This is a genomic window from Streptomyces sp. NPDC000941, assembly GCF_053599555.1.
In genome coordinates this window covers 1-48679 of record NZ_JBSFMM010000072.1, presented here as the reverse complement: position 1 = coordinate 48679, position 48679 = coordinate 1, and the positions used below count along the sequence as shown (strand labels likewise).

The window sequence follows — 48679 nt, the reverse complement described above, 5'->3', positions numbered from 1 at the left end:
TTTTTTCTCCACACTCTTCCCCCCCCCCCCCCTCTCCCTATCTATGCTCTTTCAACACGGGCCCGTTCTTGGTGCTTACCAAAGGCCCGGGAGGCGGCACGCGGTGGCCCCGCGCCCCCACGGCGCCGCGGTCGTCGATCGCTCGTCGCAGGCTTGCCAGCCTGCCGCTGAGGAACACGCGGTCCGCGCCGGCGAGCTCCGGCGAGCGATCCGGGTCGGCGACAACTTCTTCCGCCTCCGTGATCCGGTCCGTGAACCTCAGGCTCGGCACATCAACCTTGCGCATGCCGGCGTGCAGCTGCTCCAGCGCCTTGGCGTAGTCGACTGGTGAGGTGTGAGGCGTCACGGGCTCGTAGTAGGTCCACAGCGTCACTGCGAAGCCATCGTGCGTGTACACACGCGGGTCCGCCCGAGGCTCCAAGGGACACGCTGGGCATCCGACCTCGGCGAGCCGCTGAGCGAGCTCGACTTCGAACTGTGCAACCTCTTGTCCCACAAGGGCGACCCGGGCAAAGACGTCGCATGGCGTCAGCCGCAGTGCCAGCTTGTTCGAGTTGTGGAGAACGATTGCGTCGCTGGCTGGCAGGTCGAGCGATGCGGCGACCGAAGTCGCAGCCGCGATCGCACGCGTGACGTCGGTCATCTCCACCCTCGAATCTTGGCATAGATGAGCGAGAGCGATGCCAACCAGCGTGGCCAGGTGCCAACTATCGTGGCTCGGGACACCAGCGTCCGCGCTCAAACTTCGGTGAGAATGCTCAACCTTCACTGCGACAGGTCACTGTTTCGCCGAAAGCTGACCGTTCTCACTGAAGTTTGACGAATGGCCGTTCGTCTCATCAAAAGTTGAGTGGGCGGGGCCTGGGAAGTCGCCCGGGCAGGCAGTCGCTAGGCTCGCGCCATGCCTCATGATCTCGGTTTCACGTGCTCATGCTGTGGCGACCACCACGCAGATGTGCCCTTGGGCTACTCGACCATGGCGCCCGATGTCTGGGATCCGAGCTTCGAGACTGATCCGGACAGCATGCTCTCCTCCGACCAGTGCATCATCACGGGCCAGCACTTCTTCATCAAAGGTCTGATCGAGATACCTGTGATCGGCAGCGAAGACGTCTTCTCATGGGGCGTCTGGGTCTCTCTGAGCAGAGACAACTTCACCCGTGCCCTGGAGGTGTGGAAGACGGAGGGCCGCGAGACCGAGAAGCCCGTACTTCGGTTGGCTCAGCACCGAACTCGCGCTCTACTCCCCGGCGACCATCAACCTGAAGACGAACGCCCACACCCGACCGGTCGGCACGCGCCCCTTCATCGAGCTGGAGCCCACTGACCACCCGCTCGCCGTCGAACAGCGCACCGGGATCACCCAGGAGCGCGTGCGTGAGATCGCCATGGCCGTGCTGCATCCGGCCTGATTGGCGCTCGCCGGTCAGACTTCACTGAGAACGCTCAAACTTCGGTGAGACCGGACACTGGGAGAAGGCCGGGCACCCCACCCCCGAGACATACACCCCCACCCTCGTCCGAGGCGAGGGCGGCTGAGACCTGCGGCTAACCCGATAGGCCCCGGCCCCTGCGCTCCAGGCGCGCGGAGGTGAGCCGATCTACACCTACCTGGTCGACCTCGCGATCGTGCGCTCTCCGCGCAAGCGGAAGTGAACCCGGCCGGGACATCCTGGCGCGCGAGGTCGACTCCGCTCAGCTCGGTGTTCATGCGATCACCACCCCGGCCGGGTCGCCATCGAGGGGACGGGCGGCGAGCTCGGGCAGCCGGTCCGCCCACGGCGTGGGGCCGGCCGCCTCGGTGTGGTCCGCGGCCTGCTCGCGCAGCTTCTCCAGCCGCGCCTCGAGCAGGTACTGGGCGGTGCGCTCCCGGGCGGTGTCGGCCGCTTTCGTCTCGGCGGCGACGGCGTCCGCGCCGTTCGGGTTGGCCCTGAACCAGCGGCGGTTCTGCTCGGTCGCGTACGCCCGGCGGGCCTCCGCTTCGGCTTCCTCGGTCCGGCCCAGCATCGCCAGCGCGTTCTGCCGGTACTCCGGCGCAGACTGCTCCACGGCCTGGAGCGCGGCAAAGGCGAGCGCGGACGCCGCCGCGACCGGGTTCGTTTCCAGTTCGCCGGGGTCCAGCAGCTTCAGGAACTGCGTGCGGGCGGCCTCGATGTCGGCCTCCAGCGACGCGCGGACGTGGGCGGTGACGGCGGTGACGGCGCCCGGGTCGTCCAGGGCCGCGGACCAGGTGGCCGTAACCATACCGGCCTCCACGATCAGGGCCTCGGTCCGGCGCTGGCAACCGCACAGCCCGGCCTGCGCTTGCCGAGAATGTCATCCACCCTGGTCGGGGGCCCGCACCAGGCCTCACGGTCGTCGGCCGCGGTCACTCGAGTCGGCGCTCTCGCGTAGTGCATGATCCGCGCGTCATGATGATCGATCGTGCTGCTGCGACTGGCTTACCTGGGTGTGACACACGCGTTCGCGATGCTCCGCCTGCTGCCGATGTGGGGCTACCGGCGCCTGCACGACGAGCTCCTCGTACTGGGGGTGAAGGTAGGCGCGTCCACCGTCTGGGAAATCCTGAAGGAGGCCGGCATCGATCCTGCGCCCGAGCGGAACTCCACTACCTGGGCCACCTTCCTTCGCAGCCAGGCTGATGCCCTGCTGGCCTGCGACTTCATGGAAACAGTCACCCTGTCGGGGGTACGGATGTACGTGCTCGTGGTGATCGAACACGGCAGTCGCCGGATCCGGATCCTGGGCGCCACCGCGCATCCGACCGCCTCCTGGGTAGCGCAAGCGGCGAAAAACCTCGTCATGGACCTCGAAGACCTCGACTGCCGGGCACGGTTCATGATCCGGGACAGGGACGGGAAGTTCCCCGCCCTCTTCGATGCCGTCCTCAAGGACGCAGGAATCGACATCGTCCTCAGCGGCATCCAGATCCCAAGAATGAACTCGATCACGGAGCGCTGGATACAGACCTGTCGCCGCGAGCTCCTGGACCGGACATTGATCTGGAACCAGCAACACCTACTCCACGCCCTACGCGAGTTCGAGCAGTTCTACAACGGACACCGACCACACCAGGGCATCGCGAACGCCAGGCCACTGCACCCCTTGCCCCCGCCGATCGACGATCCCGACGTGTTGGCCCGCCTCGACATACGCCGACAAAGTCGCCTCGGCGGCATCCTCCACGAATACCAACATGCGGCGTGACCTGCACGGATGAGATTTCCGGCAAGAGCAGTCGCGATGACAGCGCCCGCCGCAGCGCTTACCAGAGTCACCCACTCCACCACGTGACCATAGGAAGGATCGCTCGGGACCGCCAGAGTGCGAGCGACCGCCTGGCCGGCTCTGCCCGCGCGCCGCGGCACGGTTGGGGTGAGCACCTGGGGACCGCATGGACACGGCCGCGACACGCCGACGAAACACCCTCTCCTTAATTTCTGTCATCCGACAGGAACCAGTGACTGGGGCTCGCCATGACCGCCACCGCACCACACTCCGAGGCTGAGGAAGCGGCGGCCGCCACCGACGCAGCCGCGCTCGCCGGATTCGGATACCGCCAGGAGCTGCACCGCGCCCTGGGCCGGTACGCCTCCTTCGCTGCCGGCTTCTCCTTCATCTCCGTCGTGACCACCGTTTTCCAGTTCTTCGCGTTCGGCTACTCCTTCGGTGGCGCGGCCTTCTTCTGGACCTGGCCCGCCGTGCTGCTCGGGCAGCTCCTGGTCGCGGCGTGCTTCGCCGAGCTCGCCGCCCGCTACCCGATCTCGGGGGCGATCTACCAGTGGTCGACGCGGCTCAGCACGCCCGCCTTCGGCTGGTACGCCGGCTGGATCATGGTGATCGGCCAGATCGTCGTGGTGGCGGCCGCGGCGCTCGCCCTGCAGATGGTCCTGCCCGCGATCTGGTCGGGCTTCCAGATCCTCGGGGGCGATCCGGCGCCCTTCTCCGCCTCGGGCGCGGCCAATGCCGCTGTTCTCGCCGTCGCGCTCCTCGCGCTCACCACCGTCGTGAACGTCCTCGACAACAAGGTGCTCTCGGCGGTCAACCGGATCGGGGTCACCGCCGAGATCGTCGGCGCCGTCCTGATCATCGTGCTGCTGTTCACCCACGCGGAGCGGGGCACGGGAGTCACCCTGCACACCGGCGGCGAGGGCGGGGCGGTCACGGCCGTGCTGGTCGGCTCGTTCGCCGCGGCCTACGTCCTGATCGGTTTCGACAGCGCGGGAGAGATGAGCGAGGAGACCCACAATCCTCGTCGCACCGCGCCGCGCACGATCCTCACCGCTCTCGTCTCCGCCGGGGTGCTGGCCACCCTGCTGGTGCTCGGGGGGTTGCTCGCCGCACCCAGCCTGACCGACGGGCGGCTGGCCTCGGACGGGCTGTCGTACGTCCTCACCAGCAGCCTCGGCGACGGGGTGGGCAAGGCCCTGCTGGCCGACGTGGTGGTGGCCATCGCCGTGGCGACGCTCGCGATCCAGACCTCCGCCACCCGGATGCTCTTCTCGATGGCGCGGGACGGGGTGCTGCCGGCCTCGCGGACGCTGGCGAAGGTGTCGCCGTCCACCGGCATGCCGAAGGGACCGGCCCTGGTGGTCGGCGCGGGGGCGGCGGGCCTGTGCCTGCTCAACCTGGCCTCGCCGGAAGCGTTCCTGGCGATCGGCACGACCTGCATCGCCATGCTGTATCTGGCGTACGCGATGGTGACCGGCCCCATGCTGGTGCGGCGGCTGCGCGGCGGCTGGCGCTCGGCGGGAGACATGGCGGGAGGCGTGGACGAGACGGGCAAGCCGCTGTTCTCACTCGGGCGCTGGGGTCTGCCGGTCAACGCCCTCGCCCTGGTCTACGGCCTGTTCATGACCGTCAACCTGGCCTGGCCGCGCGCCGCCGTGTACGACCCGTCGGGCGGTCACTGGTACTTCCAGTGGTTCACCGCGCTGTTCCTGGGCGTCTCGGTGCTGCTGGGCGCGGCCTACCGGACGTGGCGGGCCCGCACCACGGACTCGGCTTCCTCGTCGCCGGCACCGGCCGAGACCGCCGCCCGGCTCTCGCCCGCTTCTCCCCGCCCGTAGAGCCCGCCCGCAGGGCTGCCCGCAGAGCCCGGGGTCATACCGACGCCAGCCCCGCCGCCTTCTCGCGCACCCCGGACAGCAACCCCTCCGCCACTCCCGCGACCCGCAACGCCGCGTCCGCCGTCGCGGCCGCGAACGCGTCGGCGGGCCGGTCGGGGTCCGAGCGGTGGATCAGGATGACCCCTTCGATGAGCCCGAAGACCAGATCCGTGCGGAGCGCCAGCTCGCCCTTGTCGAGCGACCCGCAGCTCTCCGTCGCGGCGAGCAGCCGGCCGTACGCCTCCTTGAGTTCCAGCCGCACATGGTGGAAGCCGGCGAAGCCTTCGCCACGCACTTCGGGCAGGAGGTAGAGGCCTCCGAGGTTGTGCGGTCCGCCGCACAGCAGGCGCACATCGGAGCTGCACAGAAACCACAGACGGGCCTCGGCCGGCGCGGCCTCGTCGGCCGCGAGCAGCCGGTGTGCCAGCGCCAGCGAGGGGGTGACCGTGGACTCCAGGAGCTCGGCGAGGAGGTCCTCCTTGCCGGCGAAGTAGTGGTACATCGTGGCCTGCCGCATGCCGGCCCGCTCGGCGACGGCCCGTGTCGTCGTCGCCGCGTATCCACGGGTGGTGAACAACTCGGCCGCGGCGGCGAGCAGTTCGTCGCGCGGCGACAGGCCGCTGTCGAGCCGCCCCGCGGCGCGCGGCCGGCCCACCCGCCTTCCTGGAGTGCTCATGGGCCGATCGTCGCACATCCGCGCCCGCGCCCCGTCCGGCGACCTGGGTGAGGGCCGGGTAACCGGTCCGCAACAGGCGGGCAACGCGGCCGACGCACCCTCCCTCTAATTTCTGTCAAGCGACAGAAATGGAGGCGCCCGATGGCGACAGCGACGACGTACGAAGCCCGGGACCACGCCCGTGCCCAGGAGGGCACCCGCGCCGGGACCATGCCCGTGGTGCCCGCCACCGACTGGCCCTCCCCGCCGTGCGAGGCCGGCCATCTCGTGTGGGCGGAGACCGTGGCGGGCGGCAACTACACCCACCGGGTCCTCGCCCGCGGCACCGAACTCCGGCTCACGGACCTGCGCGGCGACGCCTGTGCCCATCTGCTGTTCTACGTCGCGGACCGGCCCTGGGAGCGGCTCAACGCGGCCGACACCGTCAAGGTGCAGTGGAACGCCTACCTGGGCGAGGGCAGCCTGCTCCTCTCCGACCAGGGCCGTGTGCTCGCCTCCGTCGTCGCGGACGATTCGGGCCGGCACGACGCGCTGTGCGGCACCTCCACCCTCGTCCGGAACACCGAGCGCTATGGCGACGGCACCCCGCAGTCCGCCTCTCCCGCGGGCCGTGAGCTGTTCAAGCTGGCCGCGCTCAAGAACGGGCTGGAGCCGCGGGACCTGCCGCCGTCGATCTCCTTCTTCCAGGGCGTGCGGGCGGCCGAGGACGGCTCCGTGGACTTCACCGGCTCCGCCGGCCCCGGCGCCCGGGTGACCCTGCGCGCCGAGCAGGACCTGACCGTGCTGATCGCCAACGTTCCCCACCCCGCCGACCCCCGGGCCGAGTACACCAGCACCCCGCTGGAGGTACTGGCCTGGCGGGGCGCGCCGACCGCGCCCGGCGACCCGCTGTGGGACGCCACCCCTGAAGGCCGCCGCGCCTTCCTCAACACCGCTGAATTCCTCACCGCCAGGGGGCTCGCATGACCACCACACACCCCGCGCCCGCCTCGCGGCCCGAGCGGACGGACGAGTCCGCGCGCAAGGTCACCGTCGTCCCCGCGCGGGCGGCCTGGTCGGCCGTCGTCCGCGCCGGTGAACTGCTCACCATCACCGATCTGCACGGCAACCAGGCGGTCGACTTCCTGGTCTACGACGCCCACGACACCACCGTGCGCTACAGCGCGCCCGACACCATCCACGTCCAGGGCAACATCTTCCTCACCACCGGCTCCGTGCTGCTGTCGAACGAGCACACCCCGCTGATGACGGTGGTCGAGGACACCTGTGGGCGGCACGACACGGTCGGCGGCGCCTGCTCCAAGGAGTCCAACAGCCTCCGGTACGGCCACCACACCTGGTCCCAGCACGCGTGCGTGGACAACTTCCTGGCCGAGGGGGCCAGGCACGGCCTCGGCAAGCGCGACCTGGTGTCCAACATCAACTGGTATATGAATGTGCCGGTCGAGAAGGACGGCACGCTCGGCATCGTGGACGGCATCTCGGCGCCCGGGCTGCGGGTCACCCTGCGCGCCGAGGCCGATGTACTCGTCCTCGTCTCCAACTGCCCGCAGATCAACAACCCCTGCAACGGCTTCGAGCCCACGGCGGTGGAGATGACGATCACCGGGGCCGCCCCGTGAACCTCGACCGCTTCGACACCCTGCTGGTGGCCAACCGGGGCGAGATCGCCGCGCGTATCATCCGCACGGCCCGCCGCCTGGGCCTGCGCACCGTCGCCGTCTTCTCCGATCCCGACCGGTCGAGCCAGCACGTCAGGCTCGCCGACACGGCGGTGCGGCTGGGCCCCGCCCCCGCCAAGGATTCGTATCTGAACGCCGATCTGGTGCTCCGGGCCGCGAAGGACACGGGCGCGGGAGCGATCCACCCGGGGTACGGTTTCCTCTCCGAGGACGCGGAGTTCGCCCGCCGCTGCGAGGCGGCGGGGATCGTCTTCGTCGGCCCCTCACCCGAGCAGCTGGAGCTGTTCGGCGCGAAGCACACCGCGCGCGCCGCCGCCGAGCGCGCCGGAGTCCCGCTTGCCCCGGGCACCGGCCTGCTCCCCGATCTCCCCGCCGCCCACGCCGCGGCGGAGCGGATCGGCTACCCGGTGATGCTGAAGGCGACCGGCGGCGGAGGCGGCATCGGCATGGGGGCCTGTCACGGCCCCGACGACCTCGCCGACGCCTGGGAGCGGGTGCAGCGCGTCGCCTCGGCGTCCTTCTCTTCCCAGGGCTCCTCCCACGGGGTTTTCCTGGAGCGGCTGGTGGAGCGGGCCCGCCACGTCGAGGTGCAGGTCTTCGGCGACGGTCTGGGCCGGGTCGTCTCCCTGGGGGACCGGGACTGCTCCCTCCAACGCCGCAACCAGAAGGTGCTGGAAGAGGCCCCGGCTCCCGGCCTGCCGGATGCCGTCCGGGCCTCGCTCGCCGCGTCCGCCCGGGAGCTGTGCGCCTCGGTCGGCTACCGCTCGGCCGGAACCGTCGAGTTCGTGTACGACGCGGCCCGCCAGGAGGCGTACTTCCTGGAGGTGAACACCCGCCTCCAGGTGGAGCATCCGGTCACCGAGGAGATCTACGGCATCGACCTCGTGGAGTGGATGCTGCGGCTCGCCCAGGGAGACACCACGGTGGTGCGCGATCCGGGAACTCCGCGCGGCCATGCCGTCGAGGCCCGCGTGTACGCCGAGGATCCCACCCGCGAGCACCGGCCCAGCGCCGGACTGCTGACGAACGTCGCGTTCCCCCCGGACGTCCGCGTGGACACCTGGGTGGAGACCGGTGCCGAGGTGACGACATCGTACGATCCGATGCTGGCCAAGATCGTCGCGTACGGCGCCGACCGGACTCAGGCACTCCGCCGCCTGGACGCCGCGCTGACCGCGACCCGGGTGGACGGGATCGAGACCAATCTCGGGCTGGTGCGTGCGGCCCTGGCCGACGCCGAGTTCCAGAGTGCCGGGCACTCCACCGCCACCCTGGCGCGGATCACCGACCCGACCCCGCGCATCGAGGTCATCGCCTCGGGCACCCTCACCACCGTCCAGGACTGGCCCGGCCGCACCGGCTACTGGCAGGTCGGCGTCCCGCCGAGCGGCCCGATGGACGACCTGTCGTTCCGACTCGGCAACCGGGCCCTCGGCAACGACGAGGGCGCGCCCGGCCTGGAGTGCACCCTCCAAGGCCCCACGCTGCGCTTCAGCCACGCCACGACGCTGTGCGTCACCGGCGCCCCGGCCCCGGTGACGGTGGACGGCGAACCGGTGCCCCAGTGGGAGCCGGTGACCGTCCCAGCGGGGGCGGTCCTCACCGTCGGCGCCCCCGGCCGGCACGGCCTTCGGACGTACATCCTGTTCGCGGGCGGCCTGGAGATCCCCGCGTTCCTGGGCAGTGCGGCGACCTTCACCCTGGGCCGGTTCGGCGGGCACGGCGGCCGGGCCCTGCGGACCGGCGACGTCCTGCACGGCGGCGCCACGACCCGCGCGGGCGCCCCGGTGCCGCCCGCCGACCGCCCGGCCTTCGGCGACTCGTGGCGGATCGGAGCCGTCGAAGGCCCGCACGCCGCGCCCGAGTTCTTCACCGAGGACGACATCCGCGACTTCTACGACGCCGACTGGAAGGTCCACTTCAACTCGGCCCGGACCGGAGTCCGCCTGGTCGGGCCCAAGCCCCGCTGGGCGCGTACGGACGGCGGCGAGGCGGGCCTGCACCCGTCCAACATCCACGACACCCCCTACTCGGTGGGCGCCGTCGACTACACCGGGGACATGCCGGTGCTGCTGGGACCCGACGGGCCCTCACTCGGCGGCTTCGTCTGCCCCGCGACCGTCGCGAAGGGGCAGCGCTGGAAGCTGGGCCAGGTCCGGCCCGGTGACACGGTCCGGTTCGTCCCGCTCACCGCCCGCGCCGCGTCCGCCCTGCGCCGTACGCCGCAGGCCGACCCCGTCCCGGACCGGGCGGTCATCGTGGACGGCGGCGTGCTCCACCGGGGGGAATACCGAGGGGAAGCGGTCACCTACCGCCGCGGCGGCGATGACAATGTGCTGGTCGAGTTCGGGCCGATGCAGCTGGACCTGGGTCTGCGGATGCGGGTGCACGCGATGATGGAGGCGGTGGCGGCCGAGCGTCTCCCCGGTGTCACCGATCTCACCCCCGGCATCCGCTCGCTCCAGGTCCAGACGGACCCCGACGTCCTGCCGCAGCCGGAGCTGCTGTCCGTGCTGCGCCGGATCGAGTCGGAGCTCCCGCCCACCGAGGACCTGGTCGTACCCTCCCGCACCGTCCACCTGCCGCTGTCCTGGGACGACCCGGCGACCAGGGAGGCAATCGAACGCTACATGGCGGGGGTGCGGGACGACGCCCCCTGGTGCCCGTGGAACATCGAGTTCATCCGCCGGGTCAACGGTCTCGACTCGGTCGACGATGTGTTCCGTACGGTCTTCGCCGCCGAGTACCTGGTGCTGGGTCTGGGCGATGTGTATCTGGGCGCCCCCGTGGCGACTCCTCTGGACCCGCGCCACCGCCTTGTCACCACGAAGTACAACCCGGCACGGACCTGGACCGCGGAGAACTCCGTCGGCATCGGGGGCGCCTATCTGTGCGTTTATGGCATGGAGGGGCCGGGCGGCTACCAATTCGTCGGCCGGACCACGCAGGTGTGGTCCGGGTGGCAGCAGCGGGGTGCCTTCCAGCCGGGCTCACCCTGGCTGCTGCGCTTCTTCGACCGCATCAAGTGGTACCCCGTCGAAGCGGATGAACTGCTCGAACTGCGGGCCGACATGGCGGCGGGCCGCTTCGCGCCGAGGATCGAGGAGGGCACCTTCGCCCTCGCCGACCACCAGCGCTTCCTGTCCGCCCACGCCGATTCCATCAGCGCGTTCCGATCCCGGCAGGCAGCCGCCTTCGCGGCGGAGCGCGACGCGTGGGAGGCGGCCGGTGAATTCGCCCGCGCGGACCGGGCGGCCGGGTCCGCCCCGCCACCGGCCGATCTCGCGGTCCCGCCCGGCGGCCACCTGGTGGAGGCGGAATTCGCCGCCTCCGTCTGGCAGGTCGCGGTGGCGGCGGGGGACACGGTCACGGCCGGACAGCGGCTGCTCGCTCTGGAAGCGATGAAGATGGAGTCCTTCGTGCACGCGCCGCAAGGCGGCGTGGTGGCGAGGGTCCTCGCCAAACCCGGTGACCAGGTCGAACCGGGCTCTCCCCTGCTCATCCTGGGCCCGGCGGCCTGAGCGGCCCCGGATCCCGGCACCCGCCCGCCCCCTCCGTGGCCCTCCGTGCCCCCAAGGAGCATCACATGCCGCCCTCAGCCCTCCGGCGCGTCCGCGCCGCCTACGCCCGCATCGCCCAGTTGGACCGCCCGGAGATCTGGATCGGCCTCCGCCCCCGGGCGGAGGCCGAGGCCGAGGCCGGGGCCGTCGACGCGCGTGTGGGCGCCGGGGAACGCCTGCCGCTGGCCGGACGGCTGCTCGCCGTCAAAGGCAACATCGACGTGGCGGGGTTGCCGACGACCGCCGGCTGCCCCTCGTACGCGTACGAACCCACCGCCGACGCCCCCGTCGTCGCCCGCCTCCGGGCCGCCGGCGCGCTCGTCCTCGGCACCACGAATCTCGATCAGTTCGCGACCGGCCTGGTCGGCACTCGTTCCCCCTTCGGCGCCGTACAGAACGCCGTCGACCCCGCCCGGATCAGCGGTGGATCCAGCTCCGGTTCCGCCGTCGCCGTGGCGCTCGGCCTCGTGGACCTCGCCCTGGGCACCGACACCGCCGGATCCGGCCGCGTCCCGGCCGCCTTCAACGGCGTATACGGGCTGAAGCCGACCTACGGTCTGGTGCCCACCGACGGCACCGTCCCCGCCTGCGCGAGCCTGGACTGCGTCACCGTCTTCGCCCGCACCCTCCCCGAAGCCGAGCAGGCGCTGTCGTACATGAGCACGGCACCCGCGCGGCTCCCCGAGCGCGCCCCGGGCCCCTGGCGGGTCGCCGTCCCCTCCACCGACCAGCTGGGCGAGCTGGACCCCGGCTGGGCGGAGGCGTACGAGGCGGCCGCCGCCCGCCTGGAAGCCGCCGGAGCCCGCCTCCAGCCCCTCGACCTGGCGCCGTTCACCGAGGCGGCCGCGATGCTGTATCAGGGCGCGTTCGTCGCCGAGCGCTACACCGCCGTCGGCGAGTTCATCGAGAAGGACACCCCCGACCTCGACCCCACCGTGGCCGGCATCATCCGCGCCGCCCGCGCCATCCCCGCCCACCGCCTCTTCGCCGACCAGGAGAAGCTCACCGCCCTGCGCGCCCAGGCGCTGGCCGCCCTCGGAGACGCGGACGCCGTGCTCCTGCCCACCGCTCCCGGCCACCCCACCCTCGCCGAGGTCGCCGCCGATCCCCTCGGCAGCAACGCCCGCCTCGGCCGGTTCACCAACTCCACCAACCTCTTCGGCCTGGCCGCGGTCGCCGTCCCGGCCGGCACCGTCGGCGGACTCCCCTTCGGTGTGATGCTGATCGGCCCGGCCCACACCGACGAGCGGCTGGCCCGGATCGCGGCCCGGCTCACCCCGCCCACCCGCGTCGCGGTCATCGGAGCCCATCTGACCGGGCAGCCACTGAACCCCCAGCTCCTCGCGCTGGGCGCCCGCCACGACCACACGACCGTCACCGCACCCCACTACCGGCTGTACGCCCTCACCACCGAGCCCGCCAAGCCGGGCCTGGTACGGGTCGCGGATGGCGGCGCGGCCATCGAGGCCGAGGTATGGGAGCTGCCGCCGGAAGGACTCGGCACGCTGGTCGCGACACTCCCCCGCCCCATGGCGATCGGCAGTGTCGAGCTCGCCGACGGCGCGCAGGTGCCCGGCTTCCTGTGTGAGCCGTCCGGACTCGAGAACGCGAAGGACATCACGTCGTTCGGCGGCTGGCGGTCCTACCTCGCCGCCGGAGACCAGCCCGTGCCGATGCACCCGCACCTCCACGGGAACCGGCCATGACGCGGCGCGGCGTGCGGCGGATCGTGCCGCTGCTGCTCGGTTGGGAGGAACTCCCCAAGTCGGTTTCGGTGCATGGCGCCCCGTACGAGGAACGGCTGCGCGAACCGGTACCCGCCGTTCTCCTGGAGTGCGACGGCGGCTGGCTGCTGCTCGACACCGGCTTCAACACGGCGCTGATCCGGGACCCGGCACTGCGGCGTCGCTTCTACGGCTCCCCCGCCTACCAGCCCATCCTGCCGGGCCCCGGCGAGCCGCTGGAGGAGGCCCTCGACGCGGCCGGAGTCGCGATGGACTCGATCTACGCGGTGGCGGTCAGTCATCTGCACGCTGACCATGCGGGCGGATTGAAGCACTTCGCGGGCCGTGTGCCGGTGCATGTGCAACGCGCGGAGCTGGCCTACGGTCTCTCGGGGCAGCCGGAGGTCGAGCGCAACTCGATCTTCCGGGTCGACTTCGACGACCCCCGCATCGACTGGCGACAGGCCGACGGCGACGTGGAGATCGCCCCCGGGGTGACAGCCGTGCTGACCGCCGGGCATACGCCGGGACACCAGAGCTTCGTGGTGGACCTCGCGGACGGCGGCGGCTTCGTGTTCGCCTTCGACGCCGCCGATCTCACCGAGAACATCGAGCACGAGCTTCCCATCGGCGCCTCCATCGGAGTCGATCCGGCGCAGACCGTGGAGCCGATCCGCCAACTCAAGAGCATCGCGGCCGAGCGCGGCTACGAGCTCATTCCCGGCCATGACCCCGTGGTCTGGCCACGGCTGCGAACGTCCTCACAGGCCCGCTTCACACGCCTTTAACGTTCTGGAGACAAGAAGGACTCCACTCACCGAATAATTGGATCCAAGTCAGCGCACATTAGATCCATTCTTCGGATCGGTGCCCAAGGAGGCCCACATGCCGGACCAGCCACACGGATCGCCCTCGCCCGGCTCTGCCGCGTCGGCGGTGTCGCGCCGCACCATGCTCCGGGGCGCGGGGCTCCTCGGAGTGGGAGTCGGTTTCGGGCTCCCCGCCCTGCTGAGCGCCTGTGGTGTGGCGGCTGACGACGCGGGGGGAAGTGGCAAAGGCGGCACTCTGACCCTCGCCATCGACGCCACCAGCGCCGTCGTCGACCCGGCCTTCTACACCTCGCTGGGCGACTGGATGGCCGTCGACTGCGTCTGCCGCGGCCTGACCTTCATCTCCTTCGAGACCAACGAACCCACCCCCGACCTGGCCAAGAGCTGGAAGATCTCCGATGACCAGCTCACCTACACCTTCACCCTGCGGGACGGCGTCACCTTCCACGACGGCACCACCTTGACCTCCGCCGACGTCCTGGCCAGCCTCAACCGGCAGTTCGACCCCGACGACAAAACCCTCCCCAAGGGCGCCACCCGGCCACTCGCGCGCCTCGGCGCGAACGTCGCCTCGCTGACCGCCGAGGACGACCTCACCGTCAAGATGGTCCTCAAGGAGCCGGACCGAACCGTCCTCGGCAAGCTGTCCGACATCGGCGGTCGCATCATCTCCAAGGCGGCGCTCAAGAAGTACGGGGCCGACATCGGCAAGCACCTCGTCGGCACCGGCCCCTTCAAGTTCTCCTCCGCCACCTCCGGCCAGTCCATCACCCTCGAGGCCTTCGACGGCTTCCGGCTCGGCAGACCTCCCGTCGACCGGCTGGTGCTGCGCCAGGTGCAAGACCCGTCGAGCATCGTCAGTTCACTGCTCAGCGGCGACATCTCAGCCACTCAGTTCACCCCGTACTCCGCGGTCGCCCGGCTGCGCAAGGACGACTCGGTCAAGGTCTACAAGACCCCGTACAGCGCCAACGCCATCATGATGATCGACGCCCGGCGCATCCCCGAACTCAAAGTACGCAAGGCCATCAACCTGGCCATCGACCGCAAGGCCATCCTCGCCCAGGCCTTCTTCGGCATCGGCAGCGAACCCAAGGGATACGCCATCCCGCCCGCCCAGAGCTCCTACGACACCAGCCTGGCCGACCTGAGCACCCAGAACACCACTGAGGCGAGGAAACTCATCGCCGAGGCCCGCGCCCAAGGCCGCCGCGTCCGCATCATGGCGGCCAGCGACTCCTGGCACCCGAAGGCCGCCCAGATCATCGCCCAGAACCTCACCGACGTCGGGTTCAAGGTGTCCACCACCTCGGTGGACCCGGCCACGTACTTCAGTCGTCTCCTCGACAAGAACGACGAGTACCACGACCTGATGATCTGGGAACGCAACACCTACATCCCGGACGCCGACGACATGGTCGGCGCCATGGCCAACCCCACGGGCATCTACGGCTCCGCGCTCTCCGGCATGAGTGCCCTCGACGGCGTCGACACGCTCGCGAAAGACCTGGTCGAGGCCAAGAACCTCCCCGACGGGGGGCGGCGCACCGCCGCCTACACCAAGATCCAGCGTCGCTGGGCGGAGGAGTACATGGTGCTGTCGATGCTGGCCTGCTTCAGCAACCTGGTCGTCAGCGGCTCGCAGGTGAAGAACATGAACACCAGTGCGCTGGCCAACCACCGCTGCTACATGGAGAAGGCCCGTGTCTGACACCACGGCCGCGGCGGATGCCGCGGCCACCGGCACACCACCCATAGCGGCCGCCCGGCCGCCCGCGTCCCCCTCCCCATCCCCATCCCCATCCTCCTCCTCGCCCTCACCCTCGACCGAACGGCGGTCTGCCCTCGCCTTGCTGCGCCATCGCCGGGTGGCGCGGTCCTGGCCGGCGGCGCTGTCCTGGCTCGTTCTGATCGCCGTGATCCTCGTGGCGGCCGTCGGCCCGCTCCTGGTCCAGGCCGACCCGCTGCGTCAGACCCCGTCGGCGCTGTTGCCCCCCGGCTCCGCGGGCCACCCGCTCGGCACGGACGACCTGGGCCGCGACGAGCTGGCCCGACTCGTGCACGGGGCCGGCCCGCTGCTGCTGGTGTCGTTCGCGGCGACCGCGCTGGCCGCCGCCGTCGGCACCGGGATCGGACTCGTCGCCGGATACGCCGGCGGCGTCGTCGAGCAGATCCTGATGCGCCTCGTCGACCTCGCCCTCGCCTTCCCCTCCATCCTGCTCGTCATCCTGCTGGTGGCGGCGGCCGGGGCCGGCACCAGCAGCCTGATCTTCGGCATCGGCATCTCCCTCGCGCCCGGTCTGGCCCGGCTGGCCCGCGCGCTGACGGCGCGCGAGGCCGCCCGCGACTACATCGTGGCCTGCCGGCTCGGCGGCACCCGCACCCCACGCATCCTTGTGCGGGAACTGCTGCCGAACATCGCCGGACCGATGCTCGCCCAGATCGTCATGACACTCTCGGTCGCGGCCGGCTTCGCCGCCGGCCTGTCCTATCTCGGCCTGGGGATCCAGCCGCCGCAACCCGACTGGGGGTACATGGTCCAGGCCGGACAGGAGTTCCTCTTCTCCGCGCCCCGGCTGGTCGTCCTGCCCGCGACGCTCACCCTGCTGTTCGTCGTCGCGTGCAACTTCGTGGGCGACGACCTGCGCGACGCGCTCGACCCCCGGGGGGCCGCGTGAGTGCCTCCTCCGGCGCCGCCCGCGTGTCCCGCCCACTGCGCACACACCGGCCGAAGTGGGCCACCGGCACCGTCCTGCTGGTCCTGCGACGGCTGGCAGTCATCCCCCTCGTGCTGTTCGCGCTGGCCAGCCTGGTGTTCCTGGCGATACGCCTGCTGCCCGGCTCACCGGCGACCTCGCTCGCGGCAGGCGGCAACAGCCTGTCCGCGGCCGAGGTGTCCGCCAACGAAGAGCGCGTCAGCAGGGCACTGGGACTGGACCAGCCGCTGCTCACCCAGTACGGCGCCTTCCTCAACGATCTGGTGCATCTGCGCCTGGGCAGCTCGTTCTACGGGTCCAACAGCGTCCTGGGGCTGCTCGCCGACGCCCTCCCCGCCACCATCGAGCTGACGCTCGCGGCGATGACCGTCGCGGTCCTGCTCGGTGTCTCAAGCGGTGTCGTCGCCGCGCTGCGCAAGGGCCGCTGGATCGACACCGTGATCCGGGGCGTGGCCACGGTGAGCTTCTCGCTGCCCTGGTTCGCGCTCGGCGTGCTCGGCATCATCGTGTTCGGCGTGTGGCTGCGCTGGCTGCCGGTCCTGGGCCGGCTGCCCAGCTCGCTGAACTACCACCCGACGACCAATTTCGTGCTGCTCGACGCGATCCTTCAGAACCGCCCCGAGCTGGTGTGGCCCTGGATCGAGCACCTGATCCTGCCCTCGGTCACCTTGGCTCTGTCGATGGCCGGGTTCATCACCCGCATCGTCCGCGCCTCGGTGCTGGAGGTCCTCGGTGACGACTTCGTCAGGACCGCCCGTATGAAGGGCCTGAGCGAGAGCGTGGTGATCCGCCGCCATGTGCTGCGCAACGCCTGGCTGCCCATCGTGACCGTCCTCGGGCTCCAGTTCGGGTCTCTGCTGGGCGGCTCGGTCATCACCGAGACGGTCTTCTCGTACGCCGGCGTCGGCCACCTGCTGGTGCAGGGCGTCCTCCAGCGCGACTACCCCGTCGTCCAGGGAGCCGCCCTCGCCATCGCCCTTCTGTTCACCCTGGTCAACCACGCGGTGGATCTGCTCTACACGGTCCTCGACCCGCGGCTACGGAAAGGATGACCCGCATGGACATCGTGCTGGTCCACGGTGCCGGCGGACGGCCGACGACCTGGGCGGCGGTGGAGCCCCTGCTGACCGCCCTCGGCCACCGGGTGTTCATCGTCACCAACCCGCTGACCTCGCTGGAGGACGACATCGCCCACACCGCGGCCGCTGTGGCGGAGACGACGGGCCCGGTGCTGATGGCCGGGCACTCCTACGGCGGCGCGGTCATCAGCAATGCCGGCCGCCATCCGCGGGTCAAAGGCCTCGTGTACATCGCCGCGTTCGGCCCCGATGAGGGCGAGACCGTCAACGAGATCGTCGAGCGGTACGAACCGGCCGAGATCTCCAAGTACATGCGGCGCGGACCGAATGGCGAATGGAAGTCGGAGCCGAGTCCGGAGTTCTGGGACGAGATCGGACCCGACCTCTCCGCCGATCAACGCGCCATCGTCGAGACCGAGGGGCGGAAGTCGGAGAACCTCATCTTCACCCAGCCGACCGGTATCCCCGCCTGGCGCCGTCTGCCCAGCTGGTACCTGGTCGCCGACGACGACCGCACGCTGCGCCCGCAGGCCCAGCTGGACATGGCGACGCGTATGAAGGCGACCGTCGAACACGTGCCGGGCAGCCACTACACGACGCTCGTGTGGCCGCGGCGCGTCGCCGACCTGATCCACACGGCGGCGCCGGCCGTGGGCGCCGCCTCATGACGTCCACGCCCGCCCCCGTGCTGGAGATCCGTGATCTGCGCGTGCGGTTCGACGTTCCGGCCGGCCGCCTGCCGGCCGTGGACGGGGTGGATCTGACGCTGCGGAAAGGCGAAGTCCTGGCACTGGTCGGCGAGTCGGGGTCCGGCAAGTCCGCCCTGTCGATGAGCCTGGTCGGGCTGAACCGCGGCCCGCGCACCCACATCAGCGGCGAAGTGTCCTTCGGCGGCCGCGACCTCGTCGCCGCGTCCGAACGGGAACTGCGCGGCGTCCGGGGCAAGGACATCGCGGTCGTCTTCCAGGACGCGCTGGCCGCGCTCAACCCGCTGCACCGGGCGGGCGCCCAGGTCTCCGAGATGATCCGCGCCCACCGCGACGTGGAACGCGAGCAGGCGATGAGCCGTGCCGTGGAACTGCTCTCGGAGGTCGGCATCGCCGGCCCGGACCGCGCGGCGCGTGCCTACCCGCACCAGCTGTCCGGCGGCATGCGCCAGCGCGTGATGATCGCCATGGGCCTGGCCAACGACCCGGCCCTGCTGATCGCGGACGAGCCCACCACGGCGCTGGACGTCACAATCCAGGCCCAGGTCCTCGCGGTCCTGGGGCGGATCCAGCGCGACCACGGCACCTCCGTACTGCTGATCACCCATGACCTGGGGGTCGTGGCCGAGGTCGCCGACCGGGTGGCCGTCATGTACGCGGGGCGGATCGTGGAGCAGGGCCTGCGGGAGGAGGTGCTGTTCCGCCCTCAGCACCCGTACACGATGGGGCTGCTCGGTTCGGTGCCGCCGATCGACGGTCCGGTCCTACGGCGGCTGCCCACCATCTCCGGCACCCCGCTGACCGGGGTGGGCCGCCCGCCCGGCTGCGCTTTCGCACCCCGGTGTCCCTTCGTCCACGCCGCGTGCGGCGAGCGCCCCGCGCTGCGGCAGCGGTACGGCCACGACGGGCACCTCGACGCCTGTGTGCTACCCGGCCCCGCACGTGCCACGGCCCGCTCCCAGGGAGGCAACGCATGACCGCCGCGCTCATGAAGGTCCGCGGGCTGCGGGTCGAGTACCCGGGACGGGCCGGTGGCCGGGTCCAGGCGCTGCGGGACATCGACCTCGACATCCTCCAGGGCGAGACCCTCGGACTGGTCGGGGAGTCGGGGTGCGGCAAGTCCACGCTCGGCCGGGCCCTGCTGCGGGTGATCGAACCCACGTCGGGCCGGATCGAGTTCGACGGCGCCGACCTCACCCGGCTGCGCGGACGGCAACTGCGCCGTATGCGGGCCGAACTGCAGATGGTCTTCCAGGACCCCTTCGGCTCGCTCAATCCGCGGCGCAGGATCGCCGACATCGTCGCCGAACCGCTGCGGCGGGCGCGGGGGGCCACCCGTGCCGAGGCCGCGGAGGCGGTGGCCGACCTTCTCGACCTGGTCGGGCTGGGCACGGAGGCGGGCAGGCGCAGACCGCATGAATTCTCCGGCGGCCAGCGCCAGCGCATCGGCATCGCGCGGGCGCTCGCCTCGTCGCCGCAGTTCGTGGTGGCCGACGAGGCCGTCTCGGCGCTGGACGTGTCGATCCAGGCCCAGGTGCTGAACCTGCTGTCGGATCTCGTCCGCGACCGGGGTCTGACGATGCTGTTCATCTCGCACGACCTGGGAGTCGTACGGCACATCGCCGACCGGATCGCCGTCATGTACCTGGGCCAGATCATCGAGACCGCCACCCGGGACGACTTCTTCGCCGGTCCCGCGCACCCCTACAGCAGCGCGCTGCTGTCCTCCGTTCCCGTGCTGCGGGCCGGGGAGCCCCGCGAACGGCAGGTCCTGGAAGGCGAGTTGCCCGACCCCGCGAATCCGCCCGAGGGCTGTCTGTTCCGCACCCGGTGCCCCATCGCCACGGACCAGTGCCGCACCACCAGGCCCGACCTGCACGAGATCGCACCGGGGCGCAGGGTGCGCTGTCACCTGCCCCTGGTGTCCAGCGAGTAAGGACGAACGTATTGATCATCGACGCGTACAACACCACTCAGGACGTCCGCGGCCGGTCGGACTATCTGACCGGAGCGCGCAAGGGTCAGGCTCCGCCGCCGTACACGCCCTTCGAGCCCCGGCGCATCCTCGACAGGATGGACGCCGCCGGGGTGGACATGGCGATGGTGTGCTCGCTCGCGCAGCGCATCGAGAACGACTTCATCAGCTCCCTGGTGGCAGCGCACCCGGACCGTTTCTTCGGTTTCGGGCAGGTGCTGCCGCAGGCCGACGACGCGATCGACGAGATCGACCGGATGGCCGACGCGGGCCTGGTGGGCCTGAAGCTGCACCCGAGCCTGCACGGCTACCACGTCGCCGACCACGGGCTGCTGGACCCGGTGTTCGAAGCATGCGCGCGGCACGGTCTGCTGGTCCTGATCAACGCGCTCGATGACGCGTTCTGCGCGCCGCTGGCCATCGAGGAGATCGCCCGTGACCATCCGGGGGTGCCGACGATCATCGCCCACATGGGGGCGGTGTGGAACGTGCCGGAGGCGATCATCGTGGCCGAACGCCAGCCGCATGTGTACCTGGAGACATCGGCGACGCTGATGAGCGACGTGAAGCGCGCCTACGCGCGGTTGGGGCCCGAGAAGATCCTGATGGGCAGCGAGTGGCCCGGCTCGGACTTCGACCTGGAACGCATGAAGATCGCAAAGGCGATCGAGGACGAGAAGCACCGGGCGCTGGTCGAGGGCGGCAACATGGCCCGGCTGCTGGGCCTGACGTCATGAGCGCGGCGGACGTCAGCCCCGTGCCCACCCCGTCGTCGATGAGCGCGGGCGACGCCGAACTTCTCGCCACGGCCCAGACCCTGCTGGCACGGGTCTGGCAGCCGGGCCGCCACGAGGTGGCGACGGCGCTGCGTACCGCGGACGGCCGCGTCCACACCGGCGTCCATGTGGAGGGTTCCTGCCGGCGCAGTTCGATCTGCGCCGAGGGCGTGGCCATGGGAACCGCCCGGGGCGCCCTGCCCGCCGAGGTGCCGCTGAGTGTCGTGTCGGTGGTCTCGGTGCAGATCAAACCGGCGGGCCGATTCCGGATCATCGCCCCGTGCGGGGTGTGCCGTGAACTGATCAGCGACTACTGCCCGGACGCCACCGTGTGGGTCACCACGGTCGACGGGGACGAGCCCGTCCCCCTGCGCGCCCTGGACCTGCTGCCCGAGAAGAGCCGACGCCGGTGGTGAGCGCCACCGGCCCCGAGAGGGGAGGACACATGTCCGTCTTCATCACCGGGCCGTCCGGACGGACCGTGCCCACCGGCCTGGACGTCCCCGAACTCGCCGCGCGGTTGGGCGGGACCGGCTCGCCGGTGCTGTGGGAGGAGCTGACCTGGCCGGACGCGAAGTCCACCGCCGCGGGCCAGGACGCCGTCATCATCCCCGTCGGCGCCACCGAGCAGCACGGTCCCCATCTCCCGCTCGCGGTGGACACCCGGATCTGCGAGGCCGTCGCCCTGGGGGTCTCCGCCCTGACCGGTGTGCCCGTCCTGCCGCCCCTGAGCTTCGGGGTGTCCGCGTCCCACGGCGACTTCGCCGGGACGGTGGCACTGCGACCGGAGACCGTGATCGCCGTCGTCGAGGATGTCATCGACTCGTTGTACGCCTCCGGGATACGGCAGTTCATCCTGCTCAACGGACACATCTGGAACAACGGCGCGCTCGATGTGTCGGCCGAGAAGCTGCGGGTCCGCCATCGCGACGCCCGGGTCAGGGCATTGGGATACGTGACGATGTACCCGGGACCCGAGGTCGACGGGCACGTCACCTACGGCCGGGCGCTGATGCACGCCAACCACTTCGAGACCTCCGTCATGCTGCATCTGGCGCCGGAGCTCGTCCGGATGGAACTGGCCACCTCCCATGTCGACCTCGACTCCTTCTGGGACTACCGCATGGACCAGGTCAGCGAGACGGGGGTGTGGGGCAGGGACGTGACCGACGCGGACCCGACCCATGGCGCGGCGGAGTTCGACCGCTGCGTCCTGACCACCGCCCGGGCGGTCTCCGCCGCGGTCCGCGAGCCCTGGCCCGATCCGACCCACCGCCCCGGACGACACGCGTGACGCCGGGATCGGGAACCCAGGACAACGGACCGCGGGGCGGCGACCCGACCCAGAAGGAGAACACCTTGGACCCCAGCATCGTGCTCCCCCGGCTGCCGGACTGCGAGCCCATGCTCATCGGCGGGGAGTGGACCACGGGCACCGCGCGGGAGCGGATCCCGGTGCTCGACCCCGCCGCCCAGGAGCAGCTCACCACCATCGCCCAGGCCGGCCTGGAGGAGGTGTCCGCCGCGGTGGCGGCCGCCGCCGACGCGCACCGTGACCGGCGATGGCGCGGGCTCCCGCCCCGCCTCCGCCGCGACGTGCTGCTGCGCCTCGCCGATCTGGTGGCACGCGACGCCGAGGAGCTGGCGGTGCTGGACACCCTGGACAACGGCAAGGCCATCGAGCGGGCGCGCGGCGATGTGGACCTCGGCCTGCAGGCCATCCGCCACTTCGCGGGCGCCCCGACCCGGCTGTCGGGCACCGTGCACGCGTCCGGCGCCGACCGGCATGTCTACAGCCTGCGCGAACCGGTCGGCGTGGTCGCCGCCGTACTGCCGTGGAACTTCCCCTTCATGATCGCGGCGTGGAAGATCGCCCCGGCCCTGGCCGCCGGCTGCACGATCGTGGTCAAGCCGGCCGAGCAGACCCCGCTCACCGCGCTGCGGCTGGCCGCGCTCTGCCTGGAGGCGGGCGTACCGGAGGGCGTCGTCAACGTCCTGACCGGTGACGGGCGTACGGGTGCGGAACTGGTCGGCCATCCCGACGTCGCCAAGGTGTCCTTCACCGGGTCCACCGAGGTGGGGCGGCAGATCATGGCCGCGGCGGCGCCATCGGTCAAGCGGCTCACCCTCGAACTGGGCGGCAAGTCGCCCAACATCGTCTTCGCGGACGCCGATCTGGGCGCCGCGGCCCCGGCCGCCGTGCGTGCGGTGTTCGGACACTCCGGACAGATGTGCACCGCCGGAAGCAGGCTGCTGGTGGAGAGACCGGTCGTCAAGGAGCTACTCGATCGGCTGCTGCCGGCGGTGGAGGCCCTGCGGATCGGCCCCGGGCTGGCGGGCGGGATCAACATCGGTCCGCTGGTGTCCCAGGAGCAGTACGACCGCGTCAGCGGCTACCTCGACCTGGGCCGAGCCGAGGGCGCCGAGGTGGCCACGGGCGGCGAACCGCTGCCCGGCCCTGGCTGGTTCGTGCGGCCGACGGTGTTCACCGGTGTCAGCCCCGACATGCGGATCGCCAGGGAGGAGATCTTCGGCCCGGTCGCCACGGTCATCCCGTTCGACACGGAGGATGAGGCGATCGCCCTGGCCAACGACAGCGACTACGGACTCGCCGCCGGTGTGTGGACCGGCAGTCTGGCCCGCGCCCACCGCACGGTCGCGGCGCTGGAGGCCGGCACCGTGTGGGTCAACACCTACAACGAGTTCGACCCCGCCGTGGCCTTCGGCGGGATGAAGCAGTCCGGCCTCGGCAGGGACCTCGGCGACGCCGCCGTCGACGGGTTCACCGAGCTCAAGAGCGTCACGATCGCCCTGTGAGCGCCCCCACCACGGCCGGGAGCGCCGCCTCGCACCCGGCACCGCCACCCCCGATCCGCTCCGCCCGGGCGCTGGAGGTCGCGGCTGAGCGCGCCCGCACGCCGGGCTCCGCCACCGGCCACCACTTCAACGCCGCCGGTGCGGCCCTGCCCGCCTCCGTCACCGTGGAGACGGTCATCGGCCATCTGCGCGCCGAGAGCCTGTCCGGCGGCTACGAAGCCGCCAAGGACGCCGCCCCCGCGCTGGAAGCCGTCTACGCACGTACCGCTGAGCTCCTCGGCGCCCGGCCGGAGGAAGTCGCCCTCGTCGAGAGCGCGACGGCCGGCTGGCATCGCGCCGTGTCGGCGCTGCGGCTGCGCCCCGGCGACCGTGTGCTGGCCGCTCGCTCCAGTTACGTCAGCAGTGCCCTGCACCTGCTGTCGGCCGAACGCGACCACGGTGTCCGGGTCGAGCTGCTGCCCAACGGCCCCGACGGGGCGGTGGCGCTGGAGGCACTGGAGACGGCGCTGCGCACCGGTCCCGCCGCCCTGGTCACCGCGGCCCATGTGCCGACCTCCTCGGGTCTGGTCGAACCCGCCGCCGATATCGGCGCGCTGGCCCAGGCGTACGGAGTTCCCTTCCTGCTGGACGCGACCCAGTCGCTCGGCCAGCTCCCGGTCGACATCGGCGCCATCGGCTGCGACCTGCTCATCGGGACCGGCCGCAAGTTCCTGCGCGCGCCGCGCGGCACCGGGCTGCTCGCGGTCCGCCGCCCCCTCCTGGACCGGCTGGCCCCCCAGGCGCCCGATGTCCGGGGTGCCCATTGGACCGCCGAGCGGAGCTGGGAACTGGTGCCGGACGCCAAGCGGTTCGAGCTGTGGGAGGCCGCACACGCCCTGCGCCTGGGCCTCGGTGCCGCTCTGGCGGACCTGACCGCCCTGGGCATGGACACCGTCTCCCAGCACCTGGCGACGCTCGCCACCACGCTGCGGGAGCACCTCGCCGAACTGCCGGGCGTGCGCGTCACCGACCCGCCGGCCGCGGGCGGCGCGATCGTCACCTTCGTGGTCGACGGACTGGACGCCGGCGCGGTACAGCGAGAACTCGCTCGCCGCCGGATCCATCTGATCGCGGTGCCGGCGGGGCACGGCCGCTGGGACATGGATCCCCGGGGCCTGACCAAGGTGGTGCGGGCCTCGGTGCACGTCTACAACGACAGGTCCGACCTGGACGCCCTGGTCGAGGCGGTGCGGGAGATCGTCAGCCTGCACTGCACGCCCACACCGCCGCGGGAGCCGGCACGTCGGTCCGGCGCCGCTGTCCCCGCACCCGCACCCGCTACGGCACGCCGTGGCACCAGGCGCCGTGACGCGATCGTGGTCGGCCTCGGCGTGCACGGCAGTGCCGCCCTGCGCCAACTGGCCGCGCGCGGACTCGACGTCCTGGGCCTGGAACAGTACGCCCTGGGCCATGACCTCGGGTCCTCGCACGGTGCGACCCGGATGATCCGGCGCGCCTATCCCCATCCCGGCTGGGACGGTCTGGTGGACACCGCCTACCGGGCCTGGGAGGAGCTGGAGGGCGCCGCGAAGACCCGTCTGGTCGACATCACCGGCGGTCTGTACGCGGCGCCGACGGACCGGCCCGATCCGCTGCGCGGCCCCGGCTGCCGGCAGGTCGGTCCCGAGGAGGCGGCGCGGATCTTCCCGGGGCTCCGGCTGCCCGCCGGGTTCGGCGCCGTACACGACCCGCGGGCCGGGATCATCGACGCGGCGGAGACCTTGCGGGCCCAGCTGACGCTGGCCGAACGCTCGGGCGCGGCCGTCGTGGACCGTACCCCGGTCATCGGCTGGGAACCGGACGGCGACCAGGTCATGGTGCGCACCGCCGACGGCGTACTGCGCACCCGGCACCTGGTGCTGTGCACCGGTCCCTGGACGGCGGCCCAGGTCCCCTCGCTGGCGCGGCATCTGACGGTCACCCGCATCGTCAACGCCTACTTCGCCGCCGACCCGGCGGGCCCGCTGGGCCCGTCCGGTCTGGGCAGCTTCTCCGTGGATCTGCCGCAGGGGCTGCTGTACGGGTTCCCCGCGACCGGTGCCCGCGGCCTCAAAGTGGGTCTTGACAGCGGCCCGGCCTGGGATCCGGACGCGCCCCGCCCCGCGGCGACCGCGGCGGAACTCGCCCTGCTCGCCGAGGCGGTGGCCCAGGTGCTGCCCGGCGCCGGCCCGGTGACCGAGAGCCTGACCTGCCTCTACACCATGACGCCCGACCGGCGTTTCGTGGTCGGCGAGGTACCGGGAGTGCCGCGGGCGCTGGTGGCGTCGGCGTGCTCGGGACACGGCTTCAAGTTCGGCCCGGCGATCGGCGAGGCACTGGCCGATCTCGTGTGCGGGACCGCCCGCCCGGACCTGGACTTCCTGTCCCCGGCCCGGCGGTTTCCCGGTGGTGCCCGGTGAGGGGCGCCACCGGGTGGCCCGAGCCTGTCTCAGCCGTGGAAGACGGTCTGGGATCGGCGCTCGTACCAGGCGGTCAGAAGCTCGCCGGAGCTGATGACGTGGTCGCGCATGACCTCGTCGGCGCGGTCCGCGTCCCGGGCGGTCAGCGCTTCGACGATGAGCTCGTGCTGCCGGATGTTCAGCTGCCGGTGGCGCTCGTCACCGGCGAGGGCGAGCGAGGAGACGTTGCGCGGGAAGCTCTCGTTGATCCGGTCGATCATCCGGCTCAGCCAAGGGTTGTCGGCCGCCTCGCAGACGACAGTGTGGAAGCAGTCGTTGGCCGCCGTGGTCGCGGGGCTGCCGGCGACCGCCTCCTCACCGGCGGCCCGCTCCGCGGCCTCGCGCAGGACGGCGTTGTGCCCCCGCAGTGCGGTGAGCTGACGCTCCGTGATACGCGAGGCGGCACGCCGGGCGGCCATCCCCTCCAGCTCGGCGCGCACCTCGTAGGCCTGGCGCACCTCCCAGGGCGTGGGCACCCGGACCACCGCGCCGCGGTGGGGCTGCACCTCGATCAGCCCGCCGCTCTGCAACTGGCGCAGCGCCTCGCGCACCGGTGTGCGGCTGACCCCGAACTCGGCGGCCAGCGCCGCCTGGCGCAGCGGTTTGCCGATCGCCAGCTCGCCGTTCATGATCCGCGCGCGGATGCGTGCCGCGATGTCGTCGACGAGGGGGCCCTCGTCAGTCTGGGGCGTCATCGGAGTCGGTCAAGCCCTTCTCGTGGTGGCTTTTGGATCCACTTCCATTGTATTCGAATCCAATAAGGGGCATGTGCATGAATCTGGATTTCACCAAGGCCATCGACGTGTCGGTCCCGATCCACCCCGGAATGCTGCACTGGGGCCGCCGCCCCGAGGTGGAGATCGTCGAGTCCCGCACCGCCGGCGACGCCTCCAATGTGAGCCGCTGGCGTATCGGTGCCCACACCGGCACGCACATCGACGCTCCCGCCCACTTCATCGACGGCGGAAAGACGGTCGACCGGCTCGACTTGTCCGCTCTCAACGGCGCCGCGCGGGTGCTGGACCTGACGCATGTCAAGGAGCAGATCACCGCCGCCGACCTCGACGCGGCCGGCCTCGGCTCCGAAGAGCGGGTGCTGCTGCGCACCAGCAACTCGGAGGGCGTACTGCGCAGCCCGTGGAAGGCCCGGCAGTGGGTCGGACTGGCCCCGGACGGCGCGGAACGCCTCATCGAAGCCGGGGTGCGCACCGCGGGCATCGACTACCTGAGCATCGAGGCCGTCGCCCACACCACCGACTGGCCCACCCACCAACTGCTGTGCGCCGCAGATGTGTTGATCCTGGAGGTGGTCGACCTGCTGCATACGCCGGCCGGGGTGTACGACATGCTCTCCCTCCCGGTGCCGTTGCAGGGCGCCGAGGCCGCCCCGTCGCGCACCGTGCTCCTGCCGCGGGACGAGGCGTGACCGCCGCGCCCCGGCTGATCCTGGCCGCGCCGCACCCGGCGGCGCTGGCGGCCGCCCGGCAGGCGGCGGAGCGGGGCGGCAACGCGGTGGACGCCGCACTGGCGGCGGCGGTCGCCCTCACCGTCGTCTACCCCCACCAATGCTCTCTCGGAGGCGACCTGGTCGCTCTCGTCCACTCCCCCGACGGCACGGTGCGCGCGGTGCTGTCGGCCGGCGCCGCCGCACACGACGTCGATGTCGACGCGCTGCGCGCCGCGGACCGGCGGATGCCCGCACAGGGGCCGCAGACCGTGACCGTACCCGGCGCGGTGGCCGGCTGGACCATGCTCGCCGAAGCCCATGGCACACAGGGGGCGCTGGCCGCCACCCTGCGGGACGCCGCCGCGCTGGCGGAGGAGGGTGCCACCGTATCGGCGGGGCTGGCGCGCGCCGTGCGCGAACAGTCCGCGCGGATCGCCGCGGATCCCGGGCTCAGCGCGCTGCTGACCGGTCCCGGCGGGGCGCCGCTCAATGAGGGCGCCCCACTCCCGCAGCCGCGGCTGGCCGCCGTGCTGCGTGCGCTGGCGGACGATCCGTCGTCCTTCTACCGGGGGGCGGTCGCCGAGGCACTGGCGGACGGGCTGCGCCGGGCCGGCAGCCCACTGACCGCGGGCGACCTCGCGGCCCACCGCGCGGAGAACGTCGAGGCGCTGACACTGGACGTGCTCGGCACTCGCTGGTGGGCCGCGCCGCCACCGAGTCAGGGCGCGAGCCTGCTGGCAGTACTGGAGGCCGCCGCGGCCGCGGCACTCCCCGAGCCACGGCGGACCGGCCTCCTGGCCGCCCGCTGCCAGGACGCCTCGGCGGCCCGTGACCGGCTGCTGGGCGATCCACGCGGCACGGAGGTGGACCTGGACGGACTGCTGCAGCCGGCGCCGCTCGCCGGTGCGCGGCCGCCGAAGCCGCCGTTCCGGCCCGCCGGCGACACGGTCGCGGTCACCGCCGTGGACTCCTCGGGGCTGGCGGTCTCGCTGATCCAGAGCGTCTACCAGACCTTCGGCTCCGGCATCTGCGAGCCGGACACCGGCATTGTGCTGCACAACCGCGGCTCGGCTTTCAGTCTGCTGCCCGGCCACCCGGCCCTCATCGGACCCGGGCTGCGGCCCCCGCACACCCTGTGCCCCGTGCTCGGCCGGTCCGCCGGCCTGCTGCTGACGGCCGGCTGCCAGGGCGGCCGGGCCCAGCCGCAGATCCTCGCCCAGACGGTGCCAGACCTGATGGACCCGGCCGCCGACCCGGCCGCCGTGCTGGACCGGCCGCGCTGGGTGGTCGGCGCCCGCGACATCGGCCACGCGACGCAGACCCTGCTGGCCGAGCCGGGGTCCGTCCCCGCCGCCACGCCCGGCTTCCCGTCGGACGTACCGGTCGTCGTCGCTCCCGGCCGCACCGACCTGGCCGGTCACACCCAGGCCGTGCGGCTGGCCGCCGACGGCCGGCTGGACGGCGCCTCCGATCCACGCGCCGACGGCGCCACCGTGCTCCACGGCCCGCCCGATGGCGCCACCGCCGCAGACCTCGCCTGCTCCCTGGAAGGAAACCCCCGATGAGCACCCTCGCCCCCGAGCCCGTACCGGCCGACGCACCGCATCCGCTGGACCCCCTCACCCCGGCCGAACTGGCCACCGCCGCCAAGGTCCTGCGGGGCGACGCCCGGGTCACCGAGGACGCGCGCTTCTGGGGCGTGACACTGGACGAGGACCACGCCCGCCGTGCCGCCCCCGGCGAGACCCGAAGGGCCCGCGCGGTCGTGATCTGCCCCTCCGCGCACCTCGCGTACGAGGTCGGCCTCGAACTCGGCGACACGCCGCGGAGCACCGCCTGGCGGGAGCTGGATGTGCGCAGTCCGGGCTGTTCCTCCGAGGAGGCGCGGCAGGCCGCGGCCGCCTGCCGGGCGGACCCGCGCTTCCAGCGGGCGCTGGCGCTGCGCGGCATCCACGACGTGTCGCTGGTGATGGTGGACCCGGAGTCGATCGGCGGCTTCGAACCGCCCGAGTACAAGGGCGCCCGGCTGACCTGGGGCAGCGTGTGGCATCGCATCTCCGAGGACGACAACGGCTACGCGCGCCCCGTGCAGGGCGTGGTGCCGATCATCGACATGGAGTCCATGGAGATCCTGCACATCGAGGACCACGGCGTGGTTCCGCTGTCACAGGAGTCCGGGGTGTTCTCCACCGGAGTGGTGCCGCCCCGGCCGGGCCTGCGGCCCCTGGAGGTGGTCCAGCCCGAAGGCCCCAGTTTCACCGTCACCGGTCAGCGGATCGACTGGCAGGGCTGGTCGGTGCGGGTCGGCTTCACCCACCGCGAGGGCCTGGTGCTGCACGACCTGACCTTCGACGCGGCCACGGGCGGCAAAGGCCCGCGGCAGGTGATCCGGCGCGCAGCCGTCAACGAGATGTACGTCCCCTACTTCGACACCGCCTCCACCCAGTACCGCAAGAACTTCTTCGACTGGGGCGAGTACGGCGCGGGCCCGCTCACCAACTCCCTGGCCCTGGGCTGCGACTGCCTGGGCGTCATCCACTACTTCGACGCCGCGGTGCTCGGCGGCGACGGCGTCCCCCGGGTCATTCCCAACGCCGTCTGCCTGCACGAGGAGGACGACGGCATCCTGTGGAAGCACCACGACGGCCGCACCGGCCGCACGGAGGTGCGCCGGTCCCGCCGTCTGATCATCTCCGCGTTCGCCACGGTGGCCAATTACGACTATGGCTTCTACTGGTCGCTGTACCAGGACGGCTCGGTGATGCTGGAGATCAAGATGACCGGCATCCTCTCCGCCACGGGCGTGGCGGAGGGCGAAGAGACCCCCTACGCCCGGCGGGTCGCCCCGAACGTCGCGGTCACCAACCACCAGCACTTCTTCAGCGTCCGCCTCGACATGGCCGTGGACGGCCCCCGCAACCGGCTGGTCGAGGTCACCGCCGAGCACGAGCCCGACCCGGAGCTCGACCCGTACGGCAACGCCGCCCGCACCGTGCTCCGCCCCATCCTCAGCGAGGCGGAGGGAGCCCGGCGCACCGATCCGTCGCGGGCGCTGCACTGGCGGGTGGAGAGCGCCGAGGCCCGCAACCGGATGGGCGAACCGACGGCGTACCGGGTGCACCTGGAGAACACCGCGGTCCTGCCGGTGCGGGAGGACAGTGTGTGCGCCCGCCGCGCTCCGTTCGTGGGCCGGCAGCTGTGGGCGACCGCCTACGACCCGGACCGACGGTTCGTCGCCGGTGAGTACCCCAACCAGGCCGAGCCGGGCGCGGACGGCGTGCACAAGTGGCAGGAGGAGGACCGCTCGCTGGACGGCACGGACCTGGTGCTGTGGGCCACCGTCGGCTCGCACCACTTCCCGCGCCCCGAGGAGTGGCCGGTGATGCCGGTGGCCAGGGCACGGCTGCGGCTGGAACCCGACGGGTTCTTCGACCGCAACCCGGCCCTCGACGTGCCCCCGCCCGTCTCCTGCCATGCGCCGCGGCCCGCGGCGGCCGGCCACGGGTCCGGGGCGCCGGACCACTGCTGCGAATGAGCCGGTCCCGGCCGCGGCCGCTCTGGCCGACAGCGGCGGGGCTGGTGGCGGTGGCCGCGACGCTCGCCGCGGCCACGACGGCGGGCGGCAGGCCGTACCGCTGCGCTGGGCGCACCCCGTCGACGGCTTCGACGCCCATCTGTGGGCGATGGCCCGGTTCGAGCTGCTCGCGGGGGTGGGGCCGGGTCTGCTGGCGTACGCCGTCCACGCGGCCGAGGGGGCCGGACGGTCCGCGCCTCCCCCGCGCCGGGCCCGCTCCCGCCTACCGGAAGCGATGTCGGGCGCCCTGGCATGGACGGTCACGACGTACGCGTGGCACCTGCCTCCGCTGCTGGTGCCGGCCGGTCCGGCCGCCCAAGTGGTCCGCGACCTGTGTTGGATCGTGTCCGGAGTGCTGCTGTGGCGTCCGGCGCTCGCACCCGGCGAGCCGCGCCGCGGCCCCCTCATGGCGGCCCATCTGGCGGCGGTGCCGCTGGGCCTGGCGATGCTGCTGACCGGTCACACCGGTGCGGGGCTGCTGATGCTGGCGGCGGACGCCGCGATGGCGGCATGCCTGCTGCGCGGGCCGCTCGGCCTCCGCACACTCCGAGCTGTTGCACGCCCGTCTCTCACACGGGCCCGAACAGGACAGAAAGGCGTCCGATGCGCGAGGAAGAAAACATACGGCTCACCCGAACCGGACCTGGCACCCCGGCCGGGGAATGGATGCGCCGCTACTGGCAGCCCATCGCCCTCAGCGAGGAGCTCGACGACCTACGGCCCCTGGTGGCTCCCAAGGTGATGGGCCAGGACCTGGTGCTGTTCCGCGACGACGGCGGCGAACTCGGCCTGGTCGACCGCGGCTGCCCGCACCGCGGTGCCGACCTGGCGCTCGGCCGCCTGGAGGACGGCGGACTGCGCTGCTGCTTCCACGGCTGGCTCTTCGGACGCGACGGCTCCTGCCTGGACACCCCCGCCGAGCCCGTGGGCAGCACGCTCGCGTCCCGGGTCAGGCTGGGCAGCTACCCGGTGCGTGAGCGGAGCGGCATCATCTGGGGCTACCTCGGCCCCGGCGAGCCGCCGGAGCTGCCCGCCCTCGACTGTTTCCGGGCGCCCGCCGACCACGCGTTCGCCTGGAAAGGCCTGCTGGAGTGCAACTGGCTCCAGGCCCTGGAAGTCGGCATCGACCCCGCCCACGCCTCCTACCTCCACCGCTTCTTCCAGGACGACGATCCCCAGGACAGCTACGGCAAGCAGTTCCGAGCCGCCTCTCAGGGCACCGAACTGCCGATGACGAAGATCCTGCGCGAGTACGGGCGGCCCGACATCGACGCCGTCCGTACCCCGTACGGCATCCGCATCACCGCCCTGCGCACCCTCGACGGCACCGACACCGAGAGCCGGCCGATGGACGGCAGCCGCACCCACGTCCGCATCACCCACCAGGTCTTCCCGCACGCCTTCCACATCCCGCTCGACGCGGAGACGGCGATCACCCAGTGGCACGTGCCCATCGACGACACATCCTGCTACTGGTACGCGCTGTTCACCAGCATCGGCGGCCCGGTGGACCGGCAGGAGATGCGCCGGCAGCGGGTCGGCGCGGTCACCCTGCCCGACTACCGGCCGCGCTTCGGCCGTTCGAACAACTACGGCTACGACCCGGCGGAACAGCTGACGAGCACGTACACCGGCCTCGGCACCGACATCAACGTGCACGACCAGTGGGCGGTGGAGGGCCAGGGAGCCGTCCAGGACCGCACTCGCGAACACCTGGGCCGTTCCGACAAGGCCATCGTGATGTACCGGCGGATGCTCGGCGAGGCCATATCCGCCGTCGAACGCGGCGACGACCCGCCCCTGGTGCTGTCCCCCGAGGAAGCCGCCCGGATCAAGGGCCCGGCCACCCTCGACGGCATCGGCCCCACCGAGGGCCGGCAGGAGTACTGGGCCGCCGTCACCGCCAAGCAACGCGTCGACAGCAGTTGGGCGCAGCCCCTGGAAACGGACGGCTGAGCGACGTGGGATTCATCGAACACCACGCCCTGTGGAGCGCCGAACAGACCGCCGCGGCGGGCGAGATACGCGAGCGCGCGGCGGCCGGTGGAATGGCGGTGGTGCGCCTGGTCTTCGCCGACCAGCACGGTCTGCTGCGCGGCAAGACCGTCACCGTGGCCGAACTGCCCAACGTGCTGCGCGACGGCACCGGCATCGCCTCGTCCCTGCTCGCCAAGGACACCTCCGGGCGGACCGTCTTCCCCCTGTTCACCAAGGAGACGCCGCTCGGGCTGCCCGAACTGCGCGGCGCCGCCGACATGGTCATGGTGCCCGACCCGTTGACCTTCCGGATGCTGCCCTGGTCGCCGGAAACGGGCTGGCTCCTGTGCGACCTGCGCTTCACCTCCGGAGCGCCGGTCCCGCTCTGCACCCGAGGGCTGCTGCGCTCGGTGCTGGCCCAGGCCGACGGGATGACGTACCGCACCGGCCTGGAGGTGGAGTTCCACCTCTTCCGGCTGGACGACCCCCGGCTGGGCCCCGGTGATCTGGGACAGCCCGGCGCCGCGCCCGAGGTAAGCATGCTCAACCACGGCTACCAGTACCTCAGCGAGCTGCGGTACGACGAGCTGGACCCCATGCTCGACCTCCTGCGCTCGCACCTCGAGGGCCTGGGACTGCCGCTGCGCAGCCTGGAGGTGGAGTTCGGCCCGAGCCAGTTGGAGCTGACCCTCCAGCCGGCCGACGGGCTGGGCACGGCCGACGCGATGGTGCTGCTGCGCGGCGCCGTCAAGCAGGTCGCCGCCCGCCACGGCCACCATGCCACCTTCATGTGCCGCCCCCATCTGCCCGGGGTGTTCTCCAGCGGCTGGCATCTGCACCAGAGCGTGTTGCGGGACGGCGTCGGTGTCTTCGCCCCCGAGGACGGGAGCCGCGCCGCGTCCGGCCCGCCGCTGTCGGCGTACGGCACCGCCTTCCTCGGCGGACTGCTGCGGCACGCGCGGGCTACGAGCGCGTTCTCCACGCCCACCCTCAACGGCTTCAAGCGCTTCCGCTCGCTGTCGCTGGCCCCCGACCGCGCGGTGTGGGGGTGCGACAACCGCGGGGCGATGGTGCGCGTGCTCGGTGACGGGCCGGCGTCGGTGCGGTTGGAGAACCGGATCGGAGAGCCCGCCGCCAACCCCTACCTCTACCTCGCCTCCCAACTCGCCGCCGGACTGGACGGTGTGGCGGGCGACATCCACCCCGGCCCCGCAGCCGACGAGCCGTACGCCACCCGGGCCGAACCGCTGCCCCGTTCACTGGGCGAGGCCCTCGACGCACTGGAGGCGGACCAGGCGCTCGCGAGCCGCCTCGGCAAGGACTTCGTGTCCTACTACACGAGCATCAAGCGCGCCGAGATCAGCCGCTTCGACCAGGAGGTCACCGACTGGGAGCAGCGGGAGTACTTCCGTGTCTTCTGACACCTTTCGCGCCGACGGAGTCCCCATGACCTCACCGACCACCGAACGTCTCCTGGTGAAACAGGCCCGCTGGGTCGCCCGCGACGTGGTGGAACTGCGGCTGATCCGGCCGGTCGGCGGCACCCTGCCGTCGTGGGAGCCCGGAGCACACGTGGAACTGGCCCTGCCCTCAGGACTGCGCCGGGCCTACTCGCTGTGCGGGGACGTCGCGGACACCGAGTCGTGGACGGTCGCGGTCCACCGGGTGCCCGACGGGCGCGGCGGGTCACGGGAGATCCACGACACCGCCCTGGTGGGCCGGGAGCTGGAGGTCCGGGGGCCGGTCAACCGGTTCCCGCTGGTGCCCGCGGAGGGCTATCTGTTGCTGGCCGGCGGCATCGGCATCACCCCGCTGCTGCCGATGGCACGCGAGCTCACCACACGCGGCCTGCCCTGGCGGCTGGTCCTTGGCGCCCGCGACCGGTCCCGTCTGGCGTACGCCGAGGAGTTGGTGGCGCTGGGCGGGGACCGGGTGCTGCTCGTACCGCAGGACGAGGCGGGTCTGCCGGACCTGGCCGCCGAACTCGCCGCCTCCCCGCCCACTCACGCCGTCTACGCGTGCGGCCCGCAACCGATGCTCGACGCGGTGACGGCCTTGTGCCGGGCCGCGGACCCGGTGCGGACGCCTCGTCTGGAACGCTTCGCCCCAGCCGACTCCGGGCTCCCGGAGCGATCCGGCTCGCAGAGCGGCGAGTTCGAGGTGGTGCTGCGCCGTTCGGGGGTGCGGACGATCGTGCCCGCCGACCGCTCCGTGCTGGACGTCGTCCGCGAGAAGCTGCCGGACGTGCCCTACTCCTGTGAAGAGGGCTACTGCGGCAGCTGCGAAACATCGGTCACGGCCGGGATCCCCGACCACCGTGACACGGTGATCGACCCGTCCGAACGTCCCACCGCCACCACGATGATGATCTGCGTGAGCCGGTCCGCCTCCCCTGTGCTGGAGCTCGACCTGTAGGGCGTACGGCCCTGGTGGTGATTTGCTGATGGTGTGCGTCGGCGGGTTTGGGTGCGGGATGATCGTGGTGCGGCCGGTTCCCTGGCCGCAGCCGTGGCCCTCCCACCCGGCGACCGGGAACGAGAAGGACCGGCCACCGGACCAGCCTGCCGAGAAACTCGGCAGCGGCAGGCAGAGCGCCCAGACGCCTCTCCACCATGGAGGTCACCGCCACTTCAAGACGCTGACGCTGAGACCGTGGCTGCGGGGACCGGGATGTCATCGACACACCCCGCCCAACGCCACACCACCGGCCCAGGACACCCCCGGACCGGTCACACCATACGAATCAGCGACCCGCGAAGTCCGGGTCCAGATCTCTCCCCGCCGGCGACCGACATCAGTCGGCCGAGTCGGCTTCGACCGTCAGCCAGAGTTCGAAGCAGTTGCCGCGGGCCAGTTGCATCACGCCGATCGCCGCACGGCCGCCCACCCCCGCCTCGTGTCCGAAGACCTCGGTGAACACGTCGGTGGCCCCGGAGGCGACCTGGTGGACCTCCTCGAACTCGGGCGTGCATACCACGAAGCACAGGGCGCGGACGACGGCCGTGACGCGATCCAGGGACCCCAGGGCGAGCCGGACGCCGCCCAAGGCGTTGACCGCAGCCATGCGGGCCGCCTCCCGGCCCTGTGCCAGGGACACGTCGGCCCCCAGCCGCCCCGGGTGCAGGAGGGTGCCCGCGCGGTCCTCAGGGGTGAATCCGCTGAGGAGGATCAGGCTCCCGCTGCGGTGGTACGCCTTGACCGTGCCGTACCGGCCGCCGTACGGCGGGTCGGCGTAGTCGGGGATGCGCAGACCGAGCCGTGCGGCGCGGGCCTCGGCGCCCTCGGCGGGGCGGCTCACGGACGGTCCAGCAGGCGGCGCGGAGTGTCAACCAGGATGCGGCGCAGCACCTCGGGACCGGCCAGCTTCTCCAGCGCGGGCGCGATACGGCGGAACAGGTGCTCGTAGCCGTAGCCGCCGTTGTGCAGCAGGTTGGACTGTGTCCACACGTCGCAGCCGATCACCAGCTGGTCCTGGTGGCCTTCGGAGAGCAGCCAGGCGGCCATGTCGAGACGCTCGTGGTCGGCGGGCGAACGCAGGTCGGGGCTGCCGTAGGAGAAGTCCGTGCCGAAGGTGTCGTACTCCAGGACGGCTCCGGTCTGGGCGGCGTCCTTGTGGTAGGCGCGGTCCAGCACCTCGTCCATGTGGCTGAGCACGATGCGGTCGGCGGACATGCCCTCGGACAGCAGGAGTTCGACCAGGGACAGGGCGTCCTGTCCTCGGAAGGAGAGGTGCACGTTGACCGCGCAGCCGGTCTCGGCTGCGGCCCGGCCCGCGGCGGCGACCACGCGCAACTCGCCCTCGGTCGGCGGGTGGTTGGTGCCCAGTTCTCCGATCAGGGCGGGCTTGATGCCGGTGCCGTCGATGCCGTCGCGCAGGTCGGTCATGAGCTTGACCGTGAGGGTGTCCACGTCGGCTGTGCGGACGTCGTCGGGGTGGGTGGCGTCGACGTACCAGCCGGTGCCGACGCAGATGGTGACGCCGCTGCGGCGCGAGATGTCCGGGAGTTCCGCCAGGCGGCGGCCCATGCCGCGCAGGGTCAGTTCCACGACGGCGGCGCCGCCCGCCTGCCGCAGCGCGGTCATCTCGGCAACGGCTACGCCGGGGTCGTGCAGGACCAGGTTGTGCGGGACGGACAGGGCGTTCCAGCGCAGTCGGGCCATGTCCTGCGGACGGATGGGCCCGGTCAGCGGGGGTTCGCCGGGTGGAGCGGGACGTGCCCACAGGCTCAGGTCGCTGAGCAGGTGTTCGTGCATGGAGGTCGGGCCGAGCGCGGCGGCGTCGACGGGGCCGAGAACGGTGTGGACGGGCATGGATGGCCTTCCGTGGGCGGGAACGGCGCGTCGGCGCCGGTTCAGTCGGACGGCCCGGGCCGGTCCAGCAGGCGGCGGGGCACGTCGACGAGCAGGGTGTCGAGCTGTTGTCGGGGAATGCCGCGGCCGCGCAGGGCAGGCACGATCCGGCGCAGGAGGTGGTCGTAGCCCATGCCGCCGTAGCGGCGCAGCTGAGTCTTGGTCCACACGGAGCAGCCGAGCACCATGCGGTCGGCGAACCCGTCGGCGAGGAACTCCTCGACGGCGTCAAGGCGTTCGGCATCGGTGGCGTCCTTGTAGCCGTCCCGGTAGTAGGCCTCGTTGCCGAAGCACCACTCCAACGTGACTCCGGCGGAGGCCAGTTCTCGCAGATAGGGCGGGTCGATGTACTCGTCGACGTTGCCGAGGACGACCCGCTCGGCCGGCAGTCCGGCGGCCGCCAGCACCTCCAGTACGTCGAAGCCCAGCCGGGCCCCGGGATCGAGCCGGACGCCGACGGCAGCGCCGCAGCGGGCGGCCGCCCGCCCGGCGGCGCGCAGCATGCGGCGCTCGGCGACTTCGACGGGTGCACCGGTGCCGATGATGCCGAGGAGGGCGGCCCGGTAGGCGACGCCGGGGATGCGGTCGGTGAGCGCCCGGTGGAAGTGCTCCTCGAGGGCCGGTTCGTCGAGCGCGCGCAGCCAGTCCGGGTGGGACCGGCCCAGATAGGCCCCGTAGCCGGCGACGACGTGCAGCCCCGACGCCCGTGAGAGGGCGGGGAGTTCGGCGTGCCGCGGGCCGAGTCCCCAGGTGGTCAGGTCGACCACACAGGACTGGCCCAGCGCGCGGGCGGGCTGCAGTTCCGCAACGGCGGTGTCGGGGTCGTCCAGGACGAGGTTGTCCTCCAGCGCGAGCAGGTTCCAGCGCAGGAATCCCAGGTTTTCCATGGTGACCCGGGGGTCGGTGGGCAACGGTTCGCGCGGCGGCCGGTGCAGGACGCGGCTGTCGCTCAGCAGGTGTTCGTGCATGGATGTCGGGCCGAGCGCGGCGGCGTCGACGGGGCCGAGAACTGTTTCGATCACGCCGAGTCCCCCGCGGCGGTTCCCCTGGCGGGTACGTCCTCGCTGTGCCGTGCGGTGTGGCGGTGAACCGGCGCGCCGGGCGTGCTCATGGGGCGGTTGACTTTCGGCTCATGGGGGCGGTTCCCCTTCCGGCTCATGGGGTGGCTCCCGTCCCGCCGCCCTCGCGTGCCGGCCGGGCCGGAACGTGAGGGCTACTGGGGCGGATGCGGTCGTGGGTCAGGCGGGGCGGCCCACCAGGTGGGCCCGGTCAGCGCGGGCCACTTCGGGGTTGGGCTCCGCGGATTCCAGCCACCGCAGGACCTCGGCCTGTTCGACGAGTGCGTCCCGCTGGAGGTAGCGGACGGCCCGCAGCGCGGCGTCGTGGGCCTCCTGGGTGGACCCGCCGACGCAGTCGGTGACCACGCGCACCCGATAGTCGTGCTGGTGGGCGTCGACGGCCGTGTAGTGCACGCACACGTCGGTGAGCCCGCCGATGAGGATCACGGTCTCGGCCCGGTATGCCTTGAGCACGATCTCCAGTTCGGTGCCGAAGAACGCCGAGTAGCGGCGCTTGCGGATCAGGAACTCGTCCGGGCGCGGTTCCAGGCCCTTCGACAGCTCGGTCTCCGGCCATCCTTCGATGCAGTGCGGTCCCTCGGCGCCATCGAGTTCACGGCCGATGTCCACCAGGTTCGGCTTGTGGACTTCCTGGATCCAGACGACGGGGATGCCCTGTTCGCGGGTGCGGCGGATCAGCTCGCGCACTCGCGGTGTCCGCTCGGCGCGTCCCGCCATGTGTGGGATCTCCGTGCGCGACGCGGACTGCTCGACATCACCGCCCTGGATGTCGACGACGATCAGGACGGCGTTGCCTGCTACGTTCATCTGCATCTTTCCTCTCTCCGTGCGGACACCGGCCGTTGCGGCCGTGTCCAGGTGTGTGTGGGTGGGTGTGGCGGCTAGACGAGCGCCAGTCGGCGGTCCGCCAGGACCTGGAGGACGTCGACGACGGCGTTCACCGCGACGTAGACCACGCCCAGCAGCAGCGCGACCCCGGTGATGCCCGGCAGGTCGGCGGCCGCGACCGAGCTGTCCAGGTAGGAGCCGACGCCCGGCCAGTCGAAGATCTTCTCGACGACGACCAGTCCGGCGAGCAGGGCGCCCGCCTGGATGCCGACCATCGACAGGGCTGGCCCGAGTGAGTTGCGGACCGCGTGCCGCAGCAGGACCGCCCGCTCCGTCAGGCCGGCCGCGCGGGCGGTCCGGGCGTGGTCGGCCTCCAGGTTGGCGGTGAGCCCGTCGGCCAGGACCCGTCCGATCGCCACGGCGGGGGCGATCGCCGCGCACAGCGCGGGCAGCACAAGATGCGTGGCCGCGTCGCCGAAGACGTCGAACCGCCCGGCCAGGAGGCTGTCCAGGAGCAGGAAGCCCGTGGGCCCGGTGGGGGCGTCGCGGAAGGACGTGCGTCCGCCGGACGGCAGCCAGCCGAGGTGGCCGTAGAAGACGAGCAGCGCCACCATGCCCAGCAGGAAGGTCGGTGCGGCGGCGCCGGCGAACAGCACGCCGCGCAGTACCGCGGAGCCGCGTCGGCGCATCGCGGTGAGGTAGGCGAACACGGTGCCGAGGAGCACGGCGACGAGCATGACGCAGCCGGCGAGTTCGAGGCTCGCGGGCAGGACGTCGGCAAGGTCGGAGGCGACCGGGGCGCGGGTACGCAGCGAGTTCTGCAGGTCGCCGTGCAGCAGCCCCGACAGGTAGTGCAGATAGCGGGGAACAAGGGGTTCGTCGAGTCCCAGGCGGGCGCGGGCGGCGTCGACCGTGGCCGGGGAGGCGTTGGCGCCGACGTACGCCTTGGCCGGGTCGACGCCGGACATTTCCTGGAGTGCGAACAGGGCCACGGTCAGGGCGAGCAGGACCCCGGCCGTCGCCGCGACGCGGCGCAGGACGAATTTCACTGTGTCAGTCCTCTCCGGGACGGGCGGGCGGGTTCACCGGCGCCGCAACATGTCGCGGACGGCGTCGCCGGCGTAGTTCGCGATGAGGGCGAGGAGCATGACGGCGACGCCCGGCACGATCGGCACCCACCATGCCGTCAGCAGGTACTGCATGCCCTGCGCGGCCATGGCACCCAACTCCGGTGCGGGGGCGGGCGAGCTGAGGCCCATGAAGGACAGCGCGGACAGGGCGACGACGAGTCCGCCGACGTCCAGGCTGGCGGCGATCACCACGGTCGAGCGGACGCCGGGCAGCAGATGACGGGTGACCCGGCGTCCCCAGGGCGCCCCGGCCAGCCGGGCCGCCTCCAGGTGCGGCCGGGCGGCCCAGGCACGGATCTCGCCGCGGACGAGCCGCGCGTACATCGGCCACCACACGACGGCGATGCCGATCAGCGCGCTGCGGTAGCTCGCGCCGAGGGAGGCGGCGACGGCCATCGCGATGACGAGTCCTGGCAGTGCCAGGAACAGGTCGGTGATCCGCATCAGCAGCCCGTCCACCCAGCCCGGCAGGGCGCCCGCGAGGACACCGACCAGTCCGCCGGCCAGGACGCCGGAGGCGATGACGATGACGGCGGCGAACAGGCTGGCGCGCATGCCGTACAGGGCGCGGGCGAACAGGTCGTAGCCGAGGGCGTCGGTGCCGAGCAGATGGCCGGCGCTGCCCGGCGGCAGGAGGGCGTCGCCGGATCGCAGGACGGGGCTGTGCGGGGCGAGGACCGGAGCGAGCAGGGCCAGCAGGACGAGCAGCGCGAGGGCCCCGAGCGCCACCCGGTCCGCGGTGGTGCTGCGGGTGCGGACGGCTTCGGCGTACGTCCGGCGCCGTTTGGCCGCCAGTGGGTTGAGCGTGGTCATCGGGCACCTCCTGTCGCGGCGGCCGCGCCGGGCGTGGGCCTGCGGTGACGGGAGCCGGGGACGGCGTCGAGGAGGGCGCCGGTGTACTCCTCGGCCGGGGTCGAACAGATCCGCTCGGTGGGTCCTTCCTCGACGATGCGGCCCGCGCGCATGACAGCGATCCGGTCGGCGACGATCCGGGCGGCAGCCAGGTCGTGGGTGACGAGGAGGATCGACATGCCCAACTCCCTTCGGAGCCGCCCGAGGAGGTCGAGCACGGTCGCGGCGAGGGACACGTCCAGGGCGGAGGTGGGCTCGTCGCACAGCAGAACTCGGGGCGGCACGATCACCGCCCGCGCGATCGCCGCCCGCTGGCGCTGGCCGCCGGACAGCTGGTCGCCGCGGGCGTCTGCGGTGGCGGCGGGCAGGCCGACGGTTTCCAGTACGTCCGCGACGGCCGCCCGGCGTTCGGCGCGCGTCAGCCGTCCGGCCGTCAGGGCCAGCCGTTCGTCGAGCATCTCGCCGATGGTGAGCCACGGAGTGAGGGAGGAACCGGCGTCCTGGAAGACCATCTGCGGAGTGCTGCCGCCCACGCCCACCTCGCCCGAGGTGGGTTTGTCCAGACCGGCCACGATCCGCAGCAGTGTCGACTTGCCGCAGCCGCTCTCGCCGACCAGCGCCACCGACTCGCCCTGGGCGACGTCGAGGTCCACGCCGCGCAGCGCGTGCAGTTCCCTGCGGGCCCACGGGGGTCCGGAGCGGAAGACCCGGGCCGCCTGGCGCAGTCGCACCGCGAGGTCGCCGCCGATGACCGGCTCGGGCCATCGGTCGGGCAGGTCGCGGTCGGCGGGCGGGGCGTGACCGCTCGTCAGTACCCCGGTCGCGTCCACGGCCCGGCCGCGGCCGCCGCCGGCCAGTTCGGTCGCGGTGCGCGGCCGGGGCGGCCGCACGTCCTCCTCCCGCACGTCCTCCTCCCGTGCGCCCTCCGCCTCGTCCCCCGTCGGGCGACCCAGGGTGAGCGGCCGGTCCCGTGGGGTGTCGAGGTCGATCCGCGAGGCCAACAACCGCCGGGTGTAGGGGTGTCGAGGGCGCTGGAAGATCTCGTCCGCGGTGCCCTGTTCGACGAGGCCGCCCCGGTACATCACCACGATCCGGTCGCTGATCCGGGCGGCGACACCCAGGTCGTGGGTGACGAACACAACGGCGCAGCCGATGTCGTCGCGCAGGGACAGCAGGAGGTCGAGGACCTGTGCCTGGACCGTGACGTCGAGCGCGGTGGTGGGCTCGTCGGCGACGATCAGGGAGGGTTTGCGGGCGACGGCCAGGGCGATCATCACGCGCTGCCGCAGGCCGCCGGAGAGCTGGTGCGGGAAGGCCTTGAGCCGGGACTCGGGGTCGGGCACGCCGACGTCCGCCAGCAGCCGCAGCCGTTCGGCCCGGTCGGGTGCCACCTCGGCGAGCTGGGCGCCGATGGTCATGGTCGGGTCGAGCGAGGTCATCGGGTCCTGGAAAACGGCCCCGACATGCCGACGGCGCACCCGGCGGCGGGCCTCGTCCCCGGCGGCGACCATGTCGGTGCCGGCCAGCAGGACCGAGCCACCCACCTGCGGCCGGGAGCGGTGGGGTAGCAGCCCCATCACGGCGAGGCCCAGCACGCTCTTGCCCGAGCCGGACTCTCCCACCATGGCGACGATTTCACCCGGGTGCACGTCGAGGCTGACGCCGCGTACGGCGTGGACGGTGCCGTTGTCGCGGGTGAGACGCACGTCGAGGTCGCGCACCGACAGGGTGGGTTGCTCGTCCAGTGTCGTCGCGTCGTCCGTTCCCGTCAGGTCCGAGGTCGTGTCGGGCGCCATGTCAGGAGCGGCCGAGAGCGGCGAAGTGCAGGACGTTGTACTCAAGCAGGTTCTGGGCCTTCCGGGTGCCGCTGATGCCCGGGGTGGTGAGCAGGGTGGTGTTCAGCGAGCCGATGGAAAACCAGTTGCGCGAGTCGATGACCGAGCGGGCGACGGGTCCGTACGCGGACCGGTCGGTGGTGGTCAGGGCCTTGTCGAGGCCGGCATCGAGGCCGTTGACCTCGGCTCCGAAGAGGTCCAGGCCGCCCTTCGTGGTGTAGATGATGCGGCCCCAGGAGTCGGGGTGGCCTGCGTCCGGGAAGACGGAGAAGACGGCCAAGTCGGGGGCGGCGGAGAGATCGTCGGTCAGCTTGTAGATGGTGCCCGCGGCGTAGGCGACGGCCTCCGCCTTGAGTCCGGAGCTGTTCATCCGGGAGGCGAGTTCCTCGGCGACCGCCTTGCCGTCGGCGCTGCTGCCGGCGTAACCGATGCGGACGGTGCGGCCCTTGGCGGGGGCGGACGCGGCGATGTCGGCGAGTGCGTCCTTGTCCAAGGTGATGCCTTGGCCGTCGAGGCCGGAATCCAGCATGCCCTGGGGGAACAGCCGGCTCGTGGGTTCCTCCAGGCTGCCCATGGCGGCGGACAGGATGCCCTTGGTGTCGATGCCCGTGAAGAGCCGTTTGCGCTGCCCGGCCGAGGTGAAGGCCTTCGACTTCGGGTTGACGTAGATCATCTGGGTGGTGAGGTTGGGAAAGGTGCTGGTCGTGACGGTCTTGCTCTGCGCGTAGGACTCGAAGGCCGACTTGTTGAGGTTGCCGAGGATGGCGTCGATCTCGCCGCGTTCCAGCTCCAGTTGGGTCGCGGAGGCGTTCTGTGAGATCTCCAGCTCGACGGTGCCGAACCCCGGCTTGGCGCCCCAGTAGTCGTCATAGGCGGTGAGTTCGTAGCGGCTGCCGGTCTTGGCGGAGGCCAGTTCGTACGGTCCGGTGCCGGCGTCGTGGCTGGTGAGCCAGGTCTGGGCGTGGTCCTTGCCGGCGTGCTTCTCGAGGACGCTGGGGCTGATGAGCTTCAGGCCGAACGGCGAGGCGAGGTAGTCCAGGAACGCCGAGTTGGGCGTGGACAGGGTGAGGACGGCCGTGCGGTCGTCGGGCGCGGCGACCTTGGTGACGCCGGCTGTCATGTAGGCGGGACCGCCGTCGACTTGGGCACGGCGCTCGATCGCGTCCGCCACCGCCCTGGAGGTGAGCGGGGTGCCGTCGTGGAAGGTGACGCCGTCGCGGAGGGTGAAGGTATAGGTGAGGCCGTCCTTCGAGACCTTCCAGGCAGAGGCGAGCGCGGGGACGATCTTGGCCGTGCCGGTGCCGTCCTCGTACTTGACCAGGCCCTCGTAGGTGTTCTGGATGATGTTCAGGCCGGGGCCGTCGTAGTTGATGTCGGGGTCAGGGGGTGTCGTGTAGGTCTGCACGACGGCCGCGGTGAACACGTCCTCGTCCCCGGCGGCCCCGGCCTGGCCGGCCGAACATCCGGTGAGCGCGAGGACGGTGGCCACGGCGGCGGCGAGGCCGACCCGCAGCCCGCGTCGCGCGGGGGCACGGTCCCCGTTCGTGGCCGTGGCCGGGAAGGCGGTTCTGGCGCTGGATCGCATCAGGACCCTCTCGTGGAAGAGGCCCCGGCGGGTGGGCCGCGCGGAGGACTCGGGGATTCCTGTCAGTGACCGAAAACTAGGCGCAAGAGCGTCGGCAAGGGTTTCCCAGGCGTTGCCGAGCATTGCCGGACGGTAAATTCTGTCAGCGATAGGAAACCCCTCGGCCTGTTGGTACGGTGACTCCGCCCGGACCGGAAGTGCTTTGCCCCGGCGGGCGTTCGGGACCGACATCCGTCCCGGGCCGCCCGCATCGACCACGGAGGAGGACGCACGTGCGGCAGGACGAGTACGCCCCCGCCCCCACGCTGCTGCTGAGGAACGTCACCGTCGTCGACGGCTCAGCGGAAAGTCCCGCACCCGGCCGGGACGTTCTGGTGGAGGGCGACCGGATCCGCGCGGTCGCGCCCACCGGCACCCTGGACGTGCCCGCGGTGGTCTCCCCCGCACGGCTGCGGATCCTGGAGGCCGCCGGACGCACGCTCCTGCCCGGCTTCTTCGACTGCCACGTGCACGTGAGCACCAGTCCGGAGGCGGCCCGCTTCGACACCGTGCTCGCGCCGGAGAGTCTGCTGACGCTGCGTTCCGTGCCCGCCCTGTCTGCGACGCTCGACGCCGGCATCACCTCGGCGCGGGATCTCGCCGGTGCCGACTCCGGATTCCGGGACGCCCTCGACGCCGGCTATGTGCGCGGCCCGGCGCTGCAGATCGCCCTGCGGATCCTCAGCATCACCGGCGGCCATGGGGACTGGCGGACCGTCACCGGCACGCCGCTCGACTCCGGCCCGGGTGCGGGCGCGGTCGCCGACTCCCCGGACGAGTTCGTCCGGGCCACGCGCGAGGTCGTGCGCCAGGGTGCCGACTGGGTCAAGGTCGCGGCGACCGGGGGCATGACCGGCCCGCGCCGCGCACCGGAGTCCGGCGGGCTGACGGAGGCCGAACTGCGCGCGGTTGTCACCGAGGCGGAACGCCACGGCGTGGTGGGCGTGGCGGCCCACGCCCAGGGTGCCGCCGGCATCACGGCCGCGGTACGGGCCGGCGTACGCAGCATCGAGCACGGCTATCTGGTCGACGACGCCACCCTGGACGAGATGGGAGAGCGGGGCACGTACCTCGTCCCCACCCTGTCCGCACTGACCCGTCCCGTACGCCAGGACGGGCCTCCACGCCTGGTGGAGCAACGCCGACGGCTGCGCGAGACGGCACTCGAACGCCTGTCGGTCGCGCTCACCAGCGGCGTGCCCGTCGTGCTGGGAACTGATGCCGGCATCGCGCCGCACAGCGGGAACCTGCGCGAACTCGCGCTGCTGGTACGCCTGGGCCTCTCCCCCGCCACCGCGATCGCCGCGGGCACCTGCGTCGCGGCCCGGATGTGCCGGCTCGACGACGAGGTGGGCACCGTGCGTGCCGGGCTGCGGGCCGACCTGGTGCTGACCGACGTGGATCCGCTGACCGACATCGCGGCGCTCGGCGAGCTCGACGCGATCCGGACCGTGATCCAGGGGGGCCGCGTGGTCAAGGACGTGGCGAGTGACCTCGGTGCCGGACAGGAGCGAGCCGCGTGACGCACGACGCCGACGAGACGGGAGCCGCCCCGGCAACACAGCCGTCCACCCCCGCACCGCAGCGATCCGCCGCCGGAAAGCCGGGCCGTCCGCGCTCCGCGCCCAAGCAGCGCAACGGGCTCAGCACCCGGGAGGAAATCCTCCAGGCGGCGTCACGGCTGTTCGGCGAGCAGGGGTACGGCAAGACCACGACCCGTCAGATCGCCGAAGCCGTGGGCATCAAACAGTCGACGATGTACTACCACTTCGCCGACAAGCGAGCGATCCTCACCTCACTGCTCTCCAGCACCGTCACTCCGGCGCTGGAGTTCGCAAACTGGCTGGCGGCACAGGACCTCGACCCCGTCGTGCGGGTCTGCGCCCTGGTCGCCTTCGACCTCGAGACCCTGCTGCGCGACCGGCTGAACCTCCATGTCGTCTACCACCTGCCGGAGCTGGAGGACGACGACTTCGTACCGACCCGCTCCGCACAGACCGTCCTGCGGGACACGTACCGGGAGTTCGGCCGCGCCGCCCTCGCCACGCTGCATCCACCCGAGCGGGCCGCCGACCTCGCCCGCGATGTGGACCTCGTCTTCGCCCTGGTGGAGGCCTCGGTGTCACAGCGTCAGTGGGGTGGAGAGGGGGACCGCGCACGCTACGCGGAGTCGGCGGTACGGGGATCACTCCGGCTGCTCGGCGTCGACGGCTCCACCGTCCCCGACATCATCACCCGCGCCGAAGCCGCGCTGGCCCGCTACCGCTCCACAGGGCGCACACCGCACCTCGGGAGCAAGGGCGCGGCTCCGGGTCCGGATTCGGGTCCCGCTACCAGATCACGCCCCCGGTGATCGAGAAGCCTTGACAAACCTCATGGGGAAACCACTTGGGGAGGTTGACCCAAGGCCGGGTGGTTAAAGGGCTTGCCGATCAATAACTCGCCGTCTTGATCTCCGGTTTGGGGATGCCGTGGTGTGCGGTGAGGTCGGTGAGATCGTCGAGGGTGGCCAGTTGCGTCTCGGCGGGTTCGACCGGCAGATGGCGTTCGCCGACGTGGGGCAGGGTGGTCTTCCGTCCTTGGCTATCGCACAGACGTACGCGCTGCCTCGGTGGGGACGAGTCCGTCTCCACGACGATGTCCTGGATGTCGGGCCAGGCCCACTTCCGCACCCCGGGTGACCTACTTGGCGGCCCAGCAGCCCAAGTTGTTCCGGTTCCCCTCCGCCGCCCGGCGCGGCGCGTCCGGCGATCCCAGCAGACCGTACGGCAGATACCCGGACCGGACACCGAGTTCCCACCCATGGACCTGGACGGCGAGGCAGGCCAGGGCGAGGGTGCCGAGGGGGAGGAGGGACCGGGGCGCGGGATCACCGGCATCGGCCTCGACGCTCTCCCGGTACGCGACCAGCCGGGCGACGAGGGCGTCCTCGAAGGCGTGCTGGTCGTCGTCGAGGAGTACGCGGAGCAGCCGCTGGTCCGCGCTCAGCGCGTCGCCGACCTCGTCGAGCCGCCGGGCGGCCTCCACGCGCTCCTCGGCGTCCGGCTTGCGCAGCGGAACCGTAGGCCAGTCGCGGGGCAGATGCCCGGCCGCCTCGGTGAGATAGAGGCACAGGGCGTCCATGGCGGCGAGGTCGGCGGGGTCGGAGACGGAGGTGTACCGGTTGTAGGGCACGCCGTCACGGATGGCGGGCGCGTAGTCGCCGCGCAGCAGCAGCCCGGTGACCCGCTCCCAGTCCCACACATGCCCGCTGACGACACACATCTCGAACATGTCGAGCCAGGTCCGCGCGGTGGGCGCCTCCTTGACGACGTCCCGGAAGGTGATGGGCCCGTCCCCGAACTCGTCGTCGTCCGGGTCCGTGCTGATCCGCTCCCCGACGAGGGGGAACCGGAGTTCTTGGTCCCCGCTCGGGAAGCACATGATGCTCAGCACTCCGTGCACACACTCCGCGGCGGTGACGGCGACCGTGCCGGCCGCAGCGTCGAGCCCCGGCTCCGTCACCGTTCGCGCGGCGACATGGTCGAGCAGTTCGTCCGCCATGGCCCGGATCAGCGTCGGCGAGATGCTGCCGTACCGCAGCGAGTGCCACCGCGTGTAGGCCCGCCCGTCGATGTCGTCGAGCGCCTCGGCCAACCGCTGCTCGCCGACCTGATGGCATGCCACATTGCGCACGTACCCCGTCCCTTCATGAACTCCACGACTGGACGAAGCACGTTATCAACGGGCACTGACAGCACTAGTGACCTGAATCGGAGATTGTGCCGCTCGAAAAGTCATCGCTGCATGTCATGCTGCATATCTGTACTCGTTGATGAGGCCGCCGAGGGTCGGGGTGCGCAGGACTTTGCCGGT

At 71.9% G+C, this 48679-nt stretch carries 41 protein-coding genes and 1 pseudogene; 28 read left to right on the top strand and 14 right to left on the bottom strand.

Translation table 11 applies throughout. The features are described 5' to 3' along the window. Positions 1-37: 37 nt before the first annotated feature. A complete protein-coding gene (locus tag ACWDSL_RS23455; RefSeq protein ID WP_450488363.1) occupies positions 38-649 on the bottom strand; it encodes an aminoglycoside phosphotransferase family protein in 612 nt (203 codons plus the stop codon). Between the two features lie 252 nt (positions 650-901). Here ACWDSL_RS23455 and ACWDSL_RS23450 point away from each other — a divergent pair. Next, a pseudogene (locus ACWDSL_RS23450) lies at positions 902-1412 on the top strand (DUF2199 domain-containing protein). Positions 1413-1707: 295 nt separating this feature from the next. Here the strand turns inward: ACWDSL_RS23450 and ACWDSL_RS23445 are convergent. Beyond that, the gene (locus tag ACWDSL_RS23445) at positions 1708-2244 is read right to left on the bottom strand and encodes a hypothetical protein (protein WP_450488362.1); all 537 of its coding nucleotides are present in this window, start codon (positions 2242-2244) and stop codon (positions 1708-1710) included. A gap of 225 nt (positions 2245-2469) precedes the next feature. Between ACWDSL_RS23445 and ACWDSL_RS23440 the strand changes: the two genes are divergently transcribed. Continuing rightward, positions 2470-3207: an integrase core domain-containing protein gene (locus ACWDSL_RS23440; RefSeq protein WP_450488365.1), complete on the top strand. Its 738-nt coding sequence runs from the start codon at positions 2470-2472 to the stop codon at positions 3205-3207. A gap of 269 nt (positions 3208-3476) precedes the next feature. After that, entirely contained in the window at positions 3477-5069 is a 1593-nt protein-coding gene (locus ACWDSL_RS23435) for an amino acid permease (RefSeq protein WP_450488360.1), read from the top strand. A 34-nt stretch (positions 5070-5103) separates the two neighbouring features. Here the strand turns inward: ACWDSL_RS23435 and ACWDSL_RS23430 are convergent, their stop codons facing one another. Then, positions 5104-5784 (bottom strand): TetR/AcrR family transcriptional regulator, encoded by a 681-nt coding sequence (locus ACWDSL_RS23430; protein ID WP_450488358.1) that lies wholly within the window; start codon positions 5782-5784, stop codon positions 5104-5106. Between the two features lie 141 nt (positions 5785-5925). Here ACWDSL_RS23430 and ACWDSL_RS23425 point away from each other — a divergent pair, with 141 nt between their 5' ends. The 16 genes from ACWDSL_RS23425 to solA all read left to right on the top strand — a co-directional run bounded on the left by ACWDSL_RS23425 (position 5926) and on the right by solA (position 26089). Then, the gene (locus ACWDSL_RS23425) at positions 5926-6750 is read left to right on the top strand and encodes an urea amidolyase associated protein UAAP1 (protein ID WP_450488357.1); all 825 of its coding nucleotides are present in this window, start codon (positions 5926-5928) and stop codon (positions 6748-6750) included. Further along, complete coding sequence (locus ACWDSL_RS23420; RefSeq protein ID WP_450488355.1) at positions 6747-7406, top strand: urea amidolyase associated protein UAAP2; 660 nt, start codon at positions 6747-6749, stop codon at positions 7404-7406. The genes ACWDSL_RS23425 and ACWDSL_RS23420 overlap by 4 nt, the downstream gene beginning before the upstream one ends. Beyond that, positions 7403-10987 carry an urea carboxylase gene (uca, locus tag ACWDSL_RS23415; RefSeq protein ID WP_450488353.1) on the top strand — a complete coding sequence of 1195 codons (3585 nt, stop codon included), beginning with the start codon at positions 7403-7405 and terminating at the stop codon, positions 10985-10987. Before ACWDSL_RS23420 ends, uca begins: the two co-directional genes overlap by 4 nt. A 65-nt stretch (positions 10988-11052) precedes the next feature. Then, positions 11053-12732 (top strand): allophanate hydrolase, encoded by a 1680-nt coding sequence (atzF, locus tag ACWDSL_RS23410; RefSeq protein WP_450488351.1) that lies wholly within the window; start codon positions 11053-11055, stop codon positions 12730-12732. Further along, complete coding sequence (locus ACWDSL_RS23405) at positions 12729-13538, top strand: N-acyl homoserine lactonase family protein (RefSeq protein WP_450488349.1); 810 nt, start codon at positions 12729-12731, stop codon at positions 13536-13538. The genes atzF and ACWDSL_RS23405 overlap by 4 nt, the downstream gene beginning before the upstream one ends. 97 nt (positions 13539-13635) lie before the next feature. Continuing rightward, entirely contained in the window at positions 13636-15291 is a 1656-nt protein-coding gene (locus ACWDSL_RS23400; protein ID WP_450488347.1) for an ABC transporter substrate-binding protein, read from the top strand. Further along, a complete protein-coding gene (locus ACWDSL_RS23395) occupies positions 15284-16258 on the top strand; it encodes an ABC transporter permease (RefSeq protein ID WP_450488345.1) in 975 nt (324 codons plus the stop codon). The genes ACWDSL_RS23400 and ACWDSL_RS23395 overlap by 8 nt, the downstream gene beginning before the upstream one ends. Then, positions 16255-17349, top strand: coding sequence for an ABC transporter permease (locus ACWDSL_RS23390; protein ID WP_450488343.1), 1095 nt, complete (start codon positions 16255-16257; stop codon positions 17347-17349). Before ACWDSL_RS23395 ends, ACWDSL_RS23390 begins: the two co-directional genes overlap by 4 nt. Before the next feature lie 5 nt (positions 17350-17354). Beyond that, positions 17355-18044, top strand: a complete 690-nt coding sequence (locus ACWDSL_RS23385; protein WP_450488341.1) for an alpha/beta hydrolase — start codon at positions 17355-17357, stop codon at positions 18042-18044. Next, on the top strand, positions 18041-19060 hold the full coding sequence (locus tag ACWDSL_RS23380; protein WP_450488339.1) for an ABC transporter ATP-binding protein: 1020 nt from the start codon (positions 18041-18043) through the stop codon (positions 19058-19060). The genes ACWDSL_RS23385 and ACWDSL_RS23380 overlap by 4 nt, the downstream gene beginning before the upstream one ends. Further along, the gene (locus tag ACWDSL_RS23375) at positions 19057-20019 is read left to right on the top strand and encodes an ABC transporter ATP-binding protein (RefSeq protein WP_450488337.1); all 963 of its coding nucleotides are present in this window, start codon (positions 19057-19059) and stop codon (positions 20017-20019) included. Before ACWDSL_RS23380 ends, ACWDSL_RS23375 begins: the two co-directional genes overlap by 4 nt. Positions 20020-20030: 11 nt before the next feature. Next, positions 20031-20795 carry an amidohydrolase family protein gene (locus ACWDSL_RS23370; RefSeq protein WP_450488335.1) on the top strand — a complete coding sequence of 255 codons (765 nt, stop codon included), beginning with the start codon at positions 20031-20033 and terminating at the stop codon, positions 20793-20795. Next, a complete protein-coding gene (locus tag ACWDSL_RS23365) occupies positions 20792-21250 on the top strand; it encodes a cytidine/deoxycytidylate deaminase family protein (protein ID WP_358848020.1) in 459 nt (152 codons plus the stop codon). Before ACWDSL_RS23370 ends, ACWDSL_RS23365 begins: the two co-directional genes overlap by 4 nt. Before the next feature lie 29 nt (positions 21251-21279). Continuing rightward, positions 21280-22128: a creatininase family protein gene (locus ACWDSL_RS23360; protein ID WP_450488333.1), complete on the top strand. Its 849-nt coding sequence runs from the start codon at positions 21280-21282 to the stop codon at positions 22126-22128. A gap of 65 nt (positions 22129-22193) precedes the next feature. Next, positions 22194-23651, top strand: coding sequence for an aldehyde dehydrogenase family protein (locus ACWDSL_RS23355; RefSeq protein WP_450488331.1), 1458 nt, complete (start codon positions 22194-22196; stop codon positions 23649-23651). Continuing rightward, entirely contained in the window at positions 23648-26089 is a 2442-nt protein-coding gene (solA, locus tag ACWDSL_RS23350; protein ID WP_450488329.1) for an N-methyl-L-tryptophan oxidase, read from the top strand. Before ACWDSL_RS23355 ends, solA begins: the two co-directional genes overlap by 4 nt. Positions 26090-26118: 29 nt before the next feature. On the opposite strand, the gene ACWDSL_RS23345 is transcribed toward solA, so the two are convergent. Continuing rightward, positions 26119-26823 (bottom strand): GntR family transcriptional regulator, encoded by a 705-nt coding sequence (locus tag ACWDSL_RS23345; RefSeq protein WP_450488327.1) that lies wholly within the window; start codon positions 26821-26823, stop codon positions 26119-26121. 77 nt (positions 26824-26900) lie between these two features. Here ACWDSL_RS23345 and ACWDSL_RS23340 point away from each other — a divergent pair, with 77 nt between their 5' ends. The 7 genes from ACWDSL_RS23340 to ACWDSL_RS23310 are packed head-to-tail and all read left to right on the top strand — an operon-like array spanning position 26901 to position 35541. Continuing rightward, positions 26901-27554 (top strand): cyclase family protein, encoded by a 654-nt coding sequence (locus ACWDSL_RS23340; RefSeq protein WP_450488325.1) that lies wholly within the window; start codon positions 26901-26903, stop codon positions 27552-27554. After that, on the top strand, positions 27551-29140 hold the full coding sequence (locus tag ACWDSL_RS23335) for a gamma-glutamyltransferase (protein WP_450488323.1): 1590 nt from the start codon (positions 27551-27553) through the stop codon (positions 29138-29140). The genes ACWDSL_RS23340 and ACWDSL_RS23335 overlap by 4 nt, the downstream gene beginning before the upstream one ends. Then, positions 29137-31110: a primary-amine oxidase gene (locus tag ACWDSL_RS23330; protein WP_450488321.1), complete on the top strand. Its 1974-nt coding sequence runs from the start codon at positions 29137-29139 to the stop codon at positions 31108-31110. The genes ACWDSL_RS23335 and ACWDSL_RS23330 overlap by 4 nt, the downstream gene beginning before the upstream one ends. Further along, positions 31049-31891 carry a hypothetical protein gene (locus ACWDSL_RS23325; RefSeq protein WP_450488319.1) on the top strand — a complete coding sequence of 281 codons (843 nt, stop codon included), beginning with the start codon at positions 31049-31051 and terminating at the stop codon, positions 31889-31891. Before ACWDSL_RS23330 ends, ACWDSL_RS23325 begins: the two co-directional genes overlap by 62 nt. Further along, positions 31816-33105: a Rieske 2Fe-2S domain-containing protein gene (locus tag ACWDSL_RS23320; protein WP_450488317.1), complete on the top strand. Its 1290-nt coding sequence runs from the start codon at positions 31816-31818 to the stop codon at positions 33103-33105. Before ACWDSL_RS23325 ends, ACWDSL_RS23320 begins: the two co-directional genes overlap by 76 nt. 5 nt (positions 33106-33110) lie before the next feature. Beyond that, positions 33111-34547, top strand: coding sequence for a glutamine synthetase family protein (locus ACWDSL_RS23315; RefSeq protein ID WP_450488315.1), 1437 nt, complete (start codon positions 33111-33113; stop codon positions 34545-34547). A gap of 25 nt (positions 34548-34572) precedes the next feature. Continuing rightward, positions 34573-35541, top strand: coding sequence for a PDR/VanB family oxidoreductase (locus ACWDSL_RS23310; RefSeq protein ID WP_450488313.1), 969 nt, complete (start codon positions 34573-34575; stop codon positions 35539-35541). A gap of 379 nt (positions 35542-35920) precedes the next feature. Here the strand turns inward: ACWDSL_RS23310 and ACWDSL_RS23305 are convergent, their stop codons facing one another. From ACWDSL_RS23305 to ACWDSL_RS23270, 8 genes are all read right to left on the bottom strand, one after another. Then, positions 35921-36424 (bottom strand): RidA family protein, encoded by a 504-nt coding sequence (locus ACWDSL_RS23305; RefSeq protein ID WP_450488311.1) that lies wholly within the window; start codon positions 36422-36424, stop codon positions 35921-35923. Further along, positions 36421-37437: a phosphotriesterase family protein gene (locus tag ACWDSL_RS23300; protein WP_358848033.1), complete on the bottom strand. Its 1017-nt coding sequence runs from the start codon at positions 37435-37437 to the stop codon at positions 36421-36423. The genes ACWDSL_RS23305 and ACWDSL_RS23300 overlap by 4 nt, the downstream gene beginning before the upstream one ends. A 41-nt stretch (positions 37438-37478) precedes the next feature. Then, complete coding sequence (locus tag ACWDSL_RS23295; protein WP_450488308.1) at positions 37479-38498, bottom strand: phosphotriesterase family protein; 1020 nt, start codon at positions 38496-38498, stop codon at positions 37479-37481. Positions 38499-38714: 216 nt separating this feature from the next. Then, a complete protein-coding gene (locus ACWDSL_RS23290) occupies positions 38715-39362 on the bottom strand; it encodes a cysteine hydrolase family protein (protein WP_450488306.1) in 648 nt (215 codons plus the stop codon). Between the two features lie 74 nt (positions 39363-39436). Next, entirely contained in the window at positions 39437-40432 is a 996-nt protein-coding gene (locus ACWDSL_RS23285; protein ID WP_450488305.1) for an ABC transporter permease, read from the bottom strand. Positions 40433-40465: 33 nt separating this feature from the next. Then, the gene (locus ACWDSL_RS23280; protein ID WP_358848037.1) at positions 40466-41326 is read right to left on the bottom strand and encodes an ABC transporter permease; all 861 of its coding nucleotides are present in this window, start codon (positions 41324-41326) and stop codon (positions 40466-40468) included. Further along, on the bottom strand, positions 41323-43161 hold the full coding sequence (locus ACWDSL_RS23275) for an ATP-binding cassette domain-containing protein (protein ID WP_450488303.1): 1839 nt from the start codon (positions 43159-43161) through the stop codon (positions 41323-41325). Before ACWDSL_RS23275 ends, ACWDSL_RS23280 begins: the two co-directional genes overlap by 4 nt. Before the next feature lies 1 nt (position 43162). Then, a complete protein-coding gene (locus ACWDSL_RS23270; RefSeq protein ID WP_450488301.1) occupies positions 43163-44785 on the bottom strand; it encodes an ABC transporter substrate-binding protein in 1623 nt (540 codons plus the stop codon). 272 nt (positions 44786-45057) lie between these two features. On the opposite strand from ACWDSL_RS23270, the gene ACWDSL_RS23265 reads away from it, so the two are divergent. Together ACWDSL_RS23265 and ACWDSL_RS23260 are read left to right on the top strand one after the other, a co-directional pair. Next, complete coding sequence (locus ACWDSL_RS23265) at positions 45058-46347, top strand: amidohydrolase family protein (protein WP_450488299.1); 1290 nt, start codon at positions 45058-45060, stop codon at positions 46345-46347. Continuing rightward, a complete protein-coding gene (locus ACWDSL_RS23260; RefSeq protein ID WP_450488297.1) occupies positions 46344-47177 on the top strand; it encodes a TetR/AcrR family transcriptional regulator in 834 nt (277 codons plus the stop codon). Before ACWDSL_RS23265 ends, ACWDSL_RS23260 begins: the two co-directional genes overlap by 4 nt. 79 nt (positions 47178-47256) lie before the next feature. Here the strand turns inward: ACWDSL_RS23260 and ACWDSL_RS23255 are convergent, their stop codons facing one another. After that, positions 47257-47496, bottom strand: a complete 240-nt coding sequence (locus tag ACWDSL_RS23255) for a hypothetical protein (RefSeq protein ID WP_450488367.1) — start codon at positions 47494-47496, stop codon at positions 47257-47259. A gap of 10 nt (positions 47497-47506) precedes the next feature. Next, positions 47507-48499 (bottom strand): immunity 49 family protein, encoded by a 993-nt coding sequence (locus ACWDSL_RS23250; protein WP_450488295.1) that lies wholly within the window; start codon positions 48497-48499, stop codon positions 47507-47509. Positions 48500-48679: the final 180 nt, after the last annotated feature.

Excerpts from the sequence above, each read along its gene's own strand:
- ACWDSL_RS23445 (WP_450488362.1), bottom strand. The coding sequence starts at position 2,244 with ATGGTTACGGCCACCTGGTCCGCGGCCCTGGACGACCCGGGCGCCGTC.
- ACWDSL_RS23440 (WP_450488365.1), top strand. The coding sequence starts at position 2,470 with ATGCTCCGCCTGCTGCCGATGTGGGGCTACCGGCGCCTGCACGACGAG.
- ACWDSL_RS23435 (WP_450488360.1), top strand. The coding sequence starts at position 3,477 with ATGACCGCCACCGCACCACACTCCGAGGCTGAGGAAGCGGCGGCCGCC.
- ACWDSL_RS23430 (WP_450488358.1), bottom strand. The coding sequence starts at position 5,784 with ATGAGCACTCCAGGAAGGCGGGTGGGCCGGCCGCGCGCCGCGGGGCGG.
- ACWDSL_RS23425 (WP_450488357.1), top strand. The coding sequence starts at position 5,926 with ATGGCGACAGCGACGACGTACGAAGCCCGGGACCACGCCCGTGCCCAG.
- ACWDSL_RS23420 (WP_450488355.1), top strand. The coding sequence starts at position 6,747 with ATGACCACCACACACCCCGCGCCCGCCTCGCGGCCCGAGCGGACGGAC.
- atzF (WP_450488351.1), top strand. The coding sequence starts at position 11,053 with ATGCCGCCCTCAGCCCTCCGGCGCGTCCGCGCCGCCTACGCCCGCATC.
- ACWDSL_RS23405 (WP_450488349.1), top strand. The coding sequence starts at position 12,729 with ATGACGCGGCGCGGCGTGCGGCGGATCGTGCCGCTGCTGCTCGGTTGG.
- ACWDSL_RS23400 (WP_450488347.1), top strand. The coding sequence starts at position 13,636 with ATGCCGGACCAGCCACACGGATCGCCCTCGCCCGGCTCTGCCGCGTCG.
- ACWDSL_RS23385 (WP_450488341.1), top strand. The coding sequence starts at position 17,355 with ATGGACATCGTGCTGGTCCACGGTGCCGGCGGACGGCCGACGACCTGG.
- ACWDSL_RS23380 (WP_450488339.1), top strand. The coding sequence starts at position 18,041 with ATGACGTCCACGCCCGCCCCCGTGCTGGAGATCCGTGATCTGCGCGTG.
- ACWDSL_RS23375 (WP_450488337.1), top strand. The coding sequence starts at position 19,057 with ATGACCGCCGCGCTCATGAAGGTCCGCGGGCTGCGGGTCGAGTACCCG.
- ACWDSL_RS23365 (WP_358848020.1), top strand. The coding sequence starts at position 20,792 with ATGAGCGCGGCGGACGTCAGCCCCGTGCCCACCCCGTCGTCGATGAGC.
- ACWDSL_RS23360 (WP_450488333.1), top strand. The coding sequence starts at position 21,280 with ATGTCCGTCTTCATCACCGGGCCGTCCGGACGGACCGTGCCCACCGGC.
- ACWDSL_RS23345 (WP_450488327.1), bottom strand. The coding sequence starts at position 26,823 with ATGACGCCCCAGACTGACGAGGGCCCCCTCGTCGACGACATCGCGGCA.
- ACWDSL_RS23340 (WP_450488325.1), top strand. The coding sequence starts at position 26,901 with ATGAATCTGGATTTCACCAAGGCCATCGACGTGTCGGTCCCGATCCAC.
- ACWDSL_RS23330 (WP_450488321.1), top strand. The coding sequence starts at position 29,137 with ATGAGCACCCTCGCCCCCGAGCCCGTACCGGCCGACGCACCGCATCCG.
- ACWDSL_RS23325 (WP_450488319.1), top strand. The coding sequence starts at position 31,049 with ATGCGCCGCGGCCCGCGGCGGCCGGCCACGGGTCCGGGGCGCCGGACC.
- ACWDSL_RS23320 (WP_450488317.1), top strand. The coding sequence starts at position 31,816 with ATGCGCCGCTACTGGCAGCCCATCGCCCTCAGCGAGGAGCTCGACGAC.
- ACWDSL_RS23310 (WP_450488313.1), top strand. The coding sequence starts at position 34,573 with ATGACCTCACCGACCACCGAACGTCTCCTGGTGAAACAGGCCCGCTGG.
- ACWDSL_RS23300 (WP_358848033.1), bottom strand. The coding sequence starts at position 37,437 with ATGCCCGTCCACACCGTTCTCGGCCCCGTCGACGCCGCCGCGCTCGGC.
- ACWDSL_RS23290 (WP_450488306.1), bottom strand. The coding sequence starts at position 39,362 with ATGAACGTAGCAGGCAACGCCGTCCTGATCGTCGTCGACATCCAGGGC.
- ACWDSL_RS23280 (WP_358848037.1), bottom strand. The coding sequence starts at position 41,326 with ATGACCACGCTCAACCCACTGGCGGCCAAACGGCGCCGGACGTACGCC.
- ACWDSL_RS23275 (WP_450488303.1), bottom strand. The coding sequence starts at position 43,161 with ATGGCGCCCGACACGACCTCGGACCTGACGGGAACGGACGACGCGACG.
- ACWDSL_RS23270 (WP_450488301.1), bottom strand. The coding sequence starts at position 44,785 with ATGCGATCCAGCGCCAGAACCGCCTTCCCGGCCACGGCCACGAACGGG.